Raw genomic sequence first — 57,040 nt, forward strand, 5'->3', positions numbered from 1 at the left:
GCGCAGACCTGGATGCGCATCTTCTCCCTGCTGGCCTTCGTCTCGCTGGCGGCTCACGCCTGGATCGGGCTGTGGACCGTGGTCACCGACTACATCAAGCCGACCGGCGTCCGTTTCACCGTCCAAATCGCCATCATCCTCGCCATCTTCATCTTTCTGGTGTGGGGCGTACAAGTCTTGTGGGGAGCCTGATCCATGTCCAATCTGCGTAGCCTGACGTTCGACGCCATCATCATCGGCGGTGGTGGTTCCGGCCTGCGTGCCGCCCTCGAGCTGGCCAAGTCCGGCAAGAAGACCGCGGTGATCACCAAGGTCTTCCCGACCCGTTCGCACACGGTGTCCGCCCAGGGCGGCATCACCTGTGCCATCGCCTCCGCGGACCCCAACGACGACTGGCGCTGGCACATGTACGACACCGTCAAGGGCGGTGACTACATCACCGATCAGGACGCCGCCGAGTACATGTGCTCCGAGGGGCCGAAGGCGGTCTTCGAGCTCGAGCACATGGGCCTGCCGTTCTCGCGCTTCGACAACGGCCGCATCTACCAGCGCCCGTTCGGCGGCCAGTCCAAGGATTTCGGCAAGGGCGGCCAGGCGGCCCGCACCTGTGCCGCGGCCGACCGTACCGGTCATGCCCTGCTGCACACGCTGTACCAGAACAACCTGAAGAACAACACCGTGTTCCTCAACGAGTGGTACGCGGTGGATCTGGTCAAGAACGCCAGCGGCGACGTGGTCGGCTGTATCGCCCTGTGCATCGAGACCGGTGAAGTGGTGCACATCAAGTCCAAGGCCACCGTGCTGGCGACCGGCGGTTCCGGCCGTATCTATTCTTCCACCACCAACGCCCTGATCAATACCGGCGACGGTATCGGCATGGCCCTGCGCGCCGGCTTCTCCGTGCAGGACATGGAGATGTGGCAGTTCCACCCGACCGGTATCTACGGCGCCGGCGTGCTGGTGACCGAAGGCTGTCGCGGCGAGGGTGGCTACCTGATCAACAAGGACGGCGAGCGCTTCATGGAGCGCTATGCGCCGAACGCCAAGGACCTGGCCGGTCGCGACGTGGTCGCCCGCTCCATGGTCATGGAAATCCTCGAGGGCCGCGGCTGCGGCGAGAACGGCGATCACGTGCTGCTCAAGCTCGACCATCTGGGCGAGGAGGTCCTCAGCAAGCGCCTGCCGGGTATCGTCGAGCTGGCCAAGACCTTTGCGCATGTCGATCCGGTCAAGGAGCCGATCCCGGTCGTGCCGACCTGCCACTACATGATGGGCGGCCTGGCGACCAACGTGAACGGCCAGGTGATTGTCCAGGACGGCGACGGCAACGACAGCGTCGTCAACGGCCTGTTCGCCTGCGGCGAAGCGGCCTGCGTCTCGGTCCACGGCGCCAACCGCCTGGGCGGCAACTCGCTGCTCGACCTGGTGGTGTTCGGTCGTGCCGCCGGCATGTTCATCGAGAGCGCCCTGAACGAAGGGGTCGAGTATCTGGATGCGGCCGAGGCCGACGTCGAGCAGGCGCTGTCGCGTCTGAATCGCTGGAACGAGTCGAGCGGCGGCGAATCGGTGCCGGAGCTGCGCGCCGAGCTGCAGGAAACCATGCAGACGTCGTTCGGCGTGTTCCGCCAGGAAGACCACATGCAGGAGGGCGTCAAGAAGGTGGCCGAGCTGCGCGAGCGCATCGCCAATGCCCACCTGGGCGACAAGTCCAACGCCTTCAACACCGCCCGCATCGAGGCGCTGGAGCTCGACAACCTGCTCGAGGTGGCCGAGGCGACCGCCATCTCGGCGCTGGAGCGCAAGGAGAGCCGCGGTGCGCATTCCCGCTACGACTACCCGGACCGCGACGACGTCAACTGGCTGAAGCACTCCATGTACTTCCCGGTCGAGAAGAAGCTGGGCAAGCGTGACGTGAACTTCCAGCCCAAGACCCTCGACACCTTCGAGCCGAAAGTCCGGACTTACTAAGGGGAGCTCCGATGTCCATGCTTCAGGTATCCATATACCGCTACAACCCGGAAACCGACTCCGCGCCGTACATGCAGGAGTTCCAGGTGGACACTCAGGGCCGCAACCTGATGGTCCTGAACGTTCTCGAGATGATCAAGCAGCAGGACAGCTCGATGGCCTATCGGCGCAGCTGTCGCGAGGGCGTCTGCGGGTCCGACGGGATGAACATGAACGGCACCAACGGCCTGGCCTGCATCACCGCGCTGTCGGATGTGGTCAAGAACGACAAGCTGGTGCTGCGCCCGCTGCCGGGGCTGCCGGTGATTCGTGACCTGGTCGTCGACATGGGGATCTTCTACAAGCAGTACGAGCGCATCCAGCCGTACCTGCAGAACGATGAGACTCCGCCGGCGATCGAGCGTCTGCAGTCACCGGAGGATCGCGACAAGCTCGACGGTCTCTACGAGTGCATCCTGTGTGCCTGCTGCTCGACCTCCTGCCCGTCGTTCTGGTGGAACCCGGACAAGTTCGTCGGTCCGGCCGGCCTGCTGCAGGCCTACCGCTTCCTGGCGGACTCCCGTGATACCGCGACCCGCGAGCGTCTCTCCGAGCTCGAGGATCCGTTCAGCGTGTTCCGTTGCCGCGGCATCATGAACTGCGTGGCGGTGTGTCCCAAGGGGCTGAACCCCACCCGCGCGATCGGCAAGATTCGCGAGCTTTTGCTGGCGAACGCCACTTAAACCGGGGTTCATGGCTTGTTATCATTACCCCCTGTTCCCGGGCGCGGCATTGTGTCGCGGGTCGGGGCCGGTCCAGGCGTCAAGAGCCGGTGTCAGGGGCACCGGCTCTTGACGATCAAAGCCGCCGAAACTCTTGGACGACACTCGTTCGCGCAGAGCGGGTCCAGTCAGTGCAAGTCTCGCTCTCGTTAGAGCAAAGAGTGACGCCGGAGCCCAAGCGCAACTCCGGCGCCGACACCACCCCATCAGTGCAGGGTGACCGAAAGATGCAAGAAGGCATAATGGAGTTGATGTGGCGCACCTCCCATGTGAGCGGCGGCAACGCTCACTATGTGGAAGCGCTATACGAGCAGTACCTCGTCGATCCCAACGCGGTCCCGGACGAATGGCGTAACTACTTCGACACGTTACCCCGTCCGGAAGGCAGCCCCTCTCACGATATTCCCCTCAGCCCGATTCGCGATCAGTTCTATCAGCTGGCCCAGCAGCGCCGCAACGGTGCCGCCGCTCCGGCCACCGAAAGCGGCGAGAGCAAGAAGCAGGTCAAGGTCCTTCAGCTGATCAATGCCTATCGTTTCCGCGGCCACCAGAAGGCCGACATCGATCCGCTCGATCTGCGCAATCCGACCCCGGTTCCCGACCTCGACCTGGCCTTCCACCAGCTGTCCCGGGCGGACATGGACACCGAGTTCCAGACCGGCTCGCTGTTCCTGGGCAAGGACAAGGCGCCGCTCAAGGAGATCGTCGAGGCCCTGGAGCAGACCTACTGCCGGAGCATCGGCTGCGAGTTCATGCACATCGTGGATACCGAGGAGAAGCGCTGGCTGCAGCAACGCTTCGAATCGGTACGCTCCGCGCCCCGCTTCAGCGACGAGGTGCGCCGTCACGTGCTGGAGCGCCTGACCGCGGCGGAAGGGCTCGAAAGCTATCTGGCGTCCAAGTATCCGGGCACCAAGCGCTTCGGCCTGGAGGGCGGCGAGACCTTCATCCCGATGATGGACGAGCTCATCCAGCGCTCCGGCGGCTACGGCACCAAGGAAGTGGTCATCGGCATGGCCCACCGCGGCCGCCTCAACCTGCTGGTCAACATCCTCGGCAAGAGCCCGTCCGAGCTGATCGACGAGTTCGACGGCAAGAAGGTGATCGAGAAGGGCTCGGGCGACGTCAAGTACCACCAGGGCTTCAGCTCCAACGTCATGACGCCGGGCGGCGAGGTGCACCTGGCACTGGCCTTCAACCCGTCGCACCTGGAGATCGTCTCGCCGGTGGTGGAAGGCTCCGTGCGGGCCCGCCAGGATCGGCGCGAGGATACCAAGGGCGACAAGGTGCTGCCGATCAACGTCCACGGCGATGCCGCCTTTGCCGGGCAGGGCGTGGTCATGGAAACCTTCCAGATGTCGCAGACCCGCGGTTACCGGACCGGCGGCACGCTGCACATCGTGATCAACAACCAGGTCGGCTTCACCACCTCGAACCCGCAGGACACGCGCTCCACCGAGTACTGCACCGACATCGCCAAGATGGTTCAGGCGCCGATCTTCCACGTCAACGGCGATGACGCCGACGCGGTGATCCACGCCGCCCAAGTGGCGCTCGACTATCGTCAGCAGTTCCACAAGGACGTCGTCATCGACCTGGTCTGCTACCGGCGCCGGGGCCACAACGAGGCCGACGAGCCGTCCGGCACCCAGCCGATGATGTACCAGAAGATCAAGTCGCATAAGACCTCGCGCGCCCTGTACGCCGAGCGCCTGATCGCGGAAGGGCTGATCAGCGAGGAGCAGGCCAAGGAGCGCGTCGAGACCTACCGCAACGATCTGGCGGCCGGCAACCATGTGGCCAATGCCCTGGTCAAGGAGCCCAACACCGAGCTGTTCGTCGACTGGTCGCCCTACCTGGGCCACGAGTGGACCGGGGCCGCGGATACCTCCTTCGACATGAAGCGCATGCAGCAGCTGGCCGCGCGGATGTGCGAGATTCCCGACGGGGTCCAGGTCCAGCGCCAGGTCAGCAAGATCTACGAGGATCGACGCAAGATGCTCGCCGGCGGCATGGCGCTCAACTGGGGCTTCGCCGAGACGCTGGCCTACGCCACCCTGCTCGATCAGGGGCACCCGATCCGCCTGACCGGCCAGGACTCCGGGCGCGGTACCTTCTCGCACCGCCATGCGGTGGTGCACAACCAGAAGGACGGCAGCACCTACGTCCCGCTCGAGCATATCCGCGACGGCCAGCCGCGCTTCACCATCCACGACTCCTTCCTGTCCGAGGAAGCGGTGCTGGCGTTCGAGTACGGCTACGCCACCACCATGCCCAATGCGCTGATCATCTGGGAAGCGCAGTTCGGCGACTTCTTCAACGGCGCCCAGGTGGTGGTCGACCAGTTCATCTCCTCGGGCGAGTCCAAGTGGGGCCGGCTGTGCGGGCTGACCCTGCTGCTGCCGCACGGCTATGAAGGCCAGGGGCCGGAGCACTCCTCGGCGCGGCTCGAACGCTTCCTGCAGCTGTGCGCCGAGCACAACATGCAGGTCTGCGTGCCGACCACGCCCGCCCAGATCTTCCATCTGCTGCGCCGCCAGGTGATTCGCCCGCTGCGCAAGCCGCTGGTGATCATGTCACCGAAGAGCCTGCTGCGTCACAAGGAGGCGACCTCGAGCCTGGACGAGCTGGCCAACGGCGGCTTCAACATGGTGCTGCCGGATCAGGGCAAGCTGGACCCCGAGAAGGTCAAGCGCGTGGTGCTGTGTGCCGGCAAGGTCTACTACGATCTCGCCGCCTACCGGACCGAGAACGAGCGCGACGACACGGCCATCGTGCGCGTCGAGCAGCTTTATCCCTTCCCCAAGGAAGAGCTCTACGAGGCCCTCAAGGCCTTCACCAACCTCGAGCAGGTGGTGTGGTGTCAGGAGGAGCCGCTCAACCAGGGGGCCTGGTACCAGAGTCAGCACCACATGCGTGTCGTGGCCGACATGCTGGTGGACGGCCTGGGTCGCGGCCTCAAGTTTGCCGGTCGTCCCGCATCGGCTGCACCGGCCGCCGGCTACATGTCCGTGCACGTGGAACAGCAGCGCCAACTGGTGGATGACGCCTTCAACGCCTGAGGCGTCGCGACCGACGAGAGAGAACACACTAAGGAAACGAAATGGCTACCGAGATCAAAGCGCCCAGTTTTCCGGAATCCGTCGCCGAGGGGACGGTTGCCGCCTGGCACAAGAAGCCCGGCGATAGCGTCGAGCGCGACGAGCTGATCGTCGAGATCGAGACCGACAAGGTCGTCCTCGAGGTCGTGGCGCCGGAGGCGGGCACGCTGTCGGACATCAAGGTCGAGGAAGGCGAGACCTGCGAATCCGAGCAGGTGCTGGGCATGCTGGGGGCGGCCGACGCCGCGGCCGGTCAGGAGAAGACGGCGGCCAAGAGCGACGACGCCCAGCCGGCCGAGAAGGATCAGGCAGCCAAGGCCGAGGCGCCGTCCGCGTCCGGCAAGCAGCATGAGGTCAAGGCACCGTCCTTCCCCGAATCCGTGCAGGAAGGTACCGTGGCGACCTGGCACAAGAAGGTCGGCGAAGCGGCCAAGCGCGATGACGTGCTGGCGGACATCGAGACCGACAAGGTCGTCCTCGAGGTCGTAGCGCCGGCCGACGGCGCGCTGGTCGAGATCAAGGCCGAGGAGGGCGAGCAGGTCACCTCCGAGCAGCTGCTGGCCGTGTTCGCCGAGGGTGCCGGTGGTGACGCCGGCGGGGCGAGCGAGTCCAGCGGCAGCGAGTCCAGCGAGTCCGCCGGCGACGAGAAGGTCGGCGACAAGATCCTCGCCCCGGCCGCGCGCAAGCTGGTGGCCGAGAACGACCTCGACGTCAGCAAGATCGAGGGGACCGGCAAGGGCGGCCGCGTCCTCAAGGAAGACGTCCAGAAGGCCATCAAGGCCGGCTCGGCGAAGAAGTCCGCTGCCCCGGCCGCGCAGGGCAGCGTTGCCAAGGCCGCCGCCGCACCGGCCCCGGCCGTCGAGGGCGAGCGCCCCGAGAAGCGCGTGCCGATGAGCCGCCTGCGACAGACCATCGCCAAGCGCCTGGTCCAGGCCCAGCAGACCGCCGCCATGCTCACCACCTACAACGAGGTGGACATGAGTGCGGTGATGGCACTGCGTGCCCAGTACAAGGAGACCTTCCAGAAGGCTCACGACACCAAGCTGGGCTTCATGGGCTTCTTCGTCAAGGCGGCCACCGAGGCGCTCAAGCGCTTCCCCGATGTCAACGCCTCCATCGACGGTACCGACATCGTCTACCATGGCTACCAGGACATCGGCGTGGCCGTGTCCACCGACCGCGGCCTGGTCGTGCCGGTGCTGCGCGATACCGACAGCATGAAGCTGGCGGACGTCGAGAAGACTATCGTCGACTTCGGCAAGCGGGCCCGTGACGGCAAGCTGGGCATCGACGAGATGCAGGGCGGTACCTTCACCATCACCAACGGCGGCATCTTCGGTTCGCTGATGTCGACGCCGATCCTCAATCCGCCGCAGACCGCGATCCTGGGCATGCACAAGATCCAGGAGCGCCCCATGGCGGTCAACGGCAAGGTCGAGATCCGGCCGATGATGTACCTGGCCGTGTCCTACGATCACCGCATGATCGACGGCAAGGATGCGGTGCAGTTCCTGGTCACGATCAAGGAGCTGCTCGAGGATCCGGCACGCCTGCTGCTGGACGTTTGATTCGCCGCCAAGCCAACTAGATCGAACAGGATAGATTCATGGCCGATAAATACGATGTGATCGTCATTGGCGCGGGCCCCGGGGGCTACGTGTCCGCCATCCGTGCCGCCCAGCTGGGCCTGAAGACCGCGTGTGTCGAGAAGTGGGTCAACAAGGAAGGCAAGACCGTGCACGGCGGCACCTGCCTGAACGTCGGGTGCATCCCGTCCAAGGCGCTGCTGGAAGCCTCGCACAAGTTCGTCGAGGCCCAGCACGACTTCGGCGATCTGGGCATCGAGACCGGTGACGTCAAGATGGACGTCAAGAAGATGATGGCCCGCAAGGACAAGATCGTCACCAACCTGACCGGTGGCATTTCCGGGCTGTTCAAGGCCAACGGCGTCACCGCCCTGGAGGGGACCGGCAAGGTACTTTCCAACAGCAAGGTCGAGGTGACCGGCAACGACGGTGAAAAGGCCACCTACGAGGCGGACAACATCGTCATCGCCACCGGCTCGGTGCCGGTCGAGATTCCGCCGGCGCCGCTGACCGAGGGGCTGATCGTCGATTCCACCGGCGCGCTGGAGTTCCAGGAGGCGCCCAAGCGACTGGGCGTCATCGGTGCCGGCGTCATCGGTCTCGAGCTGGGCAGCGTGTGGAACCGCCTGGGCAGTGACGTGACCATGCTCGAGGCGATGGACACCTTCCTGCCGATGGTCGACCAGAGCATCGCCAAGGAAACCCAGAAGCTGCTCAAGAAGCAGGGCCTGGACATCAAGATGGGCGCCCGCGTGACCGGTACCGAGGTCAAGGGCGAGGAAGTCGTCGTCAAGTACACCGACAGCGAGGGCGATCAGGAGCAGACGTTCGACAAGGTCATCGTCTGTGTCGGTCGTCGCCCCTACACCCAGGGTGTGCTGGATGACGACAGCGGTGTCACGCTCGACGAGCGCGGCTTCATCTTCGTCGACGACCATTGCCGGACCAGCGTGCCGGGCGTCTACGCGATCGGCGACGCGGTGCGTGGCCAGATGCTGGCGCACAAGGCCTCCGAGGAGGGCGTGATGGTGGCCGACATCATCGCCGGCCACAAGGCGGAGATGAACTACGACGCCATCCCCTGCGTCATCTACACCGCCCCGGAAGTCGCCTGGGTGGGCATGACCGAGCAGCAGGCCAAGGCCGAGGGCATCGAGGTCAAGACCGGCAGCTTCCCGTTCGCGGCCAGCGGCCGGGCGATGGCCAACAACGCCACCGAAGGCTCGGCCAAGATCATCGCCGATGCCGAGACCGACCGCGTGCTGGGCGTGCACATCGTCGGTCAGCATGCCGGCGAGCTGATCGCCCAGGGCGTGATCGCCATGGAATTCGGCTCCAGCGCCGAGGACCTGGCGCTGACCTGCTTCGCGCACCCGACGCTTTCCGAGGCGGTCCACGAGGCGGCGCTGGCGGTGGAAGGCCATGCCATCCACGTGGCCAACCGCAAGAAGCGCAAGTAACGATCGTCGCTGTAAACCCGCGCCCTCGCTCGAGGGCGCTTCGCCCGCATGCGGGCGAACAGGGGTGATGCGGGCCGGGGCGAGCTGTCAGCCCGGCGCCGCGTCATCGTTCGAGTCACATGCAACCAATGGCATGACACGATGAACCTTCACGAATATCAGAGCAAACAGCTGTTTGCCGACTATGGTCTGCCGGTGTCCAAGGGCTTTGCCGTGGACACCCCCGAGGAAGCCGCCGAGGCCTGCAAGAAGATCGGTGGCGACAAGTGGGTCGTCAAGGCCCAGGTCCATGCCGGTGGCCGCGGCAAGGCCGGCGGCGTCAAGCTGGTCGAGAGCCCGGACGAGGCCAAGGCCTTCGCCGAGCAGTGGCTGGGCAAGAACCTGGTGACCTTCCAGACCGACGAGAAGGGCCAGCCGGTCGCCAAGATCCTGGTCGAGAACTGCACCGACATCGCCAACGAGCTGTACCTGGGTGCCGTGGTCGATCGCGGCACGCGCCGCGTGGTGTTCATGGCGTCCACCGAGGGGGGTGTCGAGATCGAGAAGGTCGCCGAGGAGACCCCCGAGAAGATCCTCAAGGCCGAGATCGATCCGCTGGTCGGCGCGCAGCCGTACCAGGCACGTGAGCTGGCCTTCCAGCTGGGCCTCGAGGGCGCCCAGGTCAAGCAGTTCACCAAGATCTTCCTGGGCCTGTCCAAGCTGTTCCACGACAAGGACCTGGCGCTGCTCGAGATCAACCCGCTGGTGATCACCGACGAAGGCAACCTGCACTGCCTCGACGCCAAGGTCAATCTGGACGGCAACGCCCTGTACCGCCACCCGGACCTGCAGGCGATGCGCGACCCCTCCCAGGAGGATTCCCGCGAGGCCGAGGCCGCGGCCTGGGACCTGAACTACGTGGCCCTGGAAGGCAACATCGGCTGCATGGTCAACGGTGCCGGTCTGGCCATGGGCACCATGGACATCATCAAGCTCAACGGCGGCCAGCCGGCCAACTTCCTGGACGTCGGCGGCGGCGCCACCAAGGAGCGCGTGGCCGAAGCCTTCAAGATCATCCTCTCCGATGACTCCGTGAAGGCCGTGCTGGTCAACATCTTCGGCGGCATCGTGCGCTGCGACATGATCGCCGAGGGCATCATCGGTGCCGTCGAGCAGGTCGGTGTCAACGTGCCGGTCGTGGTGCGCCTGGAAGGTAACAATGCCGAGCTGGGGGCCGAGAAGCTGGCGTCCAGTGGTCTGAACATCATCGCTGCTACCAGCCTGACCGATGCGGCCCAGCAGGTCGTCAAAGCAGCGGAGGGCAAGTAATGAGTATCCTGATCGACAAGAACACCAAGGTCATCTGCCAGGGCTTCACCGGTGGCCAGGGGACCTTCCACTCCGAACAGGCGATCGCCTACGGCACCCAGATGGTCGGCGGCGTGACCCCGGGCAAGGGCGGCCAGGAGCACCTGGGTCTGCCGGTGTTCAACACCGTCAAGGAAGCGGTCAAGCAGACCGGCGCCGAGGCCAGCGTGATCTACGTGCCGGCTCCGTTCTGCAAGGACTCGATCCTTGAAGCCGCCAACGCCGGCATCAAGCTGATCGTGTGCATCACCGAGGGCATCCCGACCCTCGACATGCTCGACGTCAAGGTCAAGTGCGACGAGCTGGGCGTGCGCCTGATCGGCCCGAACTGCCCGGGCGTGATCACTCCGGGCGAGAGCAAGATCGGCATCATGCCGGGCCACATCCACAAGCCGGGCAAGGTCGGCATCGTGTCGCGCTCCGGCACCCTGACCTACGAAGCGGTCAAGCAGACCACCGACCACGGCTTCGGCCAGTCCACCTGCGTGGGCATCGGCGGCGACCCGATCCCGGGCTCGACCTTCATCGACATCCTCGAGCAGTTCGAGAAGGACCCGCAGACCGAGGCGATCGTGATGATCGGCGAGATCGGCGGTACCGCCGAGGAAGAAGCCGCGGCCTACATCAAGGAGCACGTCTCCAAGCCGGTCGTGTCCTACATCGCCGGTGTCACCGCGCCTCCGGGCAAGCGCATGGGCCATGCCGGCGCCATCATCGCCGGCGGCAAGGGCACCGCGGACGAGAAGTTCTCGGCGCTGGAAGCCGCGGGCGTCAAGACCGTGCGCTCGCTCGCCCAGATCGGCGACGCGCTGAAGGAAGTGACCGGCTGGTAAGCCTGCCTTTCGGGCCTTGCTCGACTGCACAGGGGCACCTTCGGGTGCCCCTGTTCGTTTCTGGTCCGGCGCCGGGTTCACTCGGCCAGCCGATAGCGGTCGCGGCCGTCGCGCTTGGCTTGCAGCAGCGCCCGGTCGGCGCGATTGACGGTGTCCAGTTCGGTTTCCGCTGGCTGGAACTCGGCGATGCCCGCACTCACCGTCACCGTGACGCTGACATCGTCGGCCGGCACCGCCAGGTCGCGCAACTGCGACAGGAGCCGTTCGATGAGCGGGCGGGCCTGATCGAGCGTGCAGTCGCACAGCAGCAGCAGGAACTCCTCGCCTCCCCAGCGTCCGCAGAGGTCGCTGACCCGCAGTGTCCGACGCATGACCGCTGCCATCTCGGCCAGGATCCGGTCGCCGATCGCGTGGCCGTGACGATCGTTGATGCGCTTGAAGTGATCGACATCGAGCATCGCCACGCAGGAGGCCCGGCCTTCCTGGCGACAGCGCTGCGTGGCCAGCCCGAGTTGCTCGGTGAGCTTGCGACGATTGGCCAGTCCGGTGAGCGGGTCGTGGGTCGAGGCGGTGTGCAGTTCGCGATTGTGCTCGCGCATCAGCTCCTGATAGCGATCCGAGATGCGCGACAGCTTGCGCTCCCGGCGCAGCTGGCGTTCGTACTGCTGCTGGCGCTCGCGCATCTCGTCGTGAGTGAACTGCTGGTAGCCATCGGCGATCGACAGCATGCGATCGAGTCGTCTCTGCTGCCCCTGGTGGCGCCGATGGAGCTCCTCCAGAGCCGGATAGAGCGGGTGCTCGCGATAGGACTCGGTGGCGAGCAGCGCCTCGATCCGGGCCATCAGGTCGCTGTCGCCGGTCATCATGCCGAGTCCCGGGCCGGAGCGATCACGAAGGGAAAGCTGCAATCCTCGCGAAACTCCTCGGCGAGCTCGGCGATGCGTTCATTGCGCGGATCGTAGCGCCAGTCGACGGCGACCTCGCGACCGGCCTCGTGGGCCTCCTCGAGCCGGTCGAAGATGTCCATCATCGCCTTGACCGAACTGGTATTGAGATAGACCAGCGCCAGCTCCAGGCGCAGGGGAGCCGCGCCCCGGGCAAGATAGGCTTCGACCCAGTCGATGACCTGACCGAAGAGCTCATAGGAGTTTTCCGGATAGGAATCGCCTTGCATGGCCAGGCGGCCGGCCGCCCAGTCGCTCTGGATGGCGGGGGTCGACTGGCTGCCGGCGATGTTCAGATCATTGTGCATGGGCTGTCTCATACGGTGGCTGTCAGGCTGAAGAAACCGCGCCCGTCGGGCAGACGCTCCAGCGAGGTCTGGAGCGGACGGCTGGACTTGCGGGCCATGTCGAGGATACCGAGTCCGGCGCCACTGCTGACCCGGCCATCGCGCGGCTGGCGCAGCTGCTGCTTGTAGGCACGCTTGAGCTCGGCCTTGTCGAGCCCGGCGAGCGCCTCGATGCTCTCGACCAGGCGCTCGCCGTCGGCCCACTCGACGAGATTGCCGGCGGAAATCAGGTAGCGCTCGTCGGTGTCCCGGGCGACGGCGATGGTCGCGGTGGCCTGGGTCTCGTCGTAGCGCTGCAGGCCGGCGTAGTGGCGGATGTTCTGGGTCATCTCGATATAGATGGCGAACACGTCCATCGCCGAGGAGGGCGCGGTGTCCTGATTGGCCATGTAGTTGCGCAGGGCGTTGCCGATCTCCTCGATCAGGCTGCGCGATATCGGGCCGTTGAAGCACAGCATGATGCGCTGCTGCAGATAGCTCTCGCGCATGGCCAGCAGGTTCATGGCATCGTCCTCATGGTGACTCGTCCGGGGGTTCTTGACTCGAGCGGTGCTCGTTACGGGGCTCGTCCCGGCGGGACGAGGGCTCGCTCCCGGGTGTCGGCCGGTAGCGAAAGCTCAGCACGGTGATGTCGTCGCGCTGGGGAAGGTCACCGCGATAGGCTTCCAGTTCGGCCTCGAAGGCGTCGATCTGGGCGTCCAGCGGGTCATTGGCTCGTGCCTGGAGCATCGCCTCGAAGCGCTGGTTGCCGAAGCCGAAGCCATGCTCGCCGCCGGCCTGATCGAGGAAGCCGTCGCTGCACAGGGTATAGGTCCAGCCCGGGTGCAACGGCCGATGCACGTTGGTGTGGGTCATGCGCCGTTTCTGGGCGATCGCCCGCTTGCCGCCGCGCAGGATCTCGAGCCGCTCGCCGTCGCTGGCGTACAGGGACATCTTGGCGCCGGCGAAGGTCAGGGTGGTGCTCGCCGCGTCGATCCACACCAGGCCGATGTCCATGTTGGTGGCGATCGAGTCGGGCAGGCGCTCCTGGGTGAAGCTCTCGCGGGTCTGGCGATCGGTGGCCTCGAGGATGCCGGCGGGATCGTCCGCGCCGGCCTCGAGGATGGCATGGTCGATGATCGCCCGGGCGAGCATGGTCATCAGGGCCCCGGGCACGCCGTGGCCGGCGCAGTCGACGACGCCGATCAGGCAGCCGCGCTCGCTCTCGCGGAAGAGGTAGAAGTCGCCGCCGACATGGTCGCGCGGGCGCCAGAGTACCGCGTACTGGTGCTCCAGGGCGGCGGCAAGGCGACGACTGGGCAGGATCGCCCGCTGGATGATTCCGGCGTACACCAGCGAGTCGTCGATCTGGCGTCGGGCGCGGGCCATCTCCTGGTTGGCCTGCTCGAGTTCGCGGGTACGCTCGCGCACCCGGGCCTCGAGCTCCCGAGTGTGGCGCTCGACCTGTTCGGCCATCCGCGAGAAGGCGCGGGAGAGTTCGCCGATCTCGTCGTCGCGGCGTACCGCGAGCTGCGGCGAGTAGTCGCCGCCGGCGATCGCCCGGGCCGAATGCTGCAGCCGGCGCAGGGGGTGAAGGATCAGGCGGTCGGTGGCGTATACGCAGCCGGCCAGCAGCAGCGCCAGCAGCAGGGTCAGTCCACCGAGCAGCGTCCACAGCCAGCCGGGATCGAGTATCCGGGCGGTCTGGACGTCGAGCGCGGTGATCATCATCCAGTTCAGCTCGGGGATATAGCCCGCCGAGAGCAGCCGCGGCTTGCCTTCGAGGTCGGCCCGGAGGGTGCGTACCTCGCCGGGATGACGCTCGGCGGCTTGCATGGTGTTGCGCAGCGCCTGGCGCTGTCCCGGGTCGGCGATCAGTGACTGGATCCGCTGTTCCCGGCCGACGCTGCCGGCCTCGGCCCCCGAACTGAAGGCGATGCGCTGGGTGTCCGGGTAGGCCTGGAAGGCGCCGTCGGGCGTGACGACCATCGGCGTCATGCCGTTGGCCCCGTCGCGGATGAAGTCATCGAGGAAGCGGCTGAGGTCGAATCCGCTGCCGGCGATGCCCAGCGGCCGGCCATGGTCGCGCACCACCACGTTGATCCAGACCTTGGCCACGCCGAGCTTGCTGTCGGTGTTGACATTGATGTTGTAGGGCACGCCGCTTCTCAGTGTCTCGACGTACCAGGCGTCCTCGGGGTCGTCGACGTCGACGCGATAGCGAGGGGTGCGCGGGTCGGCCTCGCCGGCGGTATCGAAGTAGTAGTCGCCGCTGGCGTCGACCACGATGAAGAAGGTGTGGTCGGCGAAGCTGTGGCGGAAGCCTTCCGCCTCGGTGAAGAAGCGCCGGCGCTTGAGCGGGGCGTGTTCATCGGCCAGCCAGGCGCGAGTGGTCTGCGAGTCGGCGAAACGCTGGGCCAGGGCGAGTTCCCGGGAGATCGGGGCGAGGATGCGCTGCATGTGCAGCAGCGTGTAGTTCTCGGCGTAGGCGGTCGCGAAATGCTGGCGGATGCCATCGACGGCCTGCCAGCCGATGATCGCGGCGGGCACCAAGGAGAGTAGACAGGCCAGCAGCAAGGCCATGGCCGACTTGCCGCGCAGCCCCCAGCGAACTGCCATGTGAATGTCCCTGCAGAGCGTGGCGGCCTTGGAGGACGTTGTGGTGAGCCACCGTCGGCTAACATGCCACAAACCATCCCGATTAACGAGCTTTCTCGTGTACCCGAGCTGATCTTGATCATGTTTCCGAATGACGGGTGTGGGAGGGGGCAGGGTATCGATCCCGGGAAGACAGGACGCCCGCTCCCTTGGAACGGGCGTCCTGAGGCGATCCCGTCGCCCTGATGCCGTGACCGGGTCAGCCGGCCAGGGTATCGAAGCGGCTGGTGTCGATGCCCGTCAGCACGACCGCGAGGTCGTCGCCATCGGCGCTCTGGGCGTCGGGCGAGTCGGGAACCGAGCGGGTCTCACCGTAGGCCTTGTAGGCGAAGCGCCAAGTCTCCCCGGGTTGCAGCACCTGGTGCTCGTCGTCGTGGACCCGGTAGTCGTCACCATCCCGCGCGACGTCGCCGTTCCAGACCACGGCGATGTCGTCGGCCATGGTGAAGCGGAGCTCGGGGGTGTCGATGGCCCGGTCGGAACGATTCTCGACGAAGATCTCCGCCACGTAGCCGTGCGACCAGGCGCTGCTCACGTCGCCGCTCAGGCTCAGGTCGGCATCACCGCCGTCGAGCGGGGCGTCGTCATGGTCGAGGATGGCGTCGACGGCGGGTACCGCGGCGGCGTCTCCCTGGTGGCTTTCCCGGGAGGCCACGTCGAGGTGGGTGCCGTCGGCGAAGATGAGCTGCTCGACATGCTCGAGCGTGTCGGTACCGCCCTTGCCGGTGACGCTGACCGTGTCGCCATCGAAGTCGATCGTGTAGGCGTCACGGTCCGCCATGTAGAGCACGGTGTCGTGGCCGTCGCCGCCGTCGATGCGGTCGTTGCCGTCGTACCAGTCGTCGCCAGGCCCACCCTGCAGGATGTCGTCGCCGTCGCCGCCGATCAGGGTATCGTGGCCCAGTCCGCCGTCGAGATAGACGCCGTCGTCGGTCCCCTCGATATGGTCGTCACGTCGCGAGCCGACCGCGTACTCGAAGCGGACCTGATTGTCGTCGGCGTCGGTGATGGCGCCGAAGCTCTCGCCGCCGCCGTTGATCCACAGCGACGGGGAGAGGGTATCGGCATCGGGATTGCGGATCGACTGTTCGACATGCACGCGGTTGTCGTGATCGCGACCGCCGTGGAAGTTGATGTCCCGATCGGTGGATTCCACGCGGATCTCGTTGCCGACCGAGGAGCGCCAGGAGGCAAACACCAGTCCGTGGCGCATGCCGCTGTCGACCAGCCCTGTGAAATCGCCGTCATAGCTCTCGTGCAGCTCGAAGCCGTAGCCGTTGCCGCCGCCCCCCTTGTTGAAGCTGCCGTGGGCCTCGAGGTTGTCGACGTCGCTGTCGAGGGCACGGGAGAAGCGGAAGGCGGTCGACGGCCCGTCGACGACCCGGATGTCGTCGACGCTGGCATTGACCGTGCCGTCGAGCAGCACGGCGTGATAGTCGCTCAGCGCGTCGCGGGTGTTGTGGAAATCGCCGGCGTCGGGCTTGCCCAGGTCGAAGGCGAGGGTGAAGCCCTCCAGCGACACGTTGTCGACCGTGTCGATGCGCTCGACATGGGTCTTGCCGCCGTCCAGGTCGAAGTGAACGCCGCGATCGAGGGTCACGTCCCGGCCGTCGATGGATTCGACACGCGCCATGCTGGTACGCAGTTCGGCGTACTTCACCTTGCGCCAGGAGCTGTCGCCGATGGCGTCGAAGAAGGCGTCGTCGTTGTCCTGCCAGAGCCGCACGGTATCCCCGGCGGAGAGATTGTCGGGGGCCTGTTCCAGGCGTACTTGCCGGTCCCCCTCGTCGGCGTGCGAGTCGAGGGTGCCGACGTCATGGCCATAGCCGCCGTCCAGGCGGATGGCGAAGTCGTCGTTGTGGTCCAGCGCCTTGTCGGTGAAGGTGAGCGTGGTGTGCTCGGCGCCGGCGCCGACCAGCGAGATGTCGGAGCGGCGAAGGGTGATTGCATCATCGAAAGTGTAATCTCCCGCCGCGAAACGCAGCGTGGCCCCGTCGGGGGCATCCTGGATCAGGGTTTCCAGCTCGTGGGCAGAGATACCGGACTCGATATCGATGGTGCTGCTCATGCAATGTCTCCAATCAGCAAGGTCGGGCTTCTCGGCAGAGTCCGTTGCCATTGAAGCTGTCAGAGTCTCCTGGTTGTTGTGGTGACAGGCCCGGGTGAGACACTGCGTACCGGTATTTTCCTTTTTGTCCCGGCGTCCTGTCTGGTCGTGGAGCACGAGGCGGGGATGGTAGCCAGTCGGCATCATGCGGGAAAGAGGGTAGAGCAAAATTTAGTATTATTTTAATGTTTTATATGACTCAACGGCTTGGTTGGGGGCGTCAGGATCGCGGCAGATGTCGGCATGCTGCCGCGATTTCCACGCATAAAAAAGGCGGCCCTGATGGGCCGCCGTGGGGAAGGCATGAAGGGCGTCGTCAGGCCGCCGGGCGCGCCACCAGCGAGCGGGTTTCCTCGCGGGCCTCGGTCAGGGCGACGCGGATCACGTCGCCGAGCTTGAAGCGTTCCTCGCCCTCGACCTGGATGCGGCCTTCCTTGTCGTCGATGACGACCTTGTCGCGGTCGTTGTGAATCAACGGGGCCGGCACGAAGGCGGTGGCGCCGTTGGCGGTGAGGCGCACGCGCATGCCGCCGCGGTTGATGGCCACGACCTCGGCTTCGAAGTCCTGCTGGGCTTGGGCGGCGGGTGTCAAGAAGCGCACGTACAGCCAGTCCTTCACGTCGCGCTCGGCCATGCGGTTGAGGCGACGACGCTCGGTGAGCTGCTCGGTGAGGGCGGCGCTGGCCTCCGCCGGGGCCTGCTCGCCCTTGAGCACGCGCTTGATCAGGCGATGGTTGACCATGTCGCCATACTTGCGGATCGGCGAGGTCCAGGTGGCGTAGGCCGGCAGGCCCAGGCCGAAGTGCGGCCCCGGCTGGGCGGACATGCTGGTGTAGCCCTGAAAGCGGCGCAGGCGGGCATCCAGCCAGGCATCGTCGCGACCTTCCAGCTCCCGCTTGAGCTCGCGGTAGCGCGGCAGCTCGGTGAGGGTCTCGCGCTCCACCTCGATCTGCTGGCCGGCCAGGAACTCCAGGGCGGCATCGGCCTTTTCCGGCTCGAAGGCACGGTGCACGTTGAAGATGCCGTGGCCGATATGCGTCGACAGCAGGTCGGCGCAGCAGGCGTTGGCGGCGATCATCGACTCCTCGATCATGCGATTGGCGATGCGCCGGCCCTCGATGCGAATATCCAGGACGTTGCCGGCGTCGTCGAGGTCGAAGACGTAGTCGGGCCGGTCCTTGAACACCAGGGCGTGCTCGGCCCGCCAGGCCGCGCGGGCCTCGGTGAGCCTGGCCAGTGCCTCGAGCTGGGGCGCAATGGCGGTATCGGGTGCCCACTCGCCCTGGCCCTCGAGCCAGTCCGAGACGTTGTCGTAGACCAGCCGGGCGTGGGAGCGCACGGTGGCGGCGAAGAAGCGATACTCGCCCAAGCTGCCGTCGGCCTCAACGTTCAGCGTGCAGGCCAGCGAGGGGCGATCCGCGCCCTCCTTGAGCGAGCACAGGTCGTCGGCCAGCACCTCGGGCAGCATGGTCACGTTCTGTCCGGGCAGGTAGACGGTGAACGCCCGCGTCTGCGCCTCGAGATCGGCGGCATGGCCCTCGGCGACGTAGGCGGTGGGATCGGCGATCGCCACCGTCAGCCGCCAGCCGCCGTCCTCGCGGGTCTCGACGTGCAGGGCGTCGTCCATGTCGCGGGTCTTTTCCCCGTCGATGGTGAACAGCGGCCAGGCGGTCAGGTCTTCGCGCTCCAGGCCCTCGTCGGCCAGCGTCCAGTCGTCGCCGGCTTCCGGCGAGGCCTGCTCGAGGGCATGGCGGGCCAGCGTCACGCGCCAGGGCACCGCCGGATTGTCGGACTTGGCGATCAGCTCGTCGATCTGGCCGAAGAAGCCGCGATCGTCGGGCTTGAGCGGATGGCGCACCAGGCGGGCCACCACCCAGTCGCCGTCGGCGATGCTGTCCTCGTCGAGGCCGCGCTTGATCCGTGACTTCACCACGTTGTTGATCGAGGGATGATCCGGGATCACGGCCAGGCGTCCCTCGCGCTTCTGCACGCGGGCGATGAAGCGCTCCAGCGACTGCTCGATCAGACGCTCGGGTTCGACCGACTTCTTGTCGCCTTCCTCCTTGAGGACTGCCTCGACACGGTCGCCGTGGAGGACCTGCTTCATGGCGGGCGGCGGCACGAAATAGGAGTCCCCGTCATCGGTCTCGAGGAAACCGAAGCCACGCTCGGTGGCCTTGATCACGCCCTCGACGCGCGGGGTGTTTTCACGAATCTGTTGCTTGAGCTGCGATAGCAGCGCGTTGTTCTGCAGCATGGGGGAGTCGGTACGATTTGGCGGGGAACGAAGGGCCACTATACGGATTCGGGCCGCCGCCGCCAATCGTTGTTCCGGCTGGCGGCGGCCCGGCGGGTGGCTCAGGCGAGGGCGTCGGCCAGCGTGCGGTGGCCGTCGAGCAGGATGTGTTCACGGTGGTGCCGGGTGCGGTCCTCGGCCAGATGCAGCAGGGCATGCGCCACGTTGGCTCGCGAGACGCGATTGTCGCCGGCTTCTTCCAGCGAGGTCGCCAGGCGCCCGGTTGCCGCCTCGTCGGTCAGCCGGCCCGGCTTGAGGATCACGTAGGGCAGTCGGGCGGCCCGCAGGTGGGCGTCGGCGGCATGCTTGGCGGCCATGTAGGGACGCAGCTTCTCGGGGGCGTCCAGCGGGCGCTCGGCGCGCATGGCGCTGACCATCAAAAAGCGCGAGATGCCCAGCTCGACGGCCATGTCGATGGCGCGCACGGCGCCGTTCAGGTCGATCAGCAGGGTCTTGTCGGGCCCGGTGTGGGGTCCCGAGCCGGCGGCGAACACCACCTGGTCGCAGCCGTAGAAGGCGTGGCGGATCGGCCCTTCCAGATCGGCGATGACCGTGTCGATGCCGCGCTCGCGAAACCAGGCCTGCTGACTGCTGTCGCGAATCATCGCCCGCACGGGGTGGCCGGCGGCCCGGGCGAGTTCACAGAACTGCCGGCCGATCTTGCCGTTGGCGCCGATGACCAGTGTCTTCATGTCGACCTCCTGTCGGATGAGCATGGCGACCGGCAGCGGTCGCCGGTGTCTCCTCGACGTGCGGGCGAGAGGACGGGGAATCAAGGGGCCGGTACGGGGAGTCGATGGCGGCATGTCGCGCAGGGTCATGCCGTGTTCGTGCGCAAGGAAGTCCCGGTCGGGATTCTGCCGCAGATTGGTCGAACACCGGCTGCGCCCGGCGGACCGTCGATCCGGCCCGTGCTGCGTGCCGGCCGTGCGGCGTCAATGGACGCGCCCGAGACGGCCGTCGGCGTGCTATTTTCCAGAGGACAGGCTCCCCGGGGCCGACAACAATCAAGAGCGGCCATTCCCATGCTGGACGCCAATCACCGTGCCGATGAGGACAATGCCATGACGTCACCCGGCTCGCCCCAGCCGGTGGCCTGGACCCGGGCGTCGATTCAGCGCGAGGTGGATGCGCTGAAGGATCAGCCGGGCGCCATGCTGCCGATACTTCACGCCATTCAGGATCGCTGCGGCTACATTCCCGATGCAGCGGTGCCGATCATCGCCGACGCCCTGCGCCAGACCCGTGCCGAGGTGCACGGGGTCATCAGTTTCTATCATCATTTCCGGACCCACCCGGTGGGCAGCCACGTGATCCAGGTTTGTCGTGCCGAGGCCTGCCAGGCGGTGGGGGCTCGCCAGCTGGAAGCCCATGTCAAGGCGCGACTGGGCGTCGACTACCATCAGACCACCCGCGACAACGCGTTCACGCTCGAGCCGGTGTATTGCCTGGGCAACTGCGCCTGCGGGCCGTCGATTCGCGTGAATGACACCATCCACGGCCGGGTGAGTGCGGCAAGGCTCGACAGGCTGGTGGACGATCTCACCACGACGGTCGTGGAGGTGAAGTGATGACGGTGACCGTTTACGTACCCTGTGACACCACCGCCCTGGCCGTGGGCGCCGATGCCGTCGCCGAGACGATCGAGCGGACGGCGCGCCGGAAGGGGGTGGCATTGACCGTGATCCGCAATGGCTCCCGTGGGCTGTTCTGGCTGGAACCGATGGTCGAGGTGGCGACCGATCAGGGGCGAGTGGCCTACGGCCCGGTCGCGCCGGACGATGTCGAGGCGCTGGTGGAAGCCGGCCTGTTCGAGGGCCGCCAGACGCATCCGCTGGCGCTGGGCCCGACCGAGGCGATCCCCTACCTGAAGCGGCAGCAGCGCCTGACCTTCTCGCGTATCGGCGTGACCGATCCGCTGTCCCTCGAGGATTACCGGGCCCATCAGGGCTTTGCGGGGCTGGCCAGGGCGCTCGAGATGACGCCCCAGGCCGTCGTCGACGAAGTCAAGGCGTCCGGCCTGCGCGGGCGAGGCGGGGCGGCGTTCCCCACCGGCATCAAGTGGCAGACCGTCCATGACGAGCCTCAGGGGCAGAAATACATTGTCTGCAATGCCGACGAGGGCGACTCCGGCACGTTCGCCGACCGGCTGGTCATGGAATGCGACCCCTACATGCTCATCGAGGGCATGGCTATCGCCGGGCTCGCCGTCGGCGCGACCCAGGGCTACATTTACCTGCGTTCGGAGTACCCGGTGGCGCACCGGATCTTCAACGAGGCCTTGCAGCGTGCCTACGCCGCGGGCTACCTGGGCGATGACATCCTCGGCAGTGGCCAGCGTTTCGAGCTGGAAGTCCGCCTGGGCGCCGGGGCCTACATCTGCGGCGAGGAGACGTCCCTGCTCGACAGCCTCGAGGGCAAGCGCGGCATGGTGCGCGCCAAGCCGCCGCTGCCCGCCATCAAGGGCCTGTTCGGACGGCCCACCGTGGTCAACAACGTGCTCTCGCTGGCCGCGGTTCCCTTCATCCTCGACCAGGGGGCGCAGGCCTATGCCGACTACGGCATGGGCAAGTCCCGCGGAACCGTGGCGCTGCAGCTGGCGGGCAACGTCAAGCGCGGCGGGCTGGTCGAGCTGGCCTTCGGCACCACGTTGCGCGAGCTGATGGAGGACTTCGGCGGCGGTACCCGCAGCGGGCGGTCGCTCAAGGCCGTGCAGGTGGGCGGTCCGCTGGGGGCCTATCTGCCCGAGAGTCAGTGGGACAATGCCATCGATTACGAAGGCTTCGCGGCGTTCGGCGGCGTGGTGGGGCACGGCGGCGTGGTGATGTTCGACGATACCGTGAACATGGGCGAGCAGGCGCGCTTCGCCATGGAGTTCTGCAGCGTCGAGTCCTGCGGCAAGTGCACCCCCTGTCGGATCGGCGCGGTACGTGGCGTGGAGGTGATCGATCGTATTCGTGCGGGCACCGACAGCGACGCCAACCTCGAACTCCTTGCCGATCTCTGCGACACCATGGTGGACGGCTCGCTGTGCGCCATGGGCGGGATGACTCCCTTCCCGGTACAGAGCGTCATGCAGCATTTCCCGGACGACCTGCAACCCCGGCCAGGCCTGGCCGGAGGAGGCCAGCAATGATCAACTACTTCGACCCGCGCCAGACCGCTCTCGATCCTGATCGTGTCTCAGTCGAGCGGGATCTGGGCACGCCGGCGCGGCTTTCCGCCACCGCCGTCGCCCTGACCATCGACGGCATGGAAATCAGCGTTCCGGAAGGCACGTCGGTGATGCGGGCGGCCGCCCTGGCGGGTGTCACCGTTCCCAAACTGTGTGCCAGCGACAATCTCGAGGCTTTCGGCTCCTGCCGGCTGTGTGCGGTGGAAATCGAGGGGCGGCGCGGCTATCCGGCTTCCTGTACCACGCCGGTGACCGAGGGCATGGCCGTCCATACGCAGACCGACAAGCTGGCCAGGCTGCGCCGCAACGTCATGGAGCTCTACATCTCCGATCATCCGCTGGACTGCCTGACCTGCTCGGCCAACGGGGACTGCGAGCTGCAGGACATGGCCGGCGCCGTCGGGCTGCGGGAGGTGCGCTACGGTTTCGAGGGAAAAAACCACCTGGACGCCGAGACGGACACCTCCAATCCCTACTTCAGCTTCGACCCCAGCAAGTGCATCGTCTGCTCGCGCTGCGTGCGTGCCTGCGAGGAGGTTCAGGGCACCTTTGCCCTGACCATCAACGGCCGGGGCTTCGACTCCAAGGTCGCGGCCGGACAGGACGAACCGTTCATGGATTCCGAGTGCGTATCCTGCGGTGCCTGTGTCCAGGCGTGCCCCACCGCCACGCTGATGGAAAAGAGCGTCATCGACCAGGGCGTGCCCGAACACAGCGTGATCACCACCTGTGCCTACTGTGGCGTGGGGTGCTCGTTCAAGGCCGAGATGAAGGGCGACAAGGTGGTGCGGATGGTGCCCTACAAGGGTGGCGACGCCAATCATGGTCACTCCTGCGTGAAGGGGCGCTTCGCCTTCGGCTATGCCGAGCATCCCGACCGGATCCGCGAGCCGATGATCCGGGAGTCGATCGAGTCCCCGTGGCGTGCGGTGTCCTGGGAGGAGGCCATCGCCTTCGCCGCCGAGCGGCTCAAGGCCACCCAGGCCCGCCATGGTCGCGAGAGCATCGGCGGCATCACCTCGTCGCGCTGCACCAACGAGGAAACCTATCTGGTGCAGAAGCTGGTGCGCGCCGGTTTCGGCAACAACAACACCGACACCTGCGCCCGCGTCTGTCATTCCCCCACGGGCTACGGGCTGAAGACCACGCTCGGCGAGTCCGCCGGCACCCAGACCTTCGACTCGGTGATGAAGGCGGACACCATCCTGGTCATCGGCGCCAACCCGACCGACGCCCATCCGGTATTCGGCTCGCAGATGCGTCGTCGGCTGCGCGAGGGCGCCACGCTGATCGTCGCCGACCCGCGCCGAATCGACCTGCTGGAAACGCCGCATGGCGGCCGCAGTCTGCACCTGCCGCTGAAGCCCGGGACCAACGTGGCGCTGGTCAATGCGCTGGCCCACGTCGTGGTCACCGAGGGGCTGGAGGACCATCACTTCATCGAGCGTCGCTGCGAGCCCGAAGCCTATCGGGCCTGGCGCGACTTCATCCGTGATACGCAGCACTCGCCGGAAGCCCGGGAGGCGGAAATCGGTGTACCTGCTGAACGGGTCCGCGAGGCCGCGCGGGCCTACGCCGGCGCCGGCAATGCGGCGATCTACTATGGTCTGGGCGTGACCGAGCACAGCCAGGGGTCAACCATGGTCATGGGTATCGCCAACCTGGCCATGGCCACCGGCAATCTCGGCCGCGAGGGCGTCGGCGTCAATCCGCTGCGCGGCCAGAACAATGTCCAGGGCTCCTGCGACATGGGCTCCTTCCCCCACGAGCTGCCGGGCTATCAGCACGTGGCCGATGCCGGGGTGCGCGAGCGCTTCGAGAGCCTCTGGCAGACGACGCTGGACGACGAGCCGGGGCTGCGCATTCCCAACATGTTCGATGCCGCCATCGCCGGCACCTTCAGGGGGCTGTACGTCCAGGGCGAGGACATCGCCCAGTCGGACCCCAACACCCGGCACGTGGAGGATGCGCTGACCTCGCTGGACTGCCTGATCGTGCAGGACATCTTCCTCAACGAGACCGCCAAGTACGCCCATGTGCTGCTGCCGGGCTCCACCTTCCTGGAGAAGAACGGCACCTTCACCAACGCCGAGCGTCGCATCAACCGCGTGCGCAAGGTGATGGCGCCGATCGCCGGCAAGGAGGACTGGGAAGTCACCCAGGACCTGGCCAACGCCCTGGGCTACCCGATGCACTACCGCCATCCGTCCGAGATCATGGACGAGATCGCCCGGTTGACGCCCACCTTCACCGGGGTCAGCTACGACCGGCTCGAGGAGCTGGGCAGCATCCAGTGGCCGTGCAACGCCGAGCATCCCGACGGCACGCCGACCATGCACGAAGAGGCGTTCCCCATCGGCAAGGGGCATTTCGCGATCACCGAGTACGTGGCCACCGAGGAGCGCAGCAACCGCCGGTATCCGCTGCTGCTGACCACCGGGCGCATCCTCAGCCAGTACAACGTCGGCGCCCAGACGCGGCGCACCGACAACAGCCGCTGGCACGAGGAGGACGTGCTGGAGATCCATCCCAGCGACGCCGAGGTGCGAGGCATCCGTGACGGTGACTGGCTGGGCGTCTCCAGCCGCGTGGGTCAGACGGTGCTGCGCTGCCGGATCAGCGATCGCATGCAGCCGGGCGTGGTCTACACCACCTTCCACCATCCCGGCAGCGGCGCCAATGTGATCACCACCGACAGCTCCGACTGGGCCACCAACTGTCCGGAGTACAAGGTCACCGCGGTGCAGGTGGAAAAGGTGACGCAGCCGTCCGAGTGGCAGCGGCACTTCCGCCAGTTCGACGCGCGTCAGCGCAGCTATCTCGGCCGCTCCGCCGAGGTGTCCGATGTCGTGGCCAAGTGACCCCCCATGGAAATCCTGTCAGCCGGAGAACGCCGATGAGCGATCAGCAGTTGCAGCACCTGATCCATATGGTCAACCAGATCGCCGCCAACCAGCACGGTGACCAGGCGACGGCGGCACAGCGGGTGACCACGCATCTCCAGAAGTTCTGGGCGCGCAGCATGAAGGCCCAGATCATCGACTACCTGGACAGCGACGGTTCGGAACTGTCGCCGGTGGCGCGCGAGGCCGTGGCGGACCTCAAGCGCCTGCGTCAGGCGAGCTGAAGACGCGGCGCCGGATTCCGGCGCGGACTTCCGGCAACCGCCTGCCCGGCAGCGTTATCGGGCAGGCGGCCCTGTGCCCGCCCGTGGTTCGCACTCGACCGCGGCAAACGCGCGTTATTCCGATCCGAAGCCTCGTGAAGGCGAGCCGATGCCCGGGCGGGCATCGGCGAGGGGAGACGTGTCGGCGTCAGTGAACGGTGACGACGTGGCAGGGCGCGGCGTGTGACACCTTGTGGGAGACGCTGCCGACCACCAGCCCGCGAATGTCGCTGAGCCCGCGACTGCCCATGACGATCATGTCGGGCTTGGTGCGTTGTGCCTCGTCGAGAATCACCCGGGCCGGGTCGCCCTGGCGGACCTTGCCGTCGACATCGGTGATGCCGTGTTCGCGAACGGCCTGGAGGGCGGCCTCGAGCATCTCGTGGCCAGCCTGCTCGACCTCCGCCTCGGAGGCTTCCATGCGTGCCGCGCCGACCCCCCACACCAGCAGGGTGTCATGGGCGAGCTGTTCCGGCACATGCAGCACATGCACCCTGGCCTGGTCGGCCCGGGCAATCTTGCAGGCCATCTCCAGCGCCAGCCTGGCCGCTTCCGAGCCGTCGACGGGTACCAGAATCGTCTTGAGCATGTCATCCCCCGGATCGTGTCGTGAACGAGACTTTCACCCAGTCTAGCCATGAATGCCGAGGGCGGTGCTTGACCGGGGTCAAGGCGACGGGTGCCGAGGGCAAATCAGCGCGGCGGCGTGGCCGACTCCTCCAGGCGCCTCACCCGCTGCCAGAGCTCGTGGCGCAGGTCGCCCAGCCGCGGATTGTCGGTGTCGTCGAAGGGCAGCGGGCGGGTCAGGCGCATGGCGCGCAGCCCCAGCCGGGCCGACAGCAGGCCGATGCCCAGCCCCTGGCCGGCCCGGGTGGAGAGCTTGCTGGCCAGGTTCATCGAGAACAGCTCCATGCTGGCCTCGCTGGCGATCTCGGTGACGCCGGCGAAGGCCAGGTTGGCCAGTACCTGGCGGAACAGGCGCAGGCGGCTGGCGTAGCCGAGTTCCAGGCCGTAGAGCGTGGTGATGCGCTCGAGCATCGCCAGGTTGCGCCAGGCGACCAGCAACATGTCGACCAGGGTCATGGGGCTGACGGCCACCATCACCGCCGTGTCGCCGGACATGCGCGAGATCAGGCGACGGGCCTCGCGGTCGCGCGGGGCGAGCAGGTGATGGGCGAGCAGGGTGCGTGTCTCCGCGCCGTCGTGGTGGGGCTGATGGGCGGCGCAGAAGGCCTGCCAGTGCGGGTCGTCCCGGTCCAGCTGCAGTTGCTCGCGCAGGCGTTCCGCCAGCCGACCGGCCTGGCCGGCCGAGGCCTCGGGCAGGGCGTCAAGCTGCTCGCGCAGTACGGCATGGCGGCGCAGCCGGCGCAGGCGCCACAGCTCGCGGGCCAGGGCCGATCCGCCCAGCCCCAGGGCCAGCAGCAGCAGGGCGCTCCAGGCGCCACTCATCAAATCGCCGCCCAGCGTGGCCTCGTAGAGCGTGCGTCCGGCCTCGGCGGCCCCCAGCGCCAGGCTGCCGCCGAGCAGGGTCAACAGCCCCCAGCGGCGCTTGCGCGGCCGGGCAAGCGCGGTGTCCAGCCCCGGGGCACGGGGGTCGTCGTCCGCCTCCTCGCGGGTGTGGCTGGTGACATCCAGCGGATAGTGTTCGGCCGGGCGCGGATCGGCCGGGTTCGGCGTGGCATCGTCCAGCGAGAAGCGTTGACGGGGGCGGGGAGAGGTCATGCGAGCTTGTCTCCGATCAGCCAGTCGAGGGCCGCGTCGAGGCGGATGTGGGGCAGGGCATCGCCGCGTGCGTCACGCGGCAGCGGCCGGAAATGGTCGAAGGTGAAGCCCTGGCGCTGCCAGAAGTCGGCCTCGGGAATCTGGGCGGGGACCTCGCCCGGAAACAGCAGGGCTTCCTCGCCGGCCTGGGTGGTGCCGCGCAGGGCCGGGAAGCGCCGGCCCTGGCGCTCCACCTCCCGGGATTGCGTGGCGCGAATCGAGGCCAGCGACAGCGCCTTGACCGGAATGTCCGCGAAGCGCAGGTCCTGGATCGGCTCGGCGAGCAGTGCCTCGAGCAGGGTGACCAGGTTGGTATGTTGCTCCGGGGTCACGTGATCGGCCTTGGTGGCGGCGATGGCCAGGCGGTCGATGCGCGGCGCGAAGAGCCGCGACACCAGGCTGCGCTTGCCGTAATGAAAGCTGCGCATCAGCGTCGCCAGGGCACGGGACAGGTCCTCGAAGCGCTCGGGGCCGGCGTTGAGGGCGCCCAGCACGTCCACCAGCACGATCTGGCGGTCGAAGCGCCGGAAATGCTCGCGATAGAAGGGCTTGACCACATGCTGCTGGTAGTGGGCGAAGCGCCGCGACAGGGTGTGGTAAACGCTGTCCTCGGGCAGTGCCTCCAGGGCCTGACGGTCGGCCTCGCCGATGCCGGGCAGGGGGAAGAACTGCAGTACCGGCGCCCCGGCCAGGTCGCCCGGCAGCAGGAAGCGGCCCGGCTGCAGATCGGCGAAGCCCGCTTCACGAGCGGCCCGCAGGGTAGCGGCATAGCGCTCGGCGATGGCTGCCAGCTCGGCTTCGTCGGCCGCGGCATCGGGTGTCAGGTCGGCGACGGCCTCCAGCCAGTCGGCGGCCAGCTCGCGGCGTGCCGGGGTCAGGGCCGCCTGTTGACGCTCGCTCCAGCTGAGAAAGTCGTGCTCGAGCAGCGGCAGGTCGAGCAGCCACTCGCCGGGATAGTCGAACAGATCCAGGGTCAGGGTGGCGCTGTCGGCCGCCACCATGCCGAGCAGGCCGTGACGACCCGGGCGGTAGCGGATCTGCAGGCGCAGCTCGCTGATGCCGCGGGTCGGGTCGGGCCAGCGCGGCGGCGTCTCGTCGAGCGCCGCCATGGCCTCGTCGTAGGGAAAGCGCGGCACGGCGAGATCCTGCTGGGCGACACGTCGGGCGCCCAGCAGGCGCCCCTCCCGGGCACAGGCCATCAGGTCGAGGCGTGCCTCGAGCCCGGCATGACGCAGCTGGTTCACCAGCGAGGTGAGGAAGGCCGTCTTGCCGGCCCGGGACAGGCCGGTGACCGCCAGGCGCAGCTGACGGTCGCGCCCGCGTTCGAGCAGATTGGTGACTTCGCGTGCCAGGGTCTGGCGCATGATGAACGGGTCCGCCGGAAATTCAGCCCTTAATCTGCGGGCGATTGGCGGGCGTGGCAAGTCATGAGGCCCGGAATGCAACGACCCCGCCGAAGGGGCGGGGTCGTCGAGGGCGTGTCGCGGGCGGGGCGTTCAGGAAACGCCGCCGGCGAACGAGGCGTAGATCGCGATGACCAGCACGATCAGCACGATCCCGGCGGGAACGGCGCCCTTCCACGGCGTCAGGTCGACCTGGCCGCTGTCCTCGTGCACCCACTCGGTCTCGCGCGGCATGAGCTTGCCGATCAGCAGCATGCCGAGCACCAGGATCACGAACACGGCGGCGACGAAGTGATACTGGTTGAGGACATCGAGGATGCCGTTGAACGGCGGCAGGAAGTAGCCGGCGGCGATCACCACGCAGCCGCCGATCAGCGCGATCTTGGCGGCGATCGCGGGCACGCGCCGAGTCAGCAGGCCGACCAGTACCACCGCGAGGATGGGGATGAAGTACAGGGCGTTCATCTTCTGCAGGTAGCCGAACAGGCTCTCCTGCCCGGCGAGCATCGGTGCGATGGTCATCGAGGCGAAGGCCATCACCCAGCCGAAGATCTTGCCCGAGTTGACGACCTGCTCCTCGGTGGCGTTCTTGTTGATCACCGCCTTGTACAGCCCCAGGCTGAACAGGGTGGTGGTGCTGTTGAGCGCCGAGTTGAACGAGGAGAGGATGGCGCCGACCATCACCGCGGCGAAGAAGCCGGTCAGGTAGGGGGGCAGCACGTTGAACACCAGATGCCCGTAGGCCTGGTCGGCGCGGATGCCGTCACCCGCGTAGAGGTTGTAGGCGATGATCCCCGGGACCACCAGGTAGAGCGGGCCGAGCAGCTTGAGCAGACCGGTGAGCAGCACGCCCTTCTGGCCTTCGGCCAGGGTCTTGGCGGCAAAGGTCCGCTGGATGATCTGCTGGTTGGTGGTCCAGTAGAACAGGTTGATCAAAAAGACCCCGGTGAACAGGGTGGCGAAGGGCACCTGCTGGTCGGCACCGCCGATCGAGTTGAGCTTGTCGGGGCTCTGCTGCTTGAGCGCTTCCCAGCCGGCCGCCACGCCGTGGCCGTCGCCCACGGCCTGCAGGCCGAAGTAGACCACCACGAAGCCGCCGATCAGCAGGCCGATGCCGTTGAGGGTGTCGGAGACCGCCACGGTACGCAGACCGCCGAACAGCGCGTAGATCGAGCCGATCAGGCCGACCACCCAGACGGTGCCCCACAGCAGCGTGGTGCTGGACTCGATGCCGGTCAGCCCGGGCAGGTCGAGCATGCCCTGCAGGCCCACGGCGCCGGAGTAGAGAATGATCGGCAGCAGGATCACCGCATAGGCGAGCAGGAAGATGATGTTGCAGATCAGCTGGGTGCCGGCGTCGAAGCGGATCTCCAGCAGCTGCGGCACGGTGGCGATGCCGCTGCGCAGGAAGCGCGGCAGGAAGAACAGGGCCAGGGCGACCAGCGCCACCACCGCGACCACTTCCCAGGCCATCACGCTCAGGCCATCGGTGAAGGCGCTGCCGTTCAGGCCGACCATCTGCTCGGTGGAGAGGTTGGTCATCAGCAGCGAGCCGGCGATCAGCGGGAAGGTCAGGCTGCGGCCGGCGAGAAAGTAGCCTCGGGTACTGTGATGGTCATCGCGGCGAGTGATGCGCCAGGTGATGAAGGCCACCAGTCCCGTGAAGAAGAGGAACGAGATCAGGGTCAGGGCGTGCATAGGGGGTCGAGAATCCTTGAGTGGCTTGTCGATGCAGCCGGGTGGCTGTATCGGCTTGAGCAGGCTCCGCTGCGTCTCACGGCGAGGCGAAAGTATATGGGCGTGAATCGATTCTGCCATTATCCATTTGTCGGACATAGTATTGTTAAACGCCCTGAAATATGCTTAAGACCAAGCGCTTGCGTCCTGTCGAGTGCCCTGGCTCCTGCCTGGGCACGACGCCGAATCCCCGGGAGGAGACTGGCATGACCGAAGCCCACGAAAGCGTGCTCGATTTCTGGTTCCGGGAGCTCGCGCCCCGCCAGTGGTTCCGCAAGGACCCGGCGCTCGATCGGCGCATCGAGACGCGCTTTCTCGCCACATGGCAGGCGGCCCATGCCGGCGAGCTATGGAGCTGGCGCGCCTCGCCCCGCGGTCGGCTGGCGGAGGTCCTCGTGCTCGACCAGTTCTCGCGCAATCTGTTTCGCGACCGCCCCGAGGCCTTCGCCCAGGACGCCCAGGCACTGGCACTGGCGCAGGAGGCCGTCGCCGCGGGCGCCGATGCCGAGCTCGAGACGGTGCAGCGGGCCTTTCTCTACATGCCCTACATGCACAGCGAGTCGCTGCGCATCCACGACGAGGCCCTGCGGCTGTTCGATCAGCCGGGGCTGGAAGACAACCTCGAGCACGAGCATCGCCACCGGCGCATTCTCGAGCGCTTCGGCCGCTACCCGCATCGCAATGCCGCTCTCGGTCGCGAGTCGACGCCCGAGGAGGTCGACTTCCTGCGTCAGCCGGGGTCGTCTTTCTGAGGGCGCCTGTGGCACCCTGAGCGCACATCCTCACGAATCGTGCAACGCAAGGAGGCCGCTATGGGCTTGATTCTGTGGTTGATCATCGGTGGGCTGGCCGGCTGGATCGCCGGCAACATCATGCGCGGCGGGGGCTTCGGCATCCTCGGCAACATCGGGGTGGGTATCGTCGGCGCCTTGATCGGCGGCTTTCTGTTCAGCCTGCTGGGGCTGTCGTCGAGCGGCTTCATCGGTTCGCTGGTGACCGCCACGGTCGGCGCGGTGGTGCTGCTGTGGGCCGTCGCCAAGCTGCGCAAGTCGTCATGACCGCCGGCACCGCGTCTCGAGGGCGAGGCGCGGTGCCCGGGCGGCGGTTCCGTCTTGTCTCTCCTTTTTTACCTGTCTTGCCTGCCCGGCGACGTTGCGTCGTTCAGCCGCTCAGTTCAGTCAGGCATTCCTCGATGATGGCCAGCCCTTCCTCGAGCACGTCGTCACCGATGGTCACCGGCATCAAAAAGCGGATGGTGTTGCCGTAGAGGCCGCAGGACAGCAGGATCAGGCCCTTCTCGCGGGCGCGCTTGCACAGCGCCCCGGCCAGGTCGGCATCGGGCGTGTGTGCCTGCTTGTCGGTGACCAGTTCGAAGGCCGCCATGGCGCCCAGGTTGCGCGGGTTGTCGACACAGGCGAAGTCCTTTTGCCACTGGCTGAACCGCTGGGCCAGCTTGTCGCCCAGGGCCCGGCTCTTGGCGAGGATGTCCTCCTCCTCGAAGACGTCGAGCACCGCCAGCACCGCGGCGCAGGACACCGGGCTGCCGGTGTAGGTGCCGCCCAGCGAGTTGCCGCCGGAGGCGTCCATGTGCTTGTCGGTGCCCACCACCGCGGAGATCGGCATGCCGTCGGCCATGCTCTTGGCCATGGTGATGATGTCGGGCTCGACGCCGCTGTGCTCGATGGCGAACAGCTTGCCGGTACGTCCGAAGCCGCTCTGGACCTCGTCGACGATCATCAGCATGCCGTGCTCGTCGCAGATCTCGCGGACCTTCTCCAGGAAGCTCGTCGGCGCGGCATAGAAGCCGCCCTCGCCGAGTACCGGCTCGAGCACGATCGCCGCGGTGTCCTTGGGGTTGGCGTCGGTCTTGAGCGCCATCTTCAAGCCGCGCAGCGCCTCGTCTTCGCTGACGCCGTGATAGGGCACGGGGTAGGGCGCGCGGAAGACGTTGCCCGGCATGCTGCCGAAGTCCGTGGCGTAGGGGGCGACCTTGCCGTTCATCGCCATGGTCATGAAGGTGCGGCCATGATAGCCGCCGTCGAAGCAGATGACGTTGTTCCTGCCGGTGGCGGCGCGCGCGACCTTGACGGCGTTCTCGAGGGCCTCGGCGCCGGAGTTGGCGAGCATGACCTTGGCATGGCCGCGCACCGGCGTGAGCTGGCTGAGCCGCTCGGCCACCCGCACGTAGCCCTCGTAGGGCATCACCGTCTGGCAGGTATGCATCACCTTGTCGAGCTGGGCCTTGACCGCCTCGACCACCTTGGGATGACGGTGCCCGATGTTGAGTACGCCGATGCCGCCGGCGAAGTCGATGAAGCGCTTGCCGTCGGCGTCCCAGAGTTCGGCGTTTTCCGCACGGTCGGCGAACTGCGTGGCCGGACTGGCGGCGCCGCTGGCGACGTAGCGCTGCTTGAGTTCATTGAGCTGGGCGTTGTTCATGCTGACCTCCTGGGTACCGGGTGAAGGGCAATGCGAGGAGCGGCACGCTCATTCGGCGTCCCGCGGGGCGCCGAGACCGCACGCTTGTTGAAAGCGTCGTACACGGAAGGTGAATCCGGCAAGCCGGCATGACGCGACGTGTGCCGCGAAGGGCGTCATGGCCATCGGCGAACGCCGGGGATTCCGCTACACTATCTCGCCCGAATTTCCGCTCATGCCAATCAACAGAGGTGTGCCTTGGTCGATCCGCTCTATGCCTGGTGGGCCCAACAGCTGGTGTTATGTGGCTGGACCTTTGACCCCGATCCCACATCGCTGGAACCGGCCCTGGCCACCGAGCGGCTCGTCCAGCTGGGCGTGCCGGAGCGCGGCGAGCTGGCATGGCGGCTTCTTGAAGCCTTCCCCGGAGGGCGTGCCAATCCGCAGACGCAGCTGGAGGCGCTGGAACTGCTGGCACTGGCCGCGGCGGCCCGGTGGCTGCCCGTCGAGCGCGTGGAAGCCTGGTTGCATGCCCTGGGCCGTGACATTCATCAGCATCACGACACCCTGGACGCCTGGCTGGAGGCGTTGCGCCAGGCACGCCGCGATGCGGGCTGGCACCATGGCGACGAGGCCTTTGCGCTGGCCGGCGAGGCCCTGTCGGCTCTCGAGGCCGAGGGTGATGGCGTTACCTGGGCGCATCTGGACGACGCCTTGAACCGCCGCGTTTCGGGCACGCCGTGGCCCGAGGCGCCGGGCGCCTGGCGAATTCGCGCCGCCTTCGCGCCATTGCTGGTGTTGCCGCCGAGCCGCCTTCCCGACTGGCCGGATGCCGCGACCTGGCTGGATCAGGGCTGGCAGATCCGCGGGCGCGACGAGCTGATCCGCGTGCTGCTGTGGCTGGCCTCGCAGGGGCATCGCTACAGCTGGGACATCGATGCGGCGCGGCTGCTCGAGATGGACGGCGACGCGCGTCAGGCATGGCTCAATGGGCTGGGTGAGCAGCGCCGCTACGGCAAGGTCATGCTGGGGTTTCTGTCGCGGGGCGAGCCGCTGGAGTGGGCGGCCTGGGACTGGCTGCGACTGGTGGATCTGGCCTGTGCGGGTGCCGCCCTGGGCTGGCTCGAGCCCGAGGAAGCCGAGCAGTTCGCCGGACATGCGGCCGACCTGCTGATGCGGCGTTACAGCGACTGGACCGCCGTCACCCTGGCCTATCAGCGAGGGCGCAGCCTGTTCGACGGGCGCGATGGCATGGCCTCGCACGCCCGGGACTGGGCCCTGCTGCTGCACTCGCCGCTCAGTCCCTGGCGGGTGCCGCTGGCCGAACTGCTCGACGAGCCGGCTCGGGAGGCCTCGCGCCGGGCGATGCGTGGCTGGCGGCAGGAGGCGCGTCATTGGTTGCTGGCGCTGGCCTCGGTGCGCGAACCCGACCTGCTCTACCGGCAGGGGGTGGTCACGCCCATCGAGGTCTCGCGGCAGCAGGACGTGCGCCGCTATCTGCAGGAGACGCTGGGACTCTTTCCCGACGAGGGCGTGCAGGGCATGGCACGGTTCTGGCTGCCGGCTCAGGTGCATCATCTCAACCAGTTAGCCGCGGACGCGATGCACGGCACGCTGCCCTCGCTGGAAACCGGGTTCGGCCGTCCGGCGCCCGAGGCGGTGGCCCAGCGCGACGGCCTCAAACGCTGTGCCCGCCACGCGGCCACGATCTACATGGCCGAGAAATACGCCTTCTACCTGCTGATGGCGAGTGACAGCGGTGACTTCGACCCTGACGGCATCGCCGCGTTGACCGAGTCGCTGCGGGGCGTGCTGTGCCGCTTCTACCCCGACGCGCGGCGGCTGCTCGATGCCTGGGCGGTCTGGGAGGCGGCGTTGCCCGAGCTGCCCGACGATACGCTGATTCACGAGATCCGCTGGCACCGCGACGATCCGGGCAGCCCGTTTCACTGGCTGGACTGGCGGCAGGTGGCCTGGCGCGAGCCCGGCCCGCGCCCCTCGCTGGAGCGGTTCACCGCGCTGGCGCTGGCGGGGCCGCTCAATGCCGGCCCCTGGGCGGAACCGCAGCCGGAAAGCCGCCATGAGCAGACGGCACTGGGTGAATGGCTGGAGTCGCAGTACGCCCTGAACAGTGCCGCGGAACTCGGCGACTTCCTGACGTTCCTGCTCGAGGTGGGCGATCGTCAGGAATACCAGATCAACTACGCGCCCTACACCCTCAATGCGCGACGACTCGACGAGGAGATCGCCATCCTCGAGTCCGGTGACTGCGACGAGGAGGCGCGCAATCACCTGCTGCGGCTGCGGCGGGTGCGGGACAATGTCGACGGTTGCAACGACATCGACATGACCGCCTGGGACGTCGCCCAGGCCGTGGACATCGCCGCGGCCGGCCGGGGCATGGGCTGGCTCGATCGCGATACCTACGAGGCGCTGCTGGACACCGCCCTGGGCCTGGCCCGCACGCACTATGGCAACTGGCGGGACTATGCCCGCGGCCTGTATGCCGGCTTTTCCTTCTTCATGGGCGAGACCGAGGACCGCCAGGCGCTGCTCGACAGCTTCCGGCAGGCGCTGACGGCCTGGCTGAGCGGGGCGCCGCCGCTGGCCGGTGCCTGGGCGAGCCTCGACTTTCCCGGGACCCGGCCGCGTCATTCGTCGCCCCTGCACATCGACACCCTGCCGGGCGATGCCCGCACGCTGCACTGACACGCCCCCGGGCAGCCGTTGGTCGCGGATGACAAGCCCGTCGGGCTTGCCTATCATCGGTCGGAGGGTTCGGGGCGCAAGTCCCGCACCAATTCACTGTTCGGTCAGGGCCGACATCAGGCCGCTGAGGGAGTGGTGCCCGGGCATCACTCCCCCAGCGACATGCTGCCCGTGGAAGTCACGGCGGGTCGGTTCCTGCGTCGCGATGGGGTCGCTGGATGCTTCGTGTCTGCGTGTCCGCCCTGGCAATGGCCGGGCTACTGGCCGGCTGTGCCGCCACACCGTCAACCCAGTCCGCCGCGCCGCGCGAGTCGGCTGCGGGGCCGTCACCGAGAAGCGACGGACCCGCCGATCGTCTGGCCGAGCAGGTGCTGCGATTCCGGCGGGCGTCGCCCGGGCTGGTCCGCGAGGCGCTGCTCGACGAGCACGAGCGCTGGGTCGGTACCCCCTATGTGCTGGGCGGAGACAGCCGCCACGGCATCGACTGCTCGGCACTGATGCAGCGCATCTTCAGCGAGGCGTTTGCGGTGACCCTGCCGCGCACCACCGACGACCAGGTACGTGAGGGTGAGCAGGTCACTCGCGACGATCTCAAGGCCGGCGACCTGGTCTTCTTCCGTCCGCCCGGGCCCTACAACCATGTGGGGGTCTATGTCGGCAGCGGGCGTTTCCTGCATGCCTCCACCTCCCGGGGAGTGAAGCTCTCGCGGCTCGACAACGTCTACTGGCGCCGCTACTACTGGCAGGCGCGGCGCCCGCTGCCGCGGGTGGAGCTGGCCCAGCGGTGGCTGCTGGCCCGCGAGTGAGCGGCGGGCGTCACAGCTGGTCGCGATGTTCGAGCACGAAGTCGACGAAGGCACTTTCCGCACGGGACAGATAGGCGCCGCGTGACCAGGCCAGCGACAGGTTGAGCCAGGCGGGCGGATCCAGGGATACCGCGGCGAGATCCGCCTCGGTCACCACCCGGCGCAGGAAGGTGGTGATGCCGAAGCCCTGGCGCACGATCGCCTTGGTCAGCGCGATGAGGTTGGACTGGAAGGCGATCTGCGGCTGACGCCCGAGTTCGCCGGCCAGGCGGTCGACGAACTCGCGGTGGAAGTAGCCGTCCTGGAAGAGCACCAGCGGCTCGTTGAAGACCTCCTCGGCGGTCACGCTCCGGCGTGCGGCAAAGCGATGCTCCCGCGGCACGCAGACCACCATCTCCTCGCTGAGCAACTCATGCTGCTCCAGCGACGTCAGCTCGGGGGCCGAGATGACCACGCCCAGGTCGAGCTCGCCGTCGGCGATCATCCGTTGCAGGCGCCGCGTTCCGGCCTCCACGACCGTCAGGCGAATCCCCGGATGGCGGGCCTTGAAGCCCATCAGCAGCGGCGGGAAGTAGTACGAGCCCAGCATCGAGGGAATCCCGATGCGCACCTCCCCCTTGACCAGCCCGTGAACCTCGCGCATCGCCAGGTGTACCGCGTCGGCATGTTCCAGCAGGGCGCGCGCCTTGTCCCGCAGCAATTCGCCTTCCGGCGTCAGGGTGATGCGTCGTTCGTGGCGGTGAAAGAGCGTCAGCTCCAGGCGTGACTCGAGCGTGGCGACGGTCTGGCTGACCGCGGACTGGGCCAGATGCAGGGCGCGGGCGGCGCGCGTGAAGCCGCCGTGGTCGGCCACGGCGAGGAAGACGCGCAGGGCCCGCAGGTCGAAGGGCAGGGGCATCACAAAATCCGATCGTTATCATCTTCAAGCACTATTTGGCCGATGATAGCGCGATGGGCGATGCTATGCGCCCGTCACTGCTGGAGAGACACATGATCGAAGCGCACAGTCGCGACTGGTGGCGTGCCACGCTGGCACTCTGCCTGGGCTCCTTCACCGTCTTCGTCAATCTGTATGCCGCCCAGCCGCTGCTGCCCGACCTGCGGATGGCGTTCGGTGTCTCGACGCTGTCCAGCGCCATGGTCATGGGCGTGGCGACGCTGACCCTGGCCGGTTCACTGCTGATCTACGGCCCACTCTCCGACGCTATCGGCCGCGGCGCGATCATGCGCGTGAGCCTGCTGGTAGCGGCGCTGTGCTCGCTATTGCTGCCCTGGGTGCCTGATTTCACCAGCCTGCTGGTTCTGCGGGCCCTGCAGGGGCTGGCCCTGGGCGGACTGCCGGCGGTGGCGATTGCCTGGATGGGGGACGAGTTCGACCGGCGCGCCCTGATGCTGGCCGTGGGGCTGTACATCAGCGCCAATACCCTGGGCGGCATCGGCGGTCGGGTGGTCGGCGGCTTTGCCGGCGAGTACGGCGGCTGGCAGGCGAGCTTCCTGACCGTCGGGGCGCTGAGCCTGGTCTGCCTGGCGGTCTTCTGGCGGCTGCTGCCGCCGGCGCGCAACTTCCGGCCGGCCTCGCTGCGGCTCGACGTGGCACTCGGCGGCATGCGCGCCCACCTGGGCAACCCGCTGCTGCTGGCGGCCTATCTGATCGGCGGGCTGAACTTCCTGATCTTCATCAACCAGTACAGCTACATGACGTTTCGCCTGAGCGAGGCGCCGTACGCCCTGACCACCCAGTGGCTGGGGATGATCTTCGTCACCTACCTCGGCGGCACCCTGGGCTCGGCGCTGTCCGGGCGCGTGGCACAGCGGCTGGCCCAGCCGCTGTGCATGCTGCTGGGGATCGGCATCTTCATGCTGGGCAGCCTGGTCACGCTCAGCGAGTCGCTGGCCGGCATCCTGGCGGGGCTGACCATCAACGCCTTCGGATTCTTCTTCTGCCACTCGATGGCCTCGAGCTGGGTGAGTCGGCAGGCGACCCAGGCGCGCGGGACCGCCTCGGCCCTGTACCTGGTGTGCTACTACCTGGGCGCGAGTCTCGGCGGCTTCTATCTGGAACCCTGGTGGCAGGCCGGCGGCTGGCCGGCGGTGGTGGCGGGCTCCTGGCTGGTGCTGCTGGTGACGCTGACCACGGCGGTGTGGTTGTGGCGGCGCGAGCGGCGCCCGCAGGCCGCCACCGCCCAGGGGGGATAATCCCGCGCTTCACTCGCCGGGGCGGCCGGCCTGGTCGCCCCAGATCTCCTTCAGGCGTGCCTCGCGACCGCAGCCGGCCTTGTAGAAGTGATAACGGATGGGGTTCTTGCGGTAGTAGTCCTGGTGGTAGGTCTCGGCTGCCCAGAAGTCGCCGGCAGGGACGATCTGCGTCTTGATCGGACGATCGAAGCGCTTGGCCAGAGCGTCCCGGCTCTGTTCGGCGAGCTGCTTCTGCTGCTCGTCGTGATAGAAGATCGCGCTGCGATACTGACTGCCGACATCGCAGAACTGGCGGTTCTCGGCGAAGGGGTCGATGTTGTGCCAGAACGCCTGCAGCAGGGTGGCATAGTCCACCTGCTGCGGGTCGTAGACCACCTTCACGGCTTCGGCGTGGCCGGTGCCGCCCGCCGACACCTGCTGGTAGGTCGGGTTGCGCTGGTCGCCGCCGGTGTAGCCCGAGGTGGTGCTGACGACACCATCGACCTGGTCGAAGGCCTCTTCGACGCACCAGAAGCAGCCGCCGGCGAAGGTGGCGATGCGGGTCTCCCCGGCCTGGGCCGGGAGACTCCCGGCGACCAGCACGAGCAGCAGGGTCAGGGTCGCGAGACGCATGGCAGGAACCTCTTGAATCGTCGATGAAGGGCGCTCGCGTGAATCCGCAACGCGAGTTCGTCAGTATAACGGTACGGTGCGCATGGCTTGATGGATGCACCTTACCTTCTACCGACGAGGAGTCCCCCGTGACGCGATCTCGCCTGACTGCCCTGCTCGCGCTGCTGCTAGTCATCGCGCTGTTCTTCTGGGCCGGCGCCGATGACTGGCTGACGCTGCAAACCCTCAAGGCGCGTCAGGCCGACTTTCAGGCGTGGTTCGCCGCCCAGCCGCTGGCGGTGGCCGGCGGCTTCTTCGCGGGGTACGTGCTGATGGCGGCACTCTCGCTGCCGGGCGCGGCGCTGCTGACCCTGCTGGCGGGGGCGCTGTTCGGCCTGGTGCAGGGCGTGGTCATCGTCTCGTTTGCCAGCAGCATCGGTGCCGTGCTGGCCTTTCTGGTCGCGCGCTGGCTGGCCCGGGAGAGTGTCGAGCGGCGCTTCGCCCGCCAGCTGCAACGCATCAACGACGGCATTCGCCGCGAGGGGGCCGTCTACCTGTTCACGCTGCGGCTGGTACCGCTGTTTCCCTTCTTCGTGATCAACCTGGTGATGGGGCTGACGCGGATGCGGGCCGGCACCTTCTACTGGGTCAGCCAGCTGGGCATGCTGCCGGGCACCGTGGTCTACGTGAATGCCGGGCGCGCGCTCGGCGAGGTCGATGCGGTCGGTGACGTGCTGTCGCCCACCCTGGTGGCCTCGTTCGTGCTTCTGGGTGTGTTCCCGCTGCTCGCCCGGCGCGGTGCGACCTGGCTCGAGCGGCGCCGGCTGACGAAGCGCTACCCACGGCCGAAAGGGTTCGACTACGACGTGGTGGTGATCGGCGCCGGCTCGGCCGGCCTGGTGGCCAGCTATATCGCCAGCGCCCTGCAGGCCCGGGTGGCGCTGGTCGAGCGCGAGCGCATGGGCGGGGACTGCCTGAACACCGGCTGTGTGCCGTCCAAGGCGCTGATAGGCGCCGCGCGGCTGGCCCAGCGGGTGCGCGAGGCGCCGGCGCGGGGCATTGAGGTCGAGGGGCCGCGCGTCGACTTCGCCGCGGTGATGGCCGGCGTGCACCGGGCCATCGAGGCGGTGGCGCCCCATGACAGCCCCGAACGGTATCGGGGGCTGGGCGTCGAGGTGGTCGAAGGGGCGGCGTACCTGCAGACCCCCTGGGAGGTGAGAGTGGGCGAGCGGGTGCTGACCACCCGTCACGTGATTCTCGCCACCGGGGCGCGTCCGCGCGTTCCCGACCTGCCGGGGCTCGAGGCGGGCGCTTACCTGACCACCGAGACGCTCTGGCGGCTCGAGCGCCTGCCCGAGCACCTGCTGGTGCTGGGCGGCGGCCCGGTGGGCTGTGAACTGGGCCAGGCCTTCGCACGCCTGGGCAGCCGGGTCACGCTGGTGCAGCGCGCCGCGCGACTGCTGCCGCGCGAGGATGCGGACGTCAGCGAGCCGCTGCGCGCGCGTCTCGTCGCCGAGGGAGTCGAGGTTCACCTGCAGACCCGGGCGCTGCGGGTCGAGCGCGATGCGGCCATGCCGAGCGGGCGCTGTCTGGTGGTCGAGTCGGGGGAGGGCGCCCGGCAGCGGCTGCCGTTCTCCGATCTGCTGCTGGCGGTGGGTCGCGAGGCCAACGTCGCGGGGCTGGGGCTCGAGGCGCTGGGCATCGAGCTCGGTCCCCGGGGCACCGTGACGGTCGATGCCACCCTGCGCAGCCTGCAGGCCAACATCTGGGCCTGCGGCGATGTCGCCGGCCCCCATCAGTTCACCCATGCCGGGGCGCATCAGGCCTGGCACGCCACGATCAACGCCCTGTTCGGCGAGTTCCGGCGCTTTGCGGTCGATGACCGCAATCTGCCGACCCTGACCTTCACCGAACCCGAAGTCGGGCGGGTGGGCCTCAACGAGCAGGAGGCCACCGCCCGGGGCGTGGCCTTCGAGGTGACCCGCTACGCCTTCAGTGAACTCGACCGGGCGATCGTCGACGGGCGGACCGAGGGCTTCATCAAGGTGCTCACGGTGCCCGGCAAGGATCGCATCCTCGGCGTGAGCGTGGTCGGCGATGCCGCCGGGGAGCTGCTGGCCGAGTTCACCCTCGCCATGACTCACGGCCTCGGCCTCGGCAAGCTGCTGGGCACGATCCATGCCTATCCCACCTATGCGGAGGCCGCCAAGGCCACGGCTGGCGCCTGGCGTAACGCCCACAAGCCCGATCGGCTGCTGGGACTGCTGGGGCGCTATTTCGCCTGGCGCCGGCGCGGCGCCGCTCGCGACTGACGACGAGGAGACGACATGCTGGATCGCTGGACGGCCCGCTGGGCCCAGCCGCCATTGCGCTACCTGGCCGGCGGGCTGGCCCGGATGCGCATCACGCCCGGGCAGGTCACGGTCGGCGGGTTTGCCGTCGGGCTGCTGGCACTGCCGCTGCTGGCCGGTCAATGGTTTGGTGCGGCGCTGGGGGTCATCCTGCTCAACCGCCTGGCCGACGGCCTGGACGGCGCCCTGGCGCGTCACACCCGGCGGGCCAGCGACGCCGGGGGCTTTCTCGACATCGGCCTGGACTTCGTCTTCTACGCCGCCGTGGTGCTCGGCTTCGCGCTGGCCGACCCCGCCGCGAATGCCCTGGCGGCCGCCTGGCTGCTGTTCGCCTTCATGGGCACCGCCAGCTCCTTCCTGGCCTTTGCCATCGTGGCCGCGCGTCACCGGCTCGAGCGGCCGGACTTTCCCCACAAGGCCTTCTTCTACCTCGACGGGCTCACCGAGGGCACGGAAACCATCCTGGCCTTCGTGGCCTTCTGCCTGTGGCCGGGGCATTTCGTCGTGCTGTCGGGTGTGTTCACCATTGCCTGCCTGATCACTACCGCGACCCGGCTTTGGGGCGGGTATCGGACGCTTCGGCGGCTCGAGGGGGAGGGGGCGGGACGGGCCCGATAAACGAAAACGGGGCAGCCAGAGGCTGCCCCGTCAGGTCACGTGTCCGCCGCTGGCGGAACGTGGATCCTCAGTGCTCGTGGCCGTCTTCGCCGTGCACGTGGCCGTGCTCGATTTCCTCGGCGGAGGCTTCACGTACTTCGGCGATCTCGACGTCGAAGTTGAGCTGCTGGCCGGCCAGCGGATGGTTGCCGTCGACGGTGACGGTGTCGCCTTCCACGCTGGTCACGGTGACCATCAGCGGGCCACCCTGGGTCTGAGCCTGGAACTGCATGCCCGGCTCGACACTCTCGACACCCTGGAAGGCGTCGCGCGGCACTTCCTGGACGAGGGCGTCCTGCTTTTCGCCGTAGCCTTCCTCGGGGCTGACGTCCACCTGCAGCTTATCGCCGCTCTGGTGACCTTCCAGCTTCTTCTCGAGCCCCGGAATGATGTTCCCGGCACCGTGAAGATACGTCAGCGGCTCGCGGCCTTCCGAGCTGTCCAGCACTTCACCCGCGTCGTTGGTCAGGGTGTAGTGGAACGCGACAACGGAATTCTGCGCAATCTGCATGATGTGATGAACCTTTCGGTATGTGCATGTCAGGCTCATGGTAACGTCTCGCCCCGGGGCTGTCAGGGGCGGGGGGAATTTTTTCATGTCCCCTCGGCACGACATGACCGTGATTCAACAAGGCGGGCTGCAGCCCCCGTCAGGCGTCGTCCGCCGGGCTTCGGTGCCGGGGCAGGAGGGTGTCGGGCGACGGCGTTCGTGCCACCGAGCGGGCGGCGCATGGCCGCACCGTGAGCGCCGCCGCGTTGGTTGCGCGTCTCCCGGGGCGGGGGTACCCTGCCGTCAGGACATCCGGCAGGGCCTTCATGGCATCCACGAGACCGTTCGACCGTCTCCCGTCACCGCGTTTGCCCGGAACGCTTCCTGCCGTGTCGCGAGACACGGCGAGGCCGTGATGCTCCGCCGACATGATTCCCTCGTCATCGATCGTGCGCCCCGGAGTGCGCGTACGTTGACGATACCCGTGATACCGAGTTCGTGTGATCTCTCAGGAGCTGATAAATGACCGTGACCGTGATCTGGCTGATCGCATTCGCCGTGATCCTGTTTCTGACCTGGAAAGGCTGGGAAGGAGGGTTCGGCCAGTTCGTCGAACGCCGGATTCCCCGGGTACTGCGTAGCCAGGACGACCGCTGGGTGTGGTGCACCGCCGCCGCCGTGGTGGGGGCGACCTGCATCGTCAAGCCGGTCTCCATGCTGCTGACGGTGCTACTGCTGCTGCTGGCAGGCTGGGTGATGGCCAAGCTGGTCTGCTGGGGCATGAGCAAGGCCCGTTTGCACAAGTAAGCCGGCTTTCTCTCCCGTTACACTCCCGGGCGTCGGTCAGCGCACGCCGGCCGACGCCGCCCGCCGATAGCGATAATGTAGATGTTCATCCTTGCGCGGCCCCTCGATGGTCCAGCGCAGATCGAATCCCAGTGGCCCCAATACAAGCCTTGCCCGATAGCGATCATCGCCACAGAGATGGTCATGGCACGATGCCCAGGTGTTGGCGGTGTCTTCCGGCGCCAGGTCGAACAGTCGTACGGCGGCTTCTGCGCCGCGGCGCTCGTGCGCCAGGCTGACCCGGTCGGCCAGAAACCTCCAGCGAAACACGTTGCGAAAGCTCACCGCCGGCGCGTCGGGGGCGACGGCCGGGTGAAACCGGCCGCTTTCGGTGAAGACCACACTGCCATCCTCATCGGTGGTGACCGCTACGCGGCCTTCGCCGTTTCCCGCCCAGCCGGTTTGCGAGCGCGCACCGGGCAGTGAACTAAAATAAACTTCCGACGTTGACAGGAGGTGGCGGCGCAGCGCTACCATTGCCGGCTCGACAGCTTCTCTCTCGGATGATTGCGTCATGTCCTACCTGATCGGTGTCACGGCCCTGTGGGCGTTTTCCTTCTCGCTGATCGGCGTCTATCTCGCCGGCCAGGTCGACAGCTACCTCGCCGTGCTGATACGCATCGGCCTGGCCAGCCTGCTGTTCCTGCCCTTCCTGCGGCCGCACGCGGTGCCCCATCGGGTCAAGCTGCTGCTGATGGCCGTCGGGGCAGTGCAGCTGGGGCTGATGTACATCTTCTTCTACCAGTCCTTCCTGCTGCTGAGCGTGCCCGAGGTGCTGCTGTTCACCATCTTCACCCCGGTGTACGTCGCCCTGCTGGACGATGCCATGGCCCGGCGCTTTTCCCCATTCTACCTGCTCACGGCGGCGATTGCGGTGGCGGGCGCGGCGGTGATCCGCTATCAGGGCGTCAGCGAGTCCTTCTGGCTGGGCTTTCTGGTCGTGCAGGGGGCCAACCTGTGCTTCGCCGTCGGCCAGGTCGCCTACCGGCATCTGGCCGTTCGCCTGCTCGCCGAGGTCCCCCAGCGCAGCGTGTTCGGCTGGTTCTATCTCGGGGCGCTGCTTCTGGTGGCCCTGGCCTATGGCCTGCTGGGCACGGCGACGCTCCCCGACACGGGCGTCCAGTGGGGCGTGCTGCTGTGGCTGGGGCTGGTCGCGTCGGGGCTCGGCTATTTCCTGTGGAACAAGGGTGCCACGCGGGTCGATGCCGGGGCGCTGGCGATCATGAACAACGCGCTGATTCCCGCCGGTCTGGTGGTCAACCTGCTGATCTGGAATCGTGATGCCGATCTCGTGCGGCTGGCCTCCGGCGGTGCCATCATCCTCGCCTCGCTGCTGGTCAACGAATGGTGGACGCGACGCCGTCTGCCCGGTGTCGCGTGACGCCTTGATCCCGGTCAGTTCCGGCGCGCGCAACCGCGCCGGAGGCTGACTCGCGTCAAGACGCCTTCGGCCCCATGCGCCATGCTCCTGAACGGATGACAGCCTGTCATTGCCACGTTCAGGAGCGTTTCCATGAAAGCACTCGTCTATCAGGGCCCCGGCAGGAAAGCCTGGCAGGACAAGCCCCGTCCGACCCTCGACAAGCCCACCGATGCGGTGGTGCGGATCCTCTATACCACCATCTGCGGGACCGACCTGCACATCCTCAAGGGCGATGTTCCCGAGGTGCCGGCCGGCCTGACGCTGGGCCACGAGGGCGTGGGGGTCGTCGAGGAGGTGGGCGATGCCGTGAGCAACGTCAAGCCCGGCGATCGCGTGCTGATCTCGTGCATCACCGCCTGCGGCCGCTGCCCGGCCTGCAAGCGTCAGCTGTATTCCCACTGCGAGGACGGCGGCTGGATTCTCGGCCACCTGATCGATGGCACCCAGGCCGAGTTCGTGCGCATTCCGCATGCCGACAACAGCCTGTATCCGGTGCCGCCTGATGCCGACGAGGAAGCGCTGGTGATGCTCAGCGACATTCTGCCCACCGGCTTCGAGATCGGCGTGCTCAACGGCCGCGTCAAGCCCGGGGACACGGTGGCGATCGTGGGTGCCGGGCCGATCGGCATGGCGACCCTGCTGACCGCGCAGTTCTACTCGCCGGCACGGATCATCGTGACCGACATGGACCCGGCACGCCTCGAGATGGCCACCCGGCTGGGTGCCACGGACGTCGTCGATGCCCGGCAGGGCCCGGCGGTCGATGCCATCCTGGCGCTGACCGACGGCAAGGGCGTGGATGTGGCGATCGAGGCGGTGGGCGTGCCGGCGAGCTTCGATGTCTGCCAGTCGATCGTCGCCGCGGGCGGGCATATCGCCAACATCGGCGTGCACGGCAGGAGCGTGGAGCTGCACATCGAGAAGCTGTGGATCCAGAACGTGACGCTGACCACCGGGCTGGTCAACACCAACACCACTCCGATGCTGCTGCAGACCCTGCAGGGCGGCAAGCTGCAGCCCGCCGAGCTGATTTCCCACCGCTTCGATCTGAATGACATCGAGACGGCCTACCAGGTCTTCGGCAATGCCGCCGAGGAAAAGGCCATGAAGGTCCTGCTGATCGCGGACTGAAGCGCCGAGAAAGGGCTCAGCGCGGCATCAGCGGGATCAGGTGCGGCCAGCCGTCGGGCACCACGAAGACCCGACGGCGTGCACCGTCGGCCTCGCGCAGGGTCAGCTGGCAGGGTGTCCGGCGTGCGCGAAAGCGTGCCAGCAGGGCGCCCGTCAGGGCGCCCAGAGGCATCAGCCGGTCGTCGGGCGGCGGGGCCAGCCAGTGTGGCTTGTCGAGAAAGGCGCCGCGCACGGGGGCGGCGAGCCCGCCGGAGTGGCGGGCCCAGGCACTCAGCGGCAGCCACTCGCCGATCAGGGCGTCGGCGGTGGTGCCGTGCGGCAGGGGCAGGGCGTTGCCGTCATGCGTGACGACCGGGCGAAACAGCACGCCCAGCAGGGCCAGGCGCCGCTCCACGTCAGCGTCGCCGTACGCCGCCAGTCGCTCCCGCGCCTCGGGGCGGTGGCTCATCGTCAGCTGATGGGTCAGGGCGCGTCGGCTCTTGATGGCCAGCGAGTCGGCGCAGCCCGGGCCGATCCAGCGCGCCGGCGCGGTGCTGCCGCCCGGGCCCGTTTCCAGTCCCAGGTAATACTTGATCGCCAGTTCCAGGTGCACGACGGCGGCGTCGCCGCGACGGCGATACAGCAGGTCGAGCTCGCCGAGCGTCACGCCCCGGGCGTCGCGGATCGCCAGGTTGGTGGCCAGCAGCCGGGTGCCGGGCGCCCGGGCGATCAGGAAATGCCAGAGCGCCTCGTGATAGAGGCCCAGCCGCCCGCCCAGGCGGTGGGCGACCGCCTGCTCGAGCTCGCCGGGCTGCTGCTCCAGAGCCCGCAGCCAGGCCTGACGCCGCTCGGGATCATCGAGTGCCAGCTCGCCGAGCCGTGGGCGACCGGGGTAGGGTGTGTCGAGCAGGTCGGGCGCCTGCAGCAGCCAGGCCAGGTCGCGGACCACCGGATGGCGCAGCCGCGCGTCGATCTCGAGTTCCCGCGGATGAGGCATCGGCGTCTCTCCTGGGTGTGGGACGGTGTGCGTGGCGGCGGGCACCCGCCGGCGGGCCCAAGGCTACATTGCGGATCGCTGAAACATGACTCGGGCTGAGCCGACGGCAGGCTTGCGAGGAGGCGCTGTAGACCCTTCCCTGGGCGCTACCGATGCCATCTGACCGCCATGGATGGCGGGAATGCCGAAATTGAAGGGAACTCTTTTCGGCCCTGGCATCGGACCTCCTCTCCAGCCTGCCTCCGGCGTCCTCGTCAACGCCAACGGTGATTGCCCCGGGGCGCGCCGGCGGCGTTTGCCCGGACCCCGCCCTGCCCGCATAATGACCCGCTCGACGTGGCTGGGGAACATGCATGCAACCCTTCAAGAACATCGGTCTCATCGGCCGCCTGGGCAGTGCCAAGGTGGTCGAGACGCTGCGGCGCCTGATCCGTTTCCTGAGTGCCCGGGGGCATCATGTCATCATCGAGGATCGTACCGCCACCGTGCTGCTGGATCACGGCCAGCAGGAGTCGAGCCGGCGTCTGCTGGGCGATATCTGCGACCTGGTGATCGTGGTCGGCGGCGACGGCAGCCTGCTGGGGGCCGGGCGCGCCATGTGCCTGAGCGGCACCCCGGTGCTCGGCGTCAATCGCGGTCGGCTGGGCTTTCTGACCGATATCTCGCCCGACGATGTCGAGGACAAGGTCGGTGCGGTGCTGGACGGACATTACGACAGCGAGCAACGCTTCCTGCTGGACGCCGAGGTGTTCCGCAACGGCTCGCTGGTCGGTACCGCCGACGGGCTCAACGATGTCGTCGTGCATCCCGGCAAGGCGGCGCGCATGATCGAGTTCGAGCTGTTCGTCGACGGCCAGTTCGTCTATAGCCAGCGTTCCGACGGGCTGATCATCGCCACGCCCACCGGCTCCACCGCCTATGCGCTGTCCGGCGGGGGGCCGATCGTCCACCCCGGGCTCGAGGCCATCACCCTGGTGCCGATGTTTCCCCACACCCTGTCGAGCCGGCCGATCGTGGTCGATGCCGCCAGCGAGATCACCCTGCATATCGGCGAGACCAACGAGGCCTATCCGCACGTCAGCTGCGACGGCCAGACCCAGGTGGTGTCCAAGCCCGGCGACATCCTCTATGTGCGCCGCAAGCCCCAGCGGCTCACGCTGATCCATCCGCGGGGACATAATTACTACGAGATCTGTCGCAGCAAGCTCGGCTGGAGCAGCCGGCTGGGGGAATGAGATGAGCATGAGCGGCGGTATCGAAGGCTATGACCTGATCGGTGATGTGCACGGCTGTGGCGCCACGCTGGGCGCCCTGCTCGAGAAGCTGGGCTATCACCGCCAGGATGGCGTCTATCGCCATCCGCGGCGCAAGGCGGTGTTTCTGGGCGACCTGATCGACCGGGGGCCGCGCATTCGTCTGGCCGTGTCGATCGCCCGCAACATGGTGGAAGCCGGCGAGGCCCATATCGTGATGGGCAACCATGAGTTCAATGCCCTGGCCTACAACCGACGCTGTCCGGACGGCACCGGCTGCCAGTGGCTGCGGGAACACACGCCGCGCCATAATCGGATCATCCGCGAGACGCTCGAGCAGTACCGCGATCATCCCGACGAGTGGGAAGACGTGCTGGCGTGGTTCATGGAGATTCCGCTGCTGCTCGAGCTCGACGGCATGCGCGTGGTGCATGCCTGCTGGGACGCGCCGCTGATCGAGCGCTTCCTGGCGGCGTACCCGAGCGCCCGAATCGACGAGGCGTTTCTGGATGCCTCGGCCGACCCCGACAGCTTCGCCTTCCGGGTGCTCGAGCGGCTGACCCGCGGCACGCACCTGCGCCTGCCCGAGGGCATCGAGATCCAGTCCGGCGACGGCTTTACGCGGCGCACCTTCCGCGCCCACTTCTGGGCCCGCCATCCGCGTACCTACGGCGATGTGGTCTTCCAGCCAGACAACCTGCCGGGGGATCTCGAATCGCGCCCGCTGTCGGCGAGCGAGCGCCAGCGCCTGACCTACTACGGGCCGGAGCAGCCGCCGCTGTTCCTGGGGCACTACTGGTGCGAGGGCGTGCCGGCGCTGCCGGCGCCCAACATCGCCTGCCTGGACTACAGCGCGGTCAAGTACGGCCGGCTGGTGGCCTACCGCTGGGACGGCGAGGCCCGGCTGGACGCCGACAAGTTCGTCTGGCTGCGGGTGCCGCGGGACGAGCGTTCGCGGCCGCGACCCTGGGAAATCGACCTGGATTGAAGGTTTTACAATTAATTACACAATTTTTTGCGTCGTCATGAAACTTCTCGCCGCAGCGCCCGTCAGAGTCAGTGTTCCCTTGAATGATCCCTTGCTCATTGTCCGGCGGCCCCCTCCGCCGGACTTTTCTTTTTGTCGCCCTGTCGCTGCGGTTGTCCTGCTTTCCATCGTCTGAGGGTTCGTCATGCACAAGGTGCTGATCATTCCGCACGATATCGATACCCGCACCCTGCGCCAGGCGCTGTGGGCGCGACGCATCGGTCATCGCATCAGCCACGAGGAAGAAGGGCAGGTCCTGTGGCTGGCCGACCCCCGCCAGCACGAAGCGCTGATGCGCCTGGTCGAGCGCTGGCAGCGCGGAGATACTCTCGCCGTCGCCCCCGACGAGCCGCGTGCCGGCACGAACTGGCGCCAGGGTGTGCTGGCGGAGGCCCCGGCGGCGGCGGGGCTGGTCGTGCTGTGTGTGGCGGTTTTCGGCCTGATGGCACTGTTCGGCGACCGGCTCCTGGCGGCGTTGACGATCGTGCCCGTGACCCTGGTCGGCAACGGCGTGCAGGTCGGTGCCCTGGGCGAGACGCTGGCATCCGGCCAGCTGTGGCGATTGCTGACACCGGCCCTGATGCATTTCGGCTGGATGCACCTGATCTTCAACATGCTGTGGCTGTGGTACTTCGGTCGTCAGATCGAGAGTCTGCACGGCTCGCGGCGTTTCGTCTGGGTGGTGCTGGCCAGCGCGCTGGGCTCGAACCTGGCGCAGTACGCCACCGGCACGGTGCTGTTCGGCGGCATGTCGGGCGTCGATTACGCGCTGCTGGGCTATGTCTGGCTGATGGCGCGGCGGCGGCCGCACAGCGGCTTTTTCGTGCCGACCATGCTGGTGGTGTTCATGATCGGCTGGATGGTCTTCACCATGACCGATTTCGCCGCCCCGGTAGGCTTCGGCAACGTCGCCAACGAAGCCCACCTGGGCGGGCTGCTGATCGGGCTGGGTATCGGCCTGTGGGCCAGCCGAACGCCGGCCCGGACGGCCTGAGCAGACGTTCGCCGGCGCGGCGTGAGACAATGGAGTTCGGATTTACCGGAGTTGACGACGATGAGTGACATGACCTTCGCGCGCATGATCGAGCAGATGACGCCCGAGATCTATCGGAGCCTCAAGCAGGCCGTGGCGCTGCGCAAATGGCCCGACGGGCGCCTTCTCACCCCCGAGCAGACCGAATTGTGCCTGGAGGCCGTCATGCGCTACGAGATCGAGCACAACGTGCCCGAGAACGAGCGGGTCGGCTATCTCGAGGGCTCCTGCTCCAGCCAGTCCAGCGCCGGCGGCGAGGACAGCATCAAGTGGATGAACTGATCACCCGCCAGGGCTGCCTGCGCAAGATGGCGATCGAGCCCGGCGACGACGGCTCACCGGCGCGCTACACCCTGCGCGCCGGTGAGCTGCGTCTGGACCTCAATGCGCGGCTGGGGCAGTGGCTCACCCTGACCCATACCGGTGCCATCGCCTGCACCCACTGCGGGCGTGCCACCCGCAAGAGTTTCGGTCAGGGCTACTGCTACCCCTGCTTCAAGCGGCTGGCGCAGTGCGACACCTGCATCGTCAAGCCCGAGACCTGCCACTATTTCGCCGGCACCTGCCGCGAGCCCGAATGGGGCGAGCGCCACTGTTTCCGGCCGCATGTGGTCTACCTGGCCAACTCCTCGGGGCTCAAGGTCGGCATTACCCGCCGGACCCAAGTGCCCACCCGCTGGCTGGATCAGGGAGCGATCCAGGCGCTGCCGATCCTCGAAGTCGATACGCGTCAGCAGTCGGGCTTCGTCGAGACGCTGTTCAAGCGCGAGGTGGCGGACCGCACCAACTGGCGGGCGATGCTCAAGGGCGACGTGGCGCCGCTCGATCTGGTCGCCGAGCGCGACCGACTGCTCGAGGGGCTGGCCGAGGGTCTGGACGAACTGCGCGGACGCTTCGGCGCGGACGCCATCCGCACCCTCGACGAGGCCCCGGTGGCGCTCGACTATCCGGTACTCGAATCGCCCACCAAGGTGGTCTCGCTCAACTTCGACAAGACGCCGACCGTCGGCGGCATCCTGATGGGGTTGAAGGGCCAGTACCTGATGTTCGACACCGGGGTGATCAACCTGCGCAAGTTCACCGGCTATGAAGTCGTGGTGGACTGATGTCGTCCCGACGGCGGCCCATTACCCCGGCCGCCGTCGGTTGGCCTCCATGCGCTCGAGGAACACTGCCATCACGGTGTCGTAGAGGCGCGGGCCGAGCACCACGTCCTCGACGCCGGCGTCGAGGTTGGGGTTGTCGTTGACCTCGATCACCACCACCCGTTCGCCGACCTGCTTGAGATCCACCCCGTAAAGGCCGTCGCCGATCAGCCGGGTGGCCTTGAGCGCGGCGCGAATCACCGGCCTGGGCACGTCCTCGGGAACGTGGGTGGTGAAGCCGCCACTGCGCGTCTTGCCGCGGGAATGGTCGTAGATCTGCCAGTGGCCGCGGGCCATGTAGTAGCGACTGGCGAACAGCACCTTGCCGTCGAGCACGCCGATCCGCCAGTCGAAGTCGGTGGGCAGCCATTCCTGGAGCAGCAGCAGGGCGGAGGAGGCGAACAGCCGCTCGGCCTCCTGAACGAGCTGCTCGCTGGAGGCGATCTTGACCACCCCGCGCGAGAAGGCCCCGTCGGGAACCTTGAGGACCATCGGGAACTGCAGGCCGGCGGCCTTCTCCGCCAGCCGCGGCAGATCGTCACGATACAGCAGCAGCCCGTCGGGGGCGGGCACGCCCCTGGCGCGCAGCAATTCGTGCAGATAGACCTTGTTGGTGCAGCGCAGGATCGAGCGCGGGTCGTCGATCACCACCAGCCCCTCGTGCTCGGCACGCCGCGCCATGCGGTAGGTGTGATGATCGAGGCTTGTCGTCTCGCGGATGAACAGGGCATCGAACTCGGCAAGCCGGCCCTCGTCGCGCTTGGTGATCAGCGACACGTCGATGCCCAGCCGGCGCCCGGCGCGGATGAACTGCTTGAGCGCGCTCTTGTTGCTGGGCGGCAGCGCTTCCCCGGGGTCGACGAGGATCGCCAGGTCATAACGGTAGCGCCGCCGCGCCTTGGGCGTGCGCCAGACCTTGCGCGAGTGGCGGTTCAGGGCCTGGGCGAACAGGTCCTGCTCCGCGCCGCGCAGGGCGGTGAGCGCCAGCGGCTTGAGCCGGGTCAGCCGCCACAGCCCCTGGCGGCGCTGGAAGCGTGCCTCGAGCAGCGGGCAGGGCAGGCGCTCGAAGAGTCGGCGGGCCAGCCGGCCGAGGCCTTCCTCGAGACACTCGCCGAACATCACCCGCAGCGTGAAGGCCTCGCCGGGCAGGGCGCCGCGTCGGGCGAGCTCGTCCATCAGCGGCGCCAGCGATTCCAGCTGCAGGTCGACCAGCGCCTTGCGCGACAGCTGGTTGAGCGTCTCGACCGTGGGCAGCACCCGCTGGCCGCGGGCCTGGGCGAGCAGCGAGACATAGTAGCCGGTCTCGAGGTAGTCCAGACCGCTGCACAGGTTGATGACGTGGGTGGCGCCGTCCTGCTCGCCGTTGGCATCCCGGGCCAGGTAGTCGGCGGCAGTGATCAGGTCCTCGGTGGGGTAGTAGGGGCGCCAGTCGGAAAGGCGGTCGACGACGATGCGCAAGGGAGCCATGGGTGCGTTTCCTGCGTGCAAGGGGGAGCCGGACGAGGCAAAATTGCCGCTAGCATGCACTTGACCGGCACTCGCTACAAGCCGGAATGTCGGTGAAATAATTTCATGCAACCAGGCAATGACAGGGCGCTTTTCGGCGTCCGACAATGCCGCCGCTGCCCGTTTCGGAATGACCCATGAATTCGCTGCACCCACCGCTGCTTCGCGATGCCTGTCCCGAGGATCTCGACGCCCTGTGCCGGCTCGAGCAGGCCTGCTTCGAGGGCGATCGCTTCTCGCGTCGTCAACTGTCCCATCTGCTCAAGCGCGCCAATGCCGTGACCCGGGTCGTCGCCGATGACCGCGGCGAGCTGCAGGGCTACGGGACCCTGCTGTTCCGGCGCAACAGTCGCACCGCGCGCCTCTATTCCTTCTGCGTGCATCCCGCGCTGCGCGGCGGCGGCGTGGGCCGGCGGCTGCTCGCTGCGCTGGAGGCGGTCGCCGGCGAGCGTGGCATGCAGCGCCTGAGCCTGGAAGTCCGGGCCGACAACCGCGTCGCCATGGGATTGTATCGGCGCATGGGTTACCTGCCGCGCCGCTGGCTGGACGACTACTATGTCGATGGCTGCGCCGCCTGGCAGATGGACAAGCCGCTGGCCGTGGCGACGCTGGCCGAGCGCGGGGCGGACACCGCTGAAAGTCCGAGCCGCATCGGCTAGGATGGCCCGGCGCCGATCCGCCCTTTCACCTTCCGGAGTCCTGTCATGCCCTCTTTCGATATCGTGTCCGAACTCGACAAGCACGAAGTCACCAACGCCGTCGACCAGGCCAATCGCGAGCTCACCACCCGCTTCGACTTCCGCGGTGTCGACGCGAGCTTCACCGAGGAAAGCGACGCCGTGCTCATGGAGGCGGAGGCCGAGTTCCAGCTGCGCCAGATGCTCGACCTCCTGAAGGGCCGTCTGATCGCCCGGGGCATCGATGTCGGCTGTCTCGAGGAGGAGGACGCCGAGACCGGCGGCGTGCGGGTGCGCCAGCGCATCGTCCTGCGTCAGGGCATCGATCAGCCGCTGGCCAAGAAGATCGTCAAGACGCTCAAGGATGCCAAGCTCAAGGTGCAGGCGCAGATCCAGGGCGACAAGGTGCGGGTCACCGGCAAGAAGCGCGACGACCTGCAACAGGCCATCGCGCTGCTCAAGGGCGATGAGTCCATCGAGCTGCCGCTGCAGTTCAACAACTTTCGCGACTGAGGCGCTGGCGCCGTGATGAATCTTGCCTAGTCTGGTGATAGCCGGTTTTCATTTCCCCGCCGAGCGGGAATCGGGTCTCATGGGCGGGCGATCGTCGGGTCCGGTTGTGTCCAGGCGTGCCCCGCTCGGGCCCGGCGATCGTGTCCCGTGCGCCGGCGGGCCTGCCGGGTGCGACGATGCGCTCCATCCGTCGGCAAGCGAAATCCGGTAGGCTAGGAGCGTCGCGTTCGGGAGAAAGCCCCATGCCCAACCTCAAGCACGCCATCTACGCAAGCCTGGCTGCCGTCAGCTTTGCGCTCGGGGTGGTGGGCCTGTTCCTGCCCGTCATGCCAACCACCGGCTTCATGCTGCTGGCGGTGTGGCTGGCCTCGCGAGGGTCGCCACGTTTCGCGAACTGGATTCGCCGCCACCCGCGCTTCGGGCCGCCGATCCTCGCCTGGGAAGACGAGCGGGCCATCCCGCGCCACGCCAAGTGGATGGCGGCGACCATGCTGGTCGTCTCGTCGCTGGTGATCGGCTTCACCGTGGGGGCGCTGGTGCTCAGGCTGTTGCTGATCGTCGGCCTGTTCGCGCTGGGCCTGTGGATCATCACCCGTCCCGAGCCGCGGGGGGCCTGCCCGTTCGCCGCGGCCGCCGATGCGGCGGCCCAGCGGCGGCTGGACGAGGCGTCCTGCGCCCCGCGCCGGACAGGGCGTTGACCGACGGATCCGCTGCGCCGACTTTGAGACTCCTGGCCTGCTCGCCGTACAATGCCGGTAACCTTGTACAGGAGTACTCGTCCCATGTCCGATACGCGCATTTCCGAAGAAGCGGAGATCAAGCCCGTCGACGCCGCCCCGCAGCCGGTCTACCTGAAGGACTATCAGCCACCGGCCTTTCGCGTCACGCATGTCGAGCTCAAGTTCGACCTGGTGCCCGCGGCGACGCGGGTCACCGCGGTGCTGCATCTCGAACGTCACCCGGACGGCGCGCCGGGACAACCGCTGGTGCTCGACGGCGAGCGGCTCAGCCTCAAGCGCATCGCCATCGACGGCCAGGAGCTCGGTGAATCCGAGTACCGTGTCGACGACGCCTCGCTGACCATCCCCGAGGCCCCCGATCGCCTGCGCCTGGAGACCGAGGTCGAGATCGACCCGGCCAGCAACACCGCGCTGGAGGGGCTGTATCTGTCCAACGGCATGTTCTGCACCCAGTGCGAGGCGCAGGGCTTCCGGCGCATCACCTTCTACCCGGATCGCCCGGACGTGATGGCGACCTTCTCGACCACGGTGATCGGCGACAGCGCCTCGCTGCCGGTGCTGCTCTCCAACGGCAACCCGGTCGAGCGCGGCGAACTGCCCAATGGCCGGCACTTCGTCACCTGGGAGGACCCGCACCCCAAGCCCAGCTACCTGTTCGCGCTGGTGGCCGGCAAGCTCGAGAAGGTCGAGGACCGCTTCACCACGATGAGCGGCCGCGAGGTCACGCTGCAGCTGTGGGTCGAGCCGGCCAACCTGGAGAAGACCGACCACGCCATGCGCTCGCTCAAGGCGGCCATGGAATGGGACGAGACGACCTACGGCCGCGAGTACGACCTCGACCTGTTCATGATCGTCGCCGTCGACGACTTCAACATGGGCGCGATGGAGAACAAGGGCCTCAACATCTTCAACTCGGCGGCGGTGTTGACGCATCCGCAGACCGCCACCGATGCCGCCTTCCAGCGTGTCGAGGGGGTGGTCGCCCACGAATACTTCCACAACTGGTCGGGCAACCGCGTGACCTGCCGCGATTGGTTCCAGCTCTCGCTCAAGGAGGGCTTCACGGTCTTCCGCGACCAGAGCTTCTCCGCCGACATGAACTCGGCGCCGGTCAAGCGCATCGAGGACGTCTCCTTCCTGCGTACCGCGCAGTTCGCCGAGGATGCCGGCCCGACCGCGCACCCGGTCCAGCCCGACCACTACATCGAGATCTCCAACTTCTACACCCTGACCATCTACGAGAAGGGTGCGGAGATCGTGCGCATGCTGCGCAACCTGCTGGGCTGGGAGACCTTCCGCAAGGGCTCGAATCTGTATTTCGAGCGCTTCGACGGCCAGGCGGTGACCATCGAGGACTTCGCCGGCTGCATGGCCGAGGTGTCGGGGCTCGATCTCGATCAGTTCATGCGCTGGTATTCCCAGGCCGGCACGCCGGAGATCGACGCCCACGGCGAGTACGACTACGCCAGGGCCGAATACCACCTGACGCTGCGCCAGCGCACGCCCGCCACGCCGGGCCAGCCCGACAAGCTGCCGCTGCACATCCCCGTGCGCGTGGGGCTGGTGGGGACCAAGTCCGGCGAGGACCTGACCCTGACCCTCGACGGCGAGGCGCTCGGCAAGGAGGGCGTGCTGCATCTGCGCGAGGAGGAGCAGACCTTCGTCTTCACCGACGTTGCCGAGGCCCCGGTGCCGTCGCTGCTGCGCGGTTTCTCGGCGCCGGTCAAGCTGCGCTTCCCCTACGGCCGCGAGGACCTGGCCTTCCTGCTCACGCACGATTCCGACGGTTTCAACCGCTGGGATGCCGGGCAGCGGCTGGCCATGCTGGCCCTGGACGATCTGATCGCCGCGCACCGCAACGGTGTCGAGAAGGTCATGGATGCGCGGGTGGTCGAGGCGTTCCGCGGGCTGCTCAACGAGCCG

General features: G+C 67.5%; 49 protein-coding genes (2 of these 49 only partly in view). 31 read left to right on the forward strand and 18 right to left on the reverse strand.

Going from position 1 to position 57,040, the window contains the following annotated elements; genetic code table 11:
• The 8 genes from sdhD to sucD all read left to right on the forward strand — a co-directional run.
• On the forward strand, nt 1-192 hold the 3' portion of the coding sequence (sdhD, locus tag G7A98_RS04965; protein ID WP_163648380.1) for a succinate dehydrogenase, hydrophobic membrane anchor protein. 156 nt of this gene lie to the left of the window's left edge; the window shows 192 of its 348 coding nt (coding positions 157-348); the start codon falls outside the window, past its left edge; the stop codon is at nt 190-192.
• A 3-nt stretch (nt 193-195) separates the two neighbouring features.
• Complete coding sequence (sdhA, locus tag G7A98_RS04970) at nt 196-1,968, forward strand: succinate dehydrogenase flavoprotein subunit (protein WP_163648381.1); 1,773 nt, start codon at nt 196-198, stop codon at nt 1,966-1,968.
• An 11-nt stretch (nt 1,969-1,979) separates the two neighbouring features.
• Entirely contained in the window at nt 1,980-2,690 is a 711-nt protein-coding gene (locus tag G7A98_RS04975; RefSeq protein WP_163648382.1) for a succinate dehydrogenase iron-sulfur subunit, read from the forward strand.
• A 266-nt stretch (nt 2,691-2,956) separates the two neighbouring features.
• Nucleotides 2,957-5,791, forward strand: a complete 2,835-nt coding sequence (locus tag G7A98_RS04980; RefSeq protein WP_163648383.1) for a 2-oxoglutarate dehydrogenase E1 component — start codon at nt 2,957-2,959, stop codon at nt 5,789-5,791.
• Nucleotides 5,792-5,832: 41 nt separating this feature from the next.
• Complete coding sequence (gene odhB / locus G7A98_RS04985; protein WP_163648384.1) at nt 5,833-7,398, forward strand: 2-oxoglutarate dehydrogenase complex dihydrolipoyllysine-residue succinyltransferase; 1,566 nt, start codon at nt 5,833-5,835, stop codon at nt 7,396-7,398.
• A gap of 38 nt (nt 7,399-7,436) precedes the next feature.
• A complete protein-coding gene (gene lpdA / locus G7A98_RS04990) occupies nt 7,437-8,876 on the forward strand; it encodes a dihydrolipoyl dehydrogenase (protein ID WP_163648385.1) in 1,440 nt (479 codons plus the stop codon).
• 141 nt (nt 8,877-9,017) lie between these two features.
• Nucleotides 9,018-10,184, forward strand: coding sequence for an ADP-forming succinate--CoA ligase subunit beta (gene sucC, locus G7A98_RS04995; protein WP_163648386.1), 1,167 nt, complete (start codon nt 9,018-9,020; stop codon nt 10,182-10,184).
• Nucleotides 10,184-11,056, forward strand: coding sequence for a succinate--CoA ligase subunit alpha (gene sucD, locus G7A98_RS05000; RefSeq protein ID WP_163648387.1), 873 nt, complete (start codon nt 10,184-10,186; stop codon nt 11,054-11,056). Before sucC ends, sucD begins: the two co-directional genes overlap by 1 nt.
• Before the next feature lie 77 nt (nt 11,057-11,133).
• Here the strand turns inward: sucD and siaD are convergent, their stop codons facing one another.
• From siaD to G7A98_RS05035, 7 genes are all read right to left on the reverse strand, one after another.
• On the reverse strand, nt 11,134-11,922 hold the full coding sequence (siaD, locus tag G7A98_RS05005; protein ID WP_163648388.1) for a biofilm regulation diguanylate cyclase SiaD: 789 nt from the start codon (nt 11,920-11,922) through the stop codon (nt 11,134-11,136).
• Nucleotides 11,919-12,308, reverse strand: a complete 390-nt coding sequence (gene siaC, locus G7A98_RS05010; protein WP_163648389.1) for a biofilm regulation phosphoprotein SiaC — start codon at nt 12,306-12,308, stop codon at nt 11,919-11,921. The genes siaD and siaC overlap by 4 nt, the downstream gene beginning before the upstream one ends.
• A gap of 8 nt (nt 12,309-12,316) precedes the next feature.
• Nucleotides 12,317-12,850: a biofilm regulation protein kinase SiaB gene (gene siaB, locus G7A98_RS05015; protein WP_163648390.1), complete on the reverse strand. Its 534-nt coding sequence runs from the start codon at nt 12,848-12,850 to the stop codon at nt 12,317-12,319.
• Nucleotides 12,851-12,860: 10 nt separating this feature from the next.
• Nucleotides 12,861-14,945, reverse strand: coding sequence for a biofilm regulation protein phosphatase SiaA (siaA, locus tag G7A98_RS05020; protein ID WP_163648391.1), 2,085 nt, complete (start codon nt 14,943-14,945; stop codon nt 12,861-12,863).
• Nucleotides 14,946-15,183: 238 nt separating this feature from the next.
• The gene (locus tag G7A98_RS05025) at nt 15,184-17,052 is read right to left on the reverse strand and encodes a cellulose binding domain-containing protein (protein ID WP_163648392.1); all 1,869 of its coding nucleotides are present in this window, start codon (nt 17,050-17,052) and stop codon (nt 15,184-15,186) included.
• A 355-nt stretch (nt 17,053-17,407) separates the two neighbouring features.
• Nucleotides 17,408-19,348, reverse strand: a complete 1,941-nt coding sequence (locus tag G7A98_RS05030) for an exoribonuclease II (protein ID WP_163648393.1) — start codon at nt 19,346-19,348, stop codon at nt 17,408-17,410.
• A 101-nt stretch (nt 19,349-19,449) separates the two neighbouring features.
• Nucleotides 19,450-20,079, reverse strand: coding sequence for an SDR family oxidoreductase (locus tag G7A98_RS05035; protein WP_163648394.1), 630 nt, complete (start codon nt 20,077-20,079; stop codon nt 19,450-19,452).
• A gap of 372 nt (nt 20,080-20,451) precedes the next feature.
• On the opposite strand from G7A98_RS05035, the gene G7A98_RS05040 reads away from it, so the two are divergent.
• From G7A98_RS05040 to G7A98_RS05055, 4 genes are read left to right on the forward strand one after another with little or no spacing between them, the layout of a single operon-like run.
• The gene (locus G7A98_RS05040) at nt 20,452-20,958 is read left to right on the forward strand and encodes a formate dehydrogenase subunit gamma (RefSeq protein ID WP_224421536.1); all 507 of its coding nucleotides are present in this window, start codon (nt 20,452-20,454) and stop codon (nt 20,956-20,958) included.
• Nucleotides 20,958-22,523 (forward strand): formate dehydrogenase beta subunit, encoded by a 1,566-nt coding sequence (locus G7A98_RS05045; RefSeq protein ID WP_163648396.1) that lies wholly within the window; start codon nt 20,958-20,960, stop codon nt 22,521-22,523. Before G7A98_RS05040 ends, G7A98_RS05045 begins: the two co-directional genes overlap by 1 nt.
• Nucleotides 22,520-25,423, forward strand: a complete 2,904-nt coding sequence (fdhF, locus tag G7A98_RS05050; RefSeq protein WP_163648397.1) for a formate dehydrogenase subunit alpha — start codon at nt 22,520-22,522, stop codon at nt 25,421-25,423. The genes G7A98_RS05045 and fdhF overlap by 4 nt, the downstream gene beginning before the upstream one ends.
• A 35-nt stretch (nt 25,424-25,458) precedes the next feature.
• Nucleotides 25,459-25,689: a formate dehydrogenase subunit delta gene (locus tag G7A98_RS05055; RefSeq protein ID WP_163648398.1), complete on the forward strand. Its 231-nt coding sequence runs from the start codon at nt 25,459-25,461 to the stop codon at nt 25,687-25,689.
• Between the two features lie 187 nt (nt 25,690-25,876).
• On the opposite strand, the gene G7A98_RS05060 is transcribed toward G7A98_RS05055, so the two are convergent.
• The 4 genes from G7A98_RS05060 to G7A98_RS05075 all read right to left on the reverse strand — a co-directional run bounded on the left by G7A98_RS05060 (nt 25,877) and on the right by G7A98_RS05075 (nt 30,590).
• Complete coding sequence (locus tag G7A98_RS05060; RefSeq protein WP_163648399.1) at nt 25,877-26,317, reverse strand: universal stress protein; 441 nt, start codon at nt 26,315-26,317, stop codon at nt 25,877-25,879.
• 104 nt (nt 26,318-26,421) lie between these two features.
• Nucleotides 26,422-27,450, reverse strand: coding sequence for a TIGR01620 family protein (locus G7A98_RS05065; RefSeq protein WP_163648400.1), 1,029 nt, complete (start codon nt 27,448-27,450; stop codon nt 26,422-26,424).
• Entirely contained in the window at nt 27,447-28,853 is a 1,407-nt protein-coding gene (locus G7A98_RS05070) for a YcjX family protein (RefSeq protein ID WP_163648401.1), read from the reverse strand. The genes G7A98_RS05065 and G7A98_RS05070 overlap by 4 nt, the downstream gene beginning before the upstream one ends.
• Before the next feature lie 132 nt (nt 28,854-28,985).
• Nucleotides 28,986-30,590, reverse strand: a complete 1,605-nt coding sequence (locus G7A98_RS05075; RefSeq protein WP_163648402.1) for a solute:sodium symporter family transporter — start codon at nt 30,588-30,590, stop codon at nt 28,986-28,988.
• Nucleotides 30,591-30,835: 245 nt separating this feature from the next.
• On the opposite strand from G7A98_RS05075, the gene G7A98_RS05080 reads away from it, so the two are divergent.
• Together G7A98_RS05080 and G7A98_RS05085 are read left to right on the forward strand one after the other, a co-directional pair.
• A complete protein-coding gene (locus G7A98_RS05080) occupies nt 30,836-31,381 on the forward strand; it encodes a DUF924 family protein (RefSeq protein ID WP_163648403.1) in 546 nt (181 codons plus the stop codon).
• A gap of 60 nt (nt 31,382-31,441) precedes the next feature.
• A complete protein-coding gene (locus tag G7A98_RS05085) occupies nt 31,442-31,687 on the forward strand; it encodes a GlsB/YeaQ/YmgE family stress response membrane protein (RefSeq protein WP_163648404.1) in 246 nt (81 codons plus the stop codon).
• A gap of 103 nt (nt 31,688-31,790) precedes the next feature.
• Here the strand turns inward: G7A98_RS05085 and gabT are convergent, their stop codons facing one another.
• Nucleotides 31,791-33,068 (reverse strand): 4-aminobutyrate--2-oxoglutarate transaminase, encoded by a 1,278-nt coding sequence (gabT, locus tag G7A98_RS05090; protein WP_163648405.1) that lies wholly within the window; start codon nt 33,066-33,068, stop codon nt 31,791-31,793.
• 237 nt (nt 33,069-33,305) lie between these two features.
• Here gabT and G7A98_RS05095 point away from each other — a divergent pair, with 237 nt between their 5' ends.
• Together G7A98_RS05095 and G7A98_RS05100 are read left to right on the forward strand one after the other, a co-directional pair.
• Nucleotides 33,306-35,756 carry a DUF1266 domain-containing protein gene (locus G7A98_RS05095; protein ID WP_163648406.1) on the forward strand — a complete coding sequence of 817 codons (2,451 nt, stop codon included), beginning with the start codon at nt 33,306-33,308 and terminating at the stop codon, nt 35,754-35,756.
• Between the two features lie 233 nt (nt 35,757-35,989).
• Nucleotides 35,990-36,562: an NlpC/P60 family protein gene (locus tag G7A98_RS05100; protein WP_240464676.1), complete on the forward strand. Its 573-nt coding sequence runs from the start codon at nt 35,990-35,992 to the stop codon at nt 36,560-36,562.
• A 10-nt stretch (nt 36,563-36,572) separates the two neighbouring features.
• Here the strand turns inward: G7A98_RS05100 and G7A98_RS05105 are convergent, their stop codons facing one another.
• Nucleotides 36,573-37,460, reverse strand: coding sequence for a LysR substrate-binding domain-containing protein (locus G7A98_RS05105; RefSeq protein WP_163648408.1), 888 nt, complete (start codon nt 37,458-37,460; stop codon nt 36,573-36,575).
• Nucleotides 37,461-37,552: 92 nt separating this feature from the next.
• On the opposite strand from G7A98_RS05105, the gene G7A98_RS05110 reads away from it, so the two are divergent.
• Entirely contained in the window at nt 37,553-38,758 is a 1,206-nt protein-coding gene (locus G7A98_RS05110) for an MFS transporter (RefSeq protein WP_163648409.1), read from the forward strand.
• A gap of 9 nt (nt 38,759-38,767) precedes the next feature.
• Here the strand turns inward: G7A98_RS05110 and msrA are convergent, their stop codons facing one another.
• Complete coding sequence (gene msrA / locus G7A98_RS05115) at nt 38,768-39,370, reverse strand: peptide-methionine (S)-S-oxide reductase MsrA (protein ID WP_163648410.1); 603 nt, start codon at nt 39,368-39,370, stop codon at nt 38,768-38,770.
• Nucleotides 39,371-39,498: 128 nt separating this feature from the next.
• On the opposite strand from msrA, the gene G7A98_RS05120 reads away from it, so the two are divergent.
• The gene (locus G7A98_RS05120) at nt 39,499-41,661 is read left to right on the forward strand and encodes a bifunctional TVP38/TMEM64 family protein/FAD-dependent oxidoreductase (protein WP_240464677.1); all 2,163 of its coding nucleotides are present in this window, start codon (nt 39,499-39,501) and stop codon (nt 41,659-41,661) included.
• 15 nt (nt 41,662-41,676) lie between these two features.
• Nucleotides 41,677-42,318 (forward strand): CDP-alcohol phosphatidyltransferase family protein, encoded by a 642-nt coding sequence (locus tag G7A98_RS05125; RefSeq protein WP_163648412.1) that lies wholly within the window; start codon nt 41,677-41,679, stop codon nt 42,316-42,318.
• Nucleotides 42,319-42,385: 67 nt separating this feature from the next.
• Here G7A98_RS05125 and slyD read toward each other — a convergent pair whose 3' ends face one another.
• A complete protein-coding gene (gene slyD, locus G7A98_RS05130) occupies nt 42,386-42,868 on the reverse strand; it encodes a peptidylprolyl isomerase (protein ID WP_163648413.1) in 483 nt (160 codons plus the stop codon).
• A 501-nt stretch (nt 42,869-43,369) separates the two neighbouring features.
• On the opposite strand from slyD, the gene G7A98_RS05135 reads away from it, so the two are divergent.
• On the forward strand, nt 43,370-43,654 hold the full coding sequence (locus G7A98_RS05135) for a hypothetical protein (protein ID WP_163648414.1): 285 nt from the start codon (nt 43,370-43,372) through the stop codon (nt 43,652-43,654).
• Nucleotides 43,655-43,690: 36 nt separating this feature from the next.
• On the opposite strand, the gene G7A98_RS05140 is transcribed toward G7A98_RS05135, so the two are convergent.
• On the reverse strand, nt 43,691-44,209 hold the full coding sequence (locus tag G7A98_RS05140) for a DUF6314 family protein (RefSeq protein WP_163648415.1): 519 nt from the start codon (nt 44,207-44,209) through the stop codon (nt 43,691-43,693).
• On the opposite strand from G7A98_RS05140, the gene G7A98_RS05145 reads away from it, so the two are divergent.
• On the forward strand, nt 44,208-45,074 hold the full coding sequence (locus G7A98_RS05145; RefSeq protein WP_163648416.1) for a carboxylate/amino acid/amine transporter: 867 nt from the start codon (nt 44,208-44,210) through the stop codon (nt 45,072-45,074). The genes G7A98_RS05140 and G7A98_RS05145 overlap by 2 nt on opposite strands.
• Nucleotides 45,075-45,206: 132 nt before the next feature.
• A complete protein-coding gene (locus G7A98_RS05150; protein WP_163648417.1) occupies nt 45,207-46,247 on the forward strand; it encodes a zinc-dependent alcohol dehydrogenase family protein in 1,041 nt (346 codons plus the stop codon).
• 16 nt (nt 46,248-46,263) lie between these two features.
• Here the strand turns inward: G7A98_RS05150 and G7A98_RS05155 are convergent, their stop codons facing one another.
• Complete coding sequence (locus G7A98_RS05155) at nt 46,264-47,223, reverse strand: DUF1853 family protein (RefSeq protein WP_163648418.1); 960 nt, start codon at nt 47,221-47,223, stop codon at nt 46,264-46,266.
• 353 nt (nt 47,224-47,576) lie between these two features.
• On the opposite strand from G7A98_RS05155, the gene G7A98_RS05160 reads away from it, so the two are divergent.
• The 5 genes from G7A98_RS05160 to G7A98_RS05180 all read left to right on the forward strand — a co-directional run bounded on the left by G7A98_RS05160 (nt 47,577) and on the right by G7A98_RS05180 (nt 51,642).
• Nucleotides 47,577-48,458 (forward strand): NAD(+) kinase, encoded by an 882-nt coding sequence (locus tag G7A98_RS05160; RefSeq protein WP_163648419.1) that lies wholly within the window; start codon nt 47,577-47,579, stop codon nt 48,456-48,458.
• A 1-nt stretch (nt 48,459) separates the two neighbouring features.
• Nucleotides 48,460-49,464, forward strand: a complete 1,005-nt coding sequence (locus G7A98_RS05165; protein WP_205596221.1) for a metallophosphoesterase — start codon at nt 48,460-48,462, stop codon at nt 49,462-49,464.
• A gap of 184 nt (nt 49,465-49,648) precedes the next feature.
• Entirely contained in the window at nt 49,649-50,497 is an 849-nt protein-coding gene (locus G7A98_RS05170) for a rhomboid family intramembrane serine protease (protein ID WP_163648420.1), read from the forward strand.
• Nucleotides 50,498-50,557: 60 nt separating this feature from the next.
• Nucleotides 50,558-50,818, forward strand: coding sequence for a DUF1315 family protein (locus G7A98_RS05175; protein WP_163648421.1), 261 nt, complete (start codon nt 50,558-50,560; stop codon nt 50,816-50,818).
• Between the two features lie 26 nt (nt 50,819-50,844).
• Nucleotides 50,845-51,642, forward strand: a complete 798-nt coding sequence (locus G7A98_RS05180; protein WP_163648566.1) for a DUF2797 domain-containing protein — start codon at nt 50,845-50,847, stop codon at nt 51,640-51,642.
• Nucleotides 51,643-51,663: 21 nt separating this feature from the next.
• On the opposite strand, the gene G7A98_RS05185 is transcribed toward G7A98_RS05180, so the two are convergent.
• Nucleotides 51,664-53,148: a RimK family protein gene (locus G7A98_RS05185; RefSeq protein ID WP_163648422.1), complete on the reverse strand. Its 1,485-nt coding sequence runs from the start codon at nt 53,146-53,148 to the stop codon at nt 51,664-51,666.
• A 176-nt stretch (nt 53,149-53,324) separates the two neighbouring features.
• On the opposite strand from G7A98_RS05185, the gene G7A98_RS05190 reads away from it, so the two are divergent.
• The 4 genes from G7A98_RS05190 to pepN all read left to right on the forward strand — a co-directional run.
• Nucleotides 53,325-53,846 (forward strand): GNAT family N-acetyltransferase, encoded by a 522-nt coding sequence (locus G7A98_RS05190; protein ID WP_163648423.1) that lies wholly within the window; start codon nt 53,325-53,327, stop codon nt 53,844-53,846.
• Nucleotides 53,847-53,891: 45 nt separating this feature from the next.
• Entirely contained in the window at nt 53,892-54,377 is a 486-nt protein-coding gene (locus G7A98_RS05195) for a YajQ family cyclic di-GMP-binding protein (RefSeq protein WP_163648424.1), read from the forward strand.
• Nucleotides 54,378-54,619: 242 nt separating this feature from the next.
• On the forward strand, nt 54,620-55,075 hold the full coding sequence (locus G7A98_RS05200; RefSeq protein WP_163648425.1) for a YbaN family protein: 456 nt from the start codon (nt 54,620-54,622) through the stop codon (nt 55,073-55,075).
• 84 nt (nt 55,076-55,159) lie between these two features.
• Nucleotides 55,160-57,040: the 5' portion of an aminopeptidase N gene (gene pepN / locus G7A98_RS05205; RefSeq protein WP_163648426.1), read on the forward strand. Its footprint extends 801 nt past the window's final position; only the first 1,881 of its 2,682 coding nucleotides appear in the window; the start codon lies at nt 55,160-55,162; its stop codon lies off the right edge, out of view.

This window comes from Modicisalibacter sp. 'Wilcox', assembly GCF_010993675.1.
In the GTDB taxonomy this organism is placed as follows: domain Bacteria; phylum Pseudomonadota; class Gammaproteobacteria; order Pseudomonadales; family Halomonadaceae; genus Modicisalibacter; species Modicisalibacter tunisiensis.

Coding starts and splice junctions, on each gene's coding strand:
- sdhA (WP_163648381.1), top strand. CDS start 196: ATGTCCAATCTGCGTAGCCTGACGTTCGACGCCATCATCATCGGCGGT.
- G7A98_RS04975 (WP_163648382.1), top strand. CDS start 1,980: ATGTCCATGCTTCAGGTATCCATATACCGCTACAACCCGGAAACCGAC.
- G7A98_RS04980 (WP_163648383.1), top strand. CDS start 2,957: ATGCAAGAAGGCATAATGGAGTTGATGTGGCGCACCTCCCATGTGAGC.
- odhB (WP_163648384.1), top strand. CDS start 5,833: ATGGCTACCGAGATCAAAGCGCCCAGTTTTCCGGAATCCGTCGCCGAG.
- lpdA (WP_163648385.1), top strand. CDS start 7,437: ATGGCCGATAAATACGATGTGATCGTCATTGGCGCGGGCCCCGGGGGC.
- sucC (WP_163648386.1), top strand. CDS start 9,018: ATGAACCTTCACGAATATCAGAGCAAACAGCTGTTTGCCGACTATGGT.
- sucD (WP_163648387.1), top strand. CDS start 10,184: ATGAGTATCCTGATCGACAAGAACACCAAGGTCATCTGCCAGGGCTTC.
- siaD (WP_163648388.1), bottom strand. CDS start 11,922: ATGATGACCGGCGACAGCGACCTGATGGCCCGGATCGAGGCGCTGCTC.
- siaC (WP_163648389.1), bottom strand. CDS start 12,308: ATGCACAATGATCTGAACATCGCCGGCAGCCAGTCGACCCCCGCCATC.
- siaB (WP_163648390.1), bottom strand. CDS start 12,850: ATGAACCTGCTGGCCATGCGCGAGAGCTATCTGCAGCAGCGCATCATG.
- siaA (WP_163648391.1), bottom strand. CDS start 14,945: ATGGCAGTTCGCTGGGGGCTGCGCGGCAAGTCGGCCATGGCCTTGCTG.
- G7A98_RS05025 (WP_163648392.1), bottom strand. CDS start 17,052: ATGAGCAGCACCATCGATATCGAGTCCGGTATCTCTGCCCACGAGCTG.
- G7A98_RS05030 (WP_163648393.1), bottom strand. CDS start 19,348: ATGCTGCAGAACAACGCGCTGCTATCGCAGCTCAAGCAACAGATTCGT.
- G7A98_RS05035 (WP_163648394.1), bottom strand. CDS start 20,079: ATGAAGACACTGGTCATCGGCGCCAACGGCAAGATCGGCCGGCAGTTC.
- G7A98_RS05040 (WP_224421536.1), top strand. CDS start 20,452: ATGACGTCACCCGGCTCGCCCCAGCCGGTGGCCTGGACCCGGGCGTCG.
- G7A98_RS05045 (WP_163648396.1), top strand. CDS start 20,958: ATGACGGTGACCGTTTACGTACCCTGTGACACCACCGCCCTGGCCGTG.
- fdhF (WP_163648397.1), top strand. CDS start 22,520: ATGATCAACTACTTCGACCCGCGCCAGACCGCTCTCGATCCTGATCGT.
- G7A98_RS05055 (WP_163648398.1), top strand. CDS start 25,459: ATGAGCGATCAGCAGTTGCAGCACCTGATCCATATGGTCAACCAGATC.
- G7A98_RS05060 (WP_163648399.1), bottom strand. CDS start 26,317: ATGCTCAAGACGATTCTGGTACCCGTCGACGGCTCGGAAGCGGCCAGG.
- G7A98_RS05065 (WP_163648400.1), bottom strand. CDS start 27,450: ATGACCTCTCCCCGCCCCCGTCAACGCTTCTCGCTGGACGATGCCACG.
- G7A98_RS05070 (WP_163648401.1), bottom strand. CDS start 28,853: ATGCGCCAGACCCTGGCACGCGAAGTCACCAATCTGCTCGAACGCGGG.
- G7A98_RS05075 (WP_163648402.1), bottom strand. CDS start 30,590: ATGCACGCCCTGACCCTGATCTCGTTCCTCTTCTTCACGGGACTGGTG.
- G7A98_RS05080 (WP_163648403.1), top strand. CDS start 30,836: ATGACCGAAGCCCACGAAAGCGTGCTCGATTTCTGGTTCCGGGAGCTC.
- G7A98_RS05085 (WP_163648404.1), top strand. CDS start 31,442: ATGGGCTTGATTCTGTGGTTGATCATCGGTGGGCTGGCCGGCTGGATC.
- gabT (WP_163648405.1), bottom strand. CDS start 33,068: ATGAACAACGCCCAGCTCAATGAACTCAAGCAGCGCTACGTCGCCAGC.
- G7A98_RS05105 (WP_163648408.1), bottom strand. CDS start 37,460: ATGCCCCTGCCCTTCGACCTGCGGGCCCTGCGCGTCTTCCTCGCCGTG.
- G7A98_RS05110 (WP_163648409.1), top strand. CDS start 37,553: ATGATCGAAGCGCACAGTCGCGACTGGTGGCGTGCCACGCTGGCACTC.
- msrA (WP_163648410.1), bottom strand. CDS start 39,370: ATGCGTCTCGCGACCCTGACCCTGCTGCTCGTGCTGGTCGCCGGGAGT.
- G7A98_RS05125 (WP_163648412.1), top strand. CDS start 41,677: ATGCTGGATCGCTGGACGGCCCGCTGGGCCCAGCCGCCATTGCGCTAC.
- slyD (WP_163648413.1), bottom strand. CDS start 42,868: ATGCAGATTGCGCAGAATTCCGTTGTCGCGTTCCACTACACCCTGACC.
- G7A98_RS05135 (WP_163648414.1), top strand. CDS start 43,370: ATGACCGTGACCGTGATCTGGCTGATCGCATTCGCCGTGATCCTGTTT.
- G7A98_RS05145 (WP_163648416.1), top strand. CDS start 44,208: ATGTCCTACCTGATCGGTGTCACGGCCCTGTGGGCGTTTTCCTTCTCG.
- G7A98_RS05140 (WP_163648415.1), bottom strand. CDS start 44,209: ATGACGCAATCATCCGAGAGAGAAGCTGTCGAGCCGGCAATGGTAGCG.
- G7A98_RS05150 (WP_163648417.1), top strand. CDS start 45,207: ATGAAAGCACTCGTCTATCAGGGCCCCGGCAGGAAAGCCTGGCAGGAC.
- G7A98_RS05155 (WP_163648418.1), bottom strand. CDS start 47,223: ATGCCTCATCCGCGGGAACTCGAGATCGACGCGCGGCTGCGCCATCCG.
- G7A98_RS05160 (WP_163648419.1), top strand. CDS start 47,577: ATGCAACCCTTCAAGAACATCGGTCTCATCGGCCGCCTGGGCAGTGCC.
- G7A98_RS05165 (WP_205596221.1), top strand. CDS start 48,460: ATGAGCATGAGCGGCGGTATCGAAGGCTATGACCTGATCGGTGATGTG.
- G7A98_RS05170 (WP_163648420.1), top strand. CDS start 49,649: ATGCACAAGGTGCTGATCATTCCGCACGATATCGATACCCGCACCCTG.
- G7A98_RS05175 (WP_163648421.1), top strand. CDS start 50,558: ATGAGTGACATGACCTTCGCGCGCATGATCGAGCAGATGACGCCCGAG.
- G7A98_RS05180 (WP_163648566.1), top strand. CDS start 50,845: ATGGCGATCGAGCCCGGCGACGACGGCTCACCGGCGCGCTACACCCTG.
- G7A98_RS05185 (WP_163648422.1), bottom strand. CDS start 53,148: ATGGCTCCCTTGCGCATCGTCGTCGACCGCCTTTCCGACTGGCGCCCC.
- G7A98_RS05190 (WP_163648423.1), top strand. CDS start 53,325: ATGAATTCGCTGCACCCACCGCTGCTTCGCGATGCCTGTCCCGAGGAT.
- G7A98_RS05195 (WP_163648424.1), top strand. CDS start 53,892: ATGCCCTCTTTCGATATCGTGTCCGAACTCGACAAGCACGAAGTCACC.
- G7A98_RS05200 (WP_163648425.1), top strand. CDS start 54,620: ATGCCCAACCTCAAGCACGCCATCTACGCAAGCCTGGCTGCCGTCAGC.